At 72.0% G+C, this 57394-nt stretch carries 48 protein-coding genes and 2 pseudogenes (1 of these 50 only partly in view); 24 read left to right on the plus strand and 26 right to left on the minus strand.

Going from position 1 to position 57394, the window contains the following annotated elements:
- The first annotated feature begins 571 nt into the window (after positions 1 to 571).
- From IE308_RS00665 to IE308_RS00675, 3 genes are all read left to right on the plus strand, one after another.
- A complete protein-coding gene (locus tag IE308_RS00665) occupies positions 572 to 880 on the plus strand; it encodes a hypothetical protein (RefSeq protein WP_190216106.1) in 309 nt (102 codons plus the stop codon).
- A gap of 56 nt (positions 881 to 936) precedes the next feature.
- Complete coding sequence (locus IE308_RS00670; RefSeq protein ID WP_190216107.1) at positions 937 to 2196, plus strand: nucleotide sugar dehydrogenase; 1260 nt, start codon at positions 937 to 939, stop codon at positions 2194 to 2196.
- 372 nt (positions 2197 to 2568) lie between these two features.
- A complete protein-coding gene (locus IE308_RS00675; protein WP_190216108.1) occupies positions 2569 to 3102 on the plus strand; it encodes an EF-hand domain-containing protein in 534 nt (177 codons plus the stop codon).
- Positions 3103 to 3224: 122 nt separating this feature from the next.
- Here IE308_RS00675 and IE308_RS00680 read toward each other — a convergent pair.
- From IE308_RS00680 to IE308_RS00710, 7 genes and pseudogenes are all read right to left on the minus strand, one after another.
- A pseudogene (locus tag IE308_RS00680) lies at positions 3225 to 3669 on the minus strand (type II toxin-antitoxin system PemK/MazF family toxin).
- 214 nt (positions 3670 to 3883) lie between these two features.
- Positions 3884 to 4294 (minus strand): DUF6917 domain-containing protein, encoded by a 411-nt coding sequence (locus tag IE308_RS00685; protein WP_190216109.1) that lies wholly within the window; start codon positions 4292 to 4294, stop codon positions 3884 to 3886.
- Complete coding sequence (locus IE308_RS00690; RefSeq protein ID WP_190216110.1) at positions 4291 to 5241, minus strand: Gfo/Idh/MocA family protein; 951 nt, start codon at positions 5239 to 5241, stop codon at positions 4291 to 4293. The genes IE308_RS00685 and IE308_RS00690 overlap by 4 nt, the downstream gene beginning before the upstream one ends.
- Positions 5238 to 6359 carry an Ldh family oxidoreductase gene (locus tag IE308_RS00695; protein ID WP_190216111.1) on the minus strand — a complete coding sequence of 374 codons (1122 nt, stop codon included), beginning with the start codon at positions 6357 to 6359 and terminating at the stop codon, positions 5238 to 5240. The genes IE308_RS00690 and IE308_RS00695 overlap by 4 nt, the downstream gene beginning before the upstream one ends.
- 22 nt (positions 6360 to 6381) lie before the next feature.
- Positions 6382 to 7650, minus strand: coding sequence for a M20/M25/M40 family metallo-hydrolase (locus IE308_RS00700; RefSeq protein ID WP_190216112.1), 1269 nt, complete (start codon positions 7648 to 7650; stop codon positions 6382 to 6384).
- Positions 7647 to 8732 carry a sugar phosphate isomerase/epimerase family protein gene (locus IE308_RS00705; RefSeq protein ID WP_190216113.1) on the minus strand — a complete coding sequence of 362 codons (1086 nt, stop codon included), beginning with the start codon at positions 8730 to 8732 and terminating at the stop codon, positions 7647 to 7649. The genes IE308_RS00700 and IE308_RS00705 overlap by 4 nt, the downstream gene beginning before the upstream one ends.
- Position 8733: 1 nt before the next feature.
- Entirely contained in the window at positions 8734 to 9837 is a 1104-nt protein-coding gene (locus IE308_RS00710; protein ID WP_190216114.1) for a Gfo/Idh/MocA family oxidoreductase, read from the minus strand.
- A gap of 328 nt (positions 9838 to 10165) precedes the next feature.
- Between IE308_RS00710 and IE308_RS00715 the strand changes: the two genes are divergently transcribed.
- The 8 genes from IE308_RS00715 to IE308_RS00750 all read left to right on the plus strand — a co-directional run bounded on the left by IE308_RS00715 (position 10166) and on the right by IE308_RS00750 (position 21242).
- Complete coding sequence (locus IE308_RS00715; RefSeq protein ID WP_229908638.1) at positions 10166 to 11260, plus strand: DegT/DnrJ/EryC1/StrS family aminotransferase; 1095 nt, start codon at positions 10166 to 10168, stop codon at positions 11258 to 11260.
- Positions 11257 to 12399 carry a DegT/DnrJ/EryC1/StrS family aminotransferase gene (locus IE308_RS00720; RefSeq protein WP_190216116.1) on the plus strand — a complete coding sequence of 381 codons (1143 nt, stop codon included), beginning with the start codon at positions 11257 to 11259 and terminating at the stop codon, positions 12397 to 12399. Before IE308_RS00715 ends, IE308_RS00720 begins: the two co-directional genes overlap by 4 nt.
- A gap of 273 nt (positions 12400 to 12672) precedes the next feature.
- The gene (locus IE308_RS00725; protein ID WP_190216117.1) at positions 12673 to 13647 is read left to right on the plus strand and encodes a UbiA family prenyltransferase; all 975 of its coding nucleotides are present in this window, start codon (positions 12673 to 12675) and stop codon (positions 13645 to 13647) included.
- Positions 13644 to 15017, plus strand: a complete 1374-nt coding sequence (locus IE308_RS00730; RefSeq protein ID WP_190216118.1) for a protoporphyrinogen/coproporphyrinogen oxidase — start codon at positions 13644 to 13646, stop codon at positions 15015 to 15017. The genes IE308_RS00725 and IE308_RS00730 overlap by 4 nt, the downstream gene beginning before the upstream one ends.
- Positions 15004 to 16581 (plus strand): class I adenylate-forming enzyme family protein, encoded by a 1578-nt coding sequence (locus IE308_RS00735; RefSeq protein WP_229908639.1) that lies wholly within the window; start codon positions 15004 to 15006, stop codon positions 16579 to 16581. The genes IE308_RS00730 and IE308_RS00735 overlap by 14 nt, the downstream gene beginning before the upstream one ends.
- Before the next feature lie 265 nt (positions 16582 to 16846).
- On the plus strand, positions 16847 to 17668 hold the full coding sequence (locus IE308_RS00740; protein WP_190216119.1) for a class I SAM-dependent methyltransferase: 822 nt from the start codon (positions 16847 to 16849) through the stop codon (positions 17666 to 17668).
- The gene (locus IE308_RS00745; protein ID WP_229908640.1) at positions 17665 to 19449 is read left to right on the plus strand and encodes a CoA transferase; all 1785 of its coding nucleotides are present in this window, start codon (positions 17665 to 17667) and stop codon (positions 19447 to 19449) included. The genes IE308_RS00740 and IE308_RS00745 overlap by 4 nt, the downstream gene beginning before the upstream one ends.
- Positions 19446 to 21242: a class I adenylate-forming enzyme family protein gene (locus IE308_RS00750; protein ID WP_190216120.1), complete on the plus strand. Its 1797-nt coding sequence runs from the start codon at positions 19446 to 19448 to the stop codon at positions 21240 to 21242. The genes IE308_RS00745 and IE308_RS00750 overlap by 4 nt, the downstream gene beginning before the upstream one ends.
- Positions 21243 to 21319: 77 nt before the next feature.
- On the opposite strand, the gene IE308_RS00755 is transcribed toward IE308_RS00750, so the two are convergent.
- The 8 genes from IE308_RS00755 to IE308_RS00790 form a co-directional block, all read right to left on the minus strand.
- Positions 21320 to 21769 carry a VOC family protein gene (locus tag IE308_RS00755; RefSeq protein ID WP_229908641.1) on the minus strand — a complete coding sequence of 150 codons (450 nt, stop codon included), beginning with the start codon at positions 21767 to 21769 and terminating at the stop codon, positions 21320 to 21322.
- Positions 21770 to 22026: 257 nt separating this feature from the next.
- The gene (locus IE308_RS00760; RefSeq protein WP_190216122.1) at positions 22027 to 22890 is read right to left on the minus strand and encodes a hypothetical protein; all 864 of its coding nucleotides are present in this window, start codon (positions 22888 to 22890) and stop codon (positions 22027 to 22029) included.
- Positions 22891 to 23003: 113 nt separating this feature from the next.
- Positions 23004 to 23645 carry a cupin domain-containing protein gene (locus IE308_RS00765; RefSeq protein WP_190216123.1) on the minus strand — a complete coding sequence of 214 codons (642 nt, stop codon included), beginning with the start codon at positions 23643 to 23645 and terminating at the stop codon, positions 23004 to 23006.
- 1 nt (position 23646) lies between these two features.
- Positions 23647 to 24459: a hypothetical protein gene (locus IE308_RS00770; RefSeq protein ID WP_190216124.1), complete on the minus strand. Its 813-nt coding sequence runs from the start codon at positions 24457 to 24459 to the stop codon at positions 23647 to 23649.
- Positions 24460 to 24500: 41 nt separating this feature from the next.
- Entirely contained in the window at positions 24501 to 25208 is a 708-nt protein-coding gene (locus IE308_RS00775; RefSeq protein ID WP_190216125.1) for a class I SAM-dependent methyltransferase, read from the minus strand.
- Positions 25209 to 25257: 49 nt separating this feature from the next.
- Positions 25258 to 25716, minus strand: a complete 459-nt coding sequence (locus IE308_RS00780) for an NUDIX hydrolase (RefSeq protein ID WP_190216126.1) — start codon at positions 25714 to 25716, stop codon at positions 25258 to 25260.
- The gene (locus IE308_RS00785) at positions 25717 to 26733 is read right to left on the minus strand and encodes a hypothetical protein (RefSeq protein WP_190216127.1); all 1017 of its coding nucleotides are present in this window, start codon (positions 26731 to 26733) and stop codon (positions 25717 to 25719) included.
- A 470-nt stretch (positions 26734 to 27203) separates the two neighbouring features.
- Positions 27204 to 27359 (minus strand): DUF6131 family protein, encoded by a 156-nt coding sequence (locus tag IE308_RS00790; RefSeq protein ID WP_099054574.1) that lies wholly within the window; start codon positions 27357 to 27359, stop codon positions 27204 to 27206.
- A 270-nt stretch (positions 27360 to 27629) separates the two neighbouring features.
- Between IE308_RS00790 and IE308_RS00795 the strand changes: the two genes are divergently transcribed.
- Positions 27630 to 28844, plus strand: coding sequence for an MFS transporter (locus IE308_RS00795; protein WP_190216128.1), 1215 nt, complete (start codon positions 27630 to 27632; stop codon positions 28842 to 28844).
- A gap of 70 nt (positions 28845 to 28914) precedes the next feature.
- Here the strand turns inward: IE308_RS00795 and IE308_RS00800 are convergent, their stop codons facing one another.
- From IE308_RS00800 to IE308_RS00810, 3 genes are all read right to left on the minus strand, one after another.
- The gene (locus IE308_RS00800) at positions 28915 to 29154 is read right to left on the minus strand and encodes a hypervirulence associated TUDOR domain-containing protein (RefSeq protein ID WP_190216129.1); all 240 of its coding nucleotides are present in this window, start codon (positions 29152 to 29154) and stop codon (positions 28915 to 28917) included.
- 290 nt (positions 29155 to 29444) lie between these two features.
- Positions 29445 to 30527, minus strand: coding sequence for a hypothetical protein (locus tag IE308_RS00805; RefSeq protein WP_190216130.1), 1083 nt, complete (start codon positions 30525 to 30527; stop codon positions 29445 to 29447).
- Positions 30528 to 30671: 144 nt separating this feature from the next.
- Positions 30672 to 31265 (minus strand): TetR/AcrR family transcriptional regulator, encoded by a 594-nt coding sequence (locus tag IE308_RS00810; RefSeq protein ID WP_190216131.1) that lies wholly within the window; start codon positions 31263 to 31265, stop codon positions 30672 to 30674.
- A 75-nt stretch (positions 31266 to 31340) separates the two neighbouring features.
- Between IE308_RS00810 and IE308_RS00815 the strand changes: the two genes are divergently transcribed.
- Entirely contained in the window at positions 31341 to 33254 is a 1914-nt protein-coding gene (locus tag IE308_RS00815) for a serine/threonine-protein kinase (RefSeq protein ID WP_190216132.1), read from the plus strand.
- A 228-nt stretch (positions 33255 to 33482) separates the two neighbouring features.
- Here the strand turns inward: IE308_RS00815 and IE308_RS00820 are convergent, their stop codons facing one another.
- Positions 33483 to 34472, minus strand: coding sequence for an alpha/beta hydrolase (locus IE308_RS00820; RefSeq protein ID WP_190216133.1), 990 nt, complete (start codon positions 34470 to 34472; stop codon positions 33483 to 33485).
- A gap of 71 nt (positions 34473 to 34543) precedes the next feature.
- Positions 34544 to 37498 carry a helix-turn-helix transcriptional regulator gene (locus tag IE308_RS00825; RefSeq protein ID WP_190216134.1) on the minus strand — a complete coding sequence of 985 codons (2955 nt, stop codon included), beginning with the start codon at positions 37496 to 37498 and terminating at the stop codon, positions 34544 to 34546.
- 167 nt (positions 37499 to 37665) lie between these two features.
- On the opposite strand from IE308_RS00825, the gene IE308_RS00830 reads away from it, so the two are divergent.
- On the plus strand, positions 37666 to 40431 hold the full coding sequence (locus tag IE308_RS00830; protein WP_229908642.1) for an ATP-binding protein: 2766 nt from the start codon (positions 37666 to 37668) through the stop codon (positions 40429 to 40431).
- Between the two features lie 51 nt (positions 40432 to 40482).
- Here IE308_RS00830 and IE308_RS00835 read toward each other — a convergent pair whose 3' ends face one another.
- The gene (locus IE308_RS00835) at positions 40483 to 41280 is read right to left on the minus strand and encodes a helix-turn-helix domain-containing protein (RefSeq protein WP_190216135.1); all 798 of its coding nucleotides are present in this window, start codon (positions 41278 to 41280) and stop codon (positions 40483 to 40485) included.
- Positions 41281 to 41523: 243 nt separating this feature from the next.
- Here IE308_RS00835 and IE308_RS00840 point away from each other — a divergent pair, with 243 nt between their 5' ends.
- Positions 41524 to 42360: an alpha/beta fold hydrolase gene (locus IE308_RS00840; RefSeq protein WP_190216136.1), complete on the plus strand. Its 837-nt coding sequence runs from the start codon at positions 41524 to 41526 to the stop codon at positions 42358 to 42360.
- A 264-nt stretch (positions 42361 to 42624) separates the two neighbouring features.
- Here IE308_RS00840 and IE308_RS00845 read toward each other — a convergent pair.
- From IE308_RS00845 to IE308_RS00855, 3 genes and pseudogenes are all read right to left on the minus strand, one after another.
- A pseudogene (locus IE308_RS00845) lies at positions 42625 to 43475 on the minus strand (alpha/beta fold hydrolase).
- Between the two features lie 71 nt (positions 43476 to 43546).
- A complete protein-coding gene (locus IE308_RS00850) occupies positions 43547 to 44272 on the minus strand; it encodes an alpha/beta fold hydrolase (RefSeq protein ID WP_190216137.1) in 726 nt (241 codons plus the stop codon).
- A gap of 312 nt (positions 44273 to 44584) precedes the next feature.
- Positions 44585 to 45022, minus strand: coding sequence for a universal stress protein (locus tag IE308_RS00855; RefSeq protein WP_190216138.1), 438 nt, complete (start codon positions 45020 to 45022; stop codon positions 44585 to 44587).
- Between the two features lie 328 nt (positions 45023 to 45350).
- On the opposite strand from IE308_RS00855, the gene IE308_RS00860 reads away from it, so the two are divergent.
- From IE308_RS00860 to IE308_RS00870, 3 genes are all read left to right on the plus strand, one after another.
- Positions 45351 to 45626: a WhiB family transcriptional regulator gene (locus IE308_RS00860; RefSeq protein ID WP_190216139.1), complete on the plus strand. Its 276-nt coding sequence runs from the start codon at positions 45351 to 45353 to the stop codon at positions 45624 to 45626.
- A gap of 236 nt (positions 45627 to 45862) precedes the next feature.
- Positions 45863 to 48766, plus strand: coding sequence for a helix-turn-helix transcriptional regulator (locus tag IE308_RS00865; protein WP_308440069.1), 2904 nt, complete (start codon positions 45863 to 45865; stop codon positions 48764 to 48766).
- A 103-nt stretch (positions 48767 to 48869) separates the two neighbouring features.
- Complete coding sequence (locus IE308_RS00870) at positions 48870 to 49889, plus strand: helix-turn-helix domain-containing protein (RefSeq protein WP_190216141.1); 1020 nt, start codon at positions 48870 to 48872, stop codon at positions 49887 to 49889.
- Positions 49890 to 49989: 100 nt separating this feature from the next.
- Here the strand turns inward: IE308_RS00870 and IE308_RS00875 are convergent, their stop codons facing one another.
- Positions 49990 to 51870: an amidohydrolase gene (locus IE308_RS00875; protein ID WP_229908740.1), complete on the minus strand. Its 1881-nt coding sequence runs from the start codon at positions 51868 to 51870 to the stop codon at positions 49990 to 49992.
- Between the two features lie 340 nt (positions 51871 to 52210).
- Between IE308_RS00875 and IE308_RS00880 the strand changes: the two genes are divergently transcribed.
- From IE308_RS00880 to IE308_RS36685, 3 genes are all read left to right on the plus strand, one after another.
- Positions 52211 to 53182, plus strand: coding sequence for an alpha/beta hydrolase (locus IE308_RS00880; RefSeq protein ID WP_190216143.1), 972 nt, complete (start codon positions 52211 to 52213; stop codon positions 53180 to 53182).
- A 355-nt stretch (positions 53183 to 53537) separates the two neighbouring features.
- Positions 53538 to 54116, plus strand: a complete 579-nt coding sequence (locus IE308_RS00885; RefSeq protein ID WP_190216144.1) for a Dps family protein — start codon at positions 53538 to 53540, stop codon at positions 54114 to 54116.
- A gap of 117 nt (positions 54117 to 54233) precedes the next feature.
- Entirely contained in the window at positions 54234 to 54386 is a 153-nt protein-coding gene (locus tag IE308_RS36685; protein WP_229908741.1) for a helix-turn-helix domain-containing protein, read from the plus strand.
- Positions 54387 to 54540: 154 nt separating this feature from the next.
- Here the strand turns inward: IE308_RS36685 and IE308_RS00895 are convergent, their stop codons facing one another.
- Positions 54541 to 55005 carry a DUF5709 domain-containing protein gene (locus tag IE308_RS00895; RefSeq protein WP_190216145.1) on the minus strand — a complete coding sequence of 155 codons (465 nt, stop codon included), beginning with the start codon at positions 55003 to 55005 and terminating at the stop codon, positions 54541 to 54543.
- A gap of 423 nt (positions 55006 to 55428) precedes the next feature.
- Between IE308_RS00895 and IE308_RS00900 the strand changes: the two genes are divergently transcribed.
- The 3 genes from IE308_RS00900 to IE308_RS00910 form a co-directional block, all read left to right on the plus strand.
- The gene (locus IE308_RS00900; protein WP_190216146.1) at positions 55429 to 55887 is read left to right on the plus strand and encodes an SsgA family sporulation/cell division regulator; all 459 of its coding nucleotides are present in this window, start codon (positions 55429 to 55431) and stop codon (positions 55885 to 55887) included.
- 319 nt (positions 55888 to 56206) lie between these two features.
- Positions 56207 to 56923, plus strand: a complete 717-nt coding sequence (locus IE308_RS00905; protein ID WP_190216147.1) for an alpha/beta fold hydrolase — start codon at positions 56207 to 56209, stop codon at positions 56921 to 56923.
- A gap of 4 nt (positions 56924 to 56927) precedes the next feature.
- On the plus strand, positions 56928 to 57394 hold the start of the coding sequence (locus tag IE308_RS00910; RefSeq protein WP_229908643.1) for a low temperature requirement protein A. 724 nt of this gene lie beyond the right edge of the window; only the first 467 of its 1191 coding nucleotides appear in the window; its start codon is at positions 56928 to 56930; its stop codon lies beyond the right edge, outside the window.

The following is a 57394-nucleotide window of genomic DNA, read 5'->3' on the forward strand; positions in this document are numbered from 1 at the left end:
CCACAGTTACGGGACAACCCTTAGTTGCACCGATCACGTCCGCTCCTGGCTCCGGCCCATGGTCCCCACTACGTGGTCCACAGGACCGACGACCCGCGCCTGGTGCCCAGTGTGCAGACCGAGGCGCCGCCGAGCCGCCACGCCGTGGACCAGGCTGCCCCATCCCGTTGTCCTGGACGCCTCCAAAGTCTGCACCCATGGATGGGTGGCCGCGCATGCGCCGGAGCACTGCGCGGTCTGTCGGTTCGTGCCCTGCGCCGCGCCCTTTCCGGGCGCCTGCCGTCAGCGCGGGGCTGACGGCCGGCGGAGAATCCCGAGTCGCACATATCAGCGTCTGCCGCGAACGTGCGTACGGGCGTCATATTCAGCCACGCGCGTGGCCGGGAATGATGCACATCGTGTTTCCGAGCGTCTTTTCGAGTAGGGCGCCGCCGTCGCGATCCTCACGTCGGATACGTCAACCCTGTTTGACGCCATCGCCGGTTCGAGCGCATACGAAACCCCAGACGGTTAAGCGGCCTATGGCACGAAAAGAATGACCACACGAAACGCATTCCGAAGGAGGTCACCTATGCGTTGCTCCCGGTCCGTTCTGCTCACGGCCGCCGGTGTGCTGCTCGCCGCGACCGCAGCGTCCGGTACGGCCGCGGCGGCGGTGCCCGGTGAGGTCGTGGTGTTCAGCACGGAACTGTCGCCGCTGACCGTCTACGAAGACCCGCACGGCTGCCACAAGCTTCCCCCCGACGCACACGTGCTGACCAACCGCACCGACCGGCCGGTCACCGTGTACGCCGACCCGTTCTGCCTCACGCCCGGTCTGACCGTCGCGCCGGACCACGGCTCTCACGTGGCCGCCGGCAGCGGCAGCTTCTCCGCTTGAACCGCCCCTGTCCCCCTCCCCCCTCCGGTCCCGCACACCGAGGAGAACCGCTGCGCATGACCATCGACCTCGTCGTCATGGGACTCGGCCACGTCGGGTTACCTCTCGCCCGCGCCGCCGTCTCGGCCGGCCTGACCACCGCCGGGTACGACGTGTCCGGCGCGGTGGTGTCCGGGCTGGCCGAGGGGCGTTCGCACGTCGGTGGCGTCCTCGACGCCGAGGTCGCGGCCATGCTGGACGCGGGCTTCCGCGCCACGGCGGACCCCACGGTCCTGGACGGCGCGCAGACCGTCGTGATCTGCGTCCCCACCGGGCTCACCCCGCAGGGCCTGCCCGACCTGTCGGCGGTGGAGGACGCCGCGCGCGTCGTCGCGGCGCGCCTGCGACCCGGGACGCTCGTCGTCCTGGAGTCCACCAGCTACCCCGGCACCACCGAAGACGTCGTCAGACCCCTCCTGGAGCGGGGCAGCGGACTGCGCGCGGGCGAGGACTTCCATCTCGCGTACTCCCCGCAGCGCATCGACCCCGGCAACCCGGTGTGGGACGTCCGCAACACCCCCAAAATCGTCAGCGGGTGCACCGCGCTGTGCGCCAAGTACGCCGTCGCGTTCTACGGACGGTTCGTGGACCGCCTCGTCCTCGCCCGCGGTACGCGGGAAGCCGAGATGGCCAAACTGCTCGAGAACACCTACCGGTACGTCAACATCGCCCTCGTCGACGAGGTGGCGCTGTTCTGCCACCGCACCGGCATCGACGTATGGGACGTCCTGCACTGTGCGGCGACGAAGCCGTTCGGCTTCGCACCGTTCGTCCCCGGCCCCGGTGTCGGAGGGCACTGCATCCCGGTCGATCCCCGCTATCTGGCCGCCCGGGCGGAGTCCCAGGGCTTCCCTTTCCGCATACTCGCGGCCGCGGACGAGGTCCTCACACGCATGCCGCGGCATGTCGTGGAGCGGACCCTGTCGCTGCTTCGAGAGGCGCGAAAGGGACCCGAGGGCGCCCGCGCGCTCCTGCTGGGCGTCACCTACAAGGCCGACGTGGCCGACGTCCGGGAGACACCGGCACGCCCGGTGGCCGAGGGACTCCTCGCGGCCGGGGTCGAGGTGACGTACCACGACCCGTACGCGGCCCACTTCACGGTGGGCGGCCGGCCCGTGCCCCGCGCCACGGATCTCCAGGCGGCCCTCGACGAGGCGGACGTGGCGGTCCTGCTGCAGGACCACGCCTGCTACGCGCGCGAAACACTGGGCAACGCCCCGTGCGCCGTGTTCGACACCCGCGGAAAGAGTACGGGCGCCAGGGTCACGCATCTCTGACCGTCTCACTCGCGGGGTCTTTCTCTCCACTCCCGGCATTCCAGAGGTCATTCCCGCGCGACTGTTTCGCTTCCTTCGCTTGTTTCGCCGACTTTCCTCTCCCTTCCCGGACGGGTCACGGGATTCCGATTCCCTCACACCCTGCGCAGCTCTTTCGGCACGTGCGTGCACGGGGTTCTCATCGCGCCGCAGGTTTCTTTCCCCGTCCGCCGACGCACGGTCCGGTCCCACCGACCCGCTCGGCACCTTTCCGCCGGAATTCGCACCGGCGCCCACAGCCCCGCGCAGGCGTGCGTCCTGCGCGGTCGCGGCCCGAAACGGGCCGCACCCCGTCCACCACCTCCAAAAGACCGACACGACAAGGAGAACGACATGAGCACTGCTGTCGCCAACGACCGTCTGGTGAAGCGCTTCGAGAAGTGGGACATCGACGGCAACGGCGTCCTCGAAGCCAGCGACTTCCAAGGGGAAGCCGCCCGGATCGCCGACAACCTGGGGCGTGACGCCGGCTCCCCCGAGGTCCAGGAACTCCTCGCGGCCTTCCAGGGCCTGTACGAGGCCCTGGCCGAGAAGGCCGGGGTCGCCCCCGGGAGCGGCATCAACCGGGACCAGTTCCTCACCGCCACGGGGAACATGCTGTTCCAGGAGGGCGAGGCCAGCTTCAACCGCGCCCTCTCCCCCGTCGTGAAGGCGCTGATCCGCCTGTGCGACGACAACCACGACGGCGAGATCGACGAGCAGGAGTTCCGTGCCTGGCTGACCGCCGTGGGCGTGCCGAACTCCGAGGTCGGCGACAAGTTCCGGAAGGTCGACGCCAACGGCGACGGCCGCCTGTCCGAGGACGAACTGCTCCGCGTGCTGCGCGAGTTCCACTACGGCCGGCTGGACGTCGAGCTGCTCGGCTGAACACCGGATCGCCCCCTGTGCCCCCGGGGATCCGCCCCGGGGCACGAACCGGGCCTGTGGCTCAGGGCGTCGGCCCTGGGCCACAGGCCCCTTGCGTCGGTCCTTGTCGGAGGTCGGGTGTCCTAGTACCACAGTCGGGGATCGTGATCTTGTTGCTGGAGTGCGGTGGAGATGGCCAGACGGCGGACATCTTTGATCTCGCTCATCCTGGCAGCGGTCATCGGCGTCCACTCCCTCTTCTCTCCAGCGGCACGGAGGGCTTCTCCGACCTCGCTGATCTTCACGGAGGACAACACGCCCGCCCGCTCGATCAGGTCGTCCCGGGCCACGGTGGTCAGCCATGTGCACGGAGTAAAGCCTGGACGCGGGAAGGCGAACCGCAGCACGCCTTCGAAGGGCAGTCCTTCCGGGGCGCCTACGGCCACTTCAACGCCCAGGCCGCTGATGTCGACGCCCGCCGGCGCAACGACCTGCATCGCCTGGAAACCCGGATGACTCCTCGTCCGAGAGCAGCACGACCGGGCGTCGCTCATCGAAGTCGACCCACCAGACTTCACCGCGTTGCATGTGTCCTCCTGGCGCGAGACGGCGGGCGAACGCTGCGTGCCCCGTGCGGGACACGGAAGGGATGCGGCCCCGTCTTCGCACGTCGTGACCGAGGGGCGGTGAAGACCGGCCCGGCCACCGTTGGTCATCGGTGTACGAAGACTGAAGTTCGTGCGGTGGCCGCGAGTCACAGCGTAGGCCCTCCGCCTGAAGATCACGATCTACGGCTGGAGTACTAGGCGCCGCCCTGGACGAAGGTGACGCGGTCCTCGGGTGCCAGGCCGAGGTCACGGCCGCTGAGCGGACGGGCGGTGTGGATGAGGATGTTGTAGTGGTTGGGCAGGTGGCAGGCGTCGAAGCCGAGGACCGTGCCGACCTGTCTGTCGCCGATGCTGACCAGGTCGCCGCGGTCGATGACGCCGCCGCACTCCAGTTCCGCGAAGCCCAGGAAACCGACCCGGTCAATGCGGGCGCCGGGGTGCGGGTCCCACTGGTCGGTGGTGACCAGTTCGTGCACCTCGCCCCGGCGTACGCAGCGCGCCGCGTGCTCCTCCAGGCGCATGCCGCGGTCCGTGCGGTGGTGCGTCAACACCTTCACCAGGCCGGCGCGCACCACTCGCTTCGGCCCGTCCTCCGCGGGGTTCACCGGCCCGCCTCGGCTGCCGTCACGTCGCCCGCCGGGCGCGCGGCGCGATAGGCCGCTTCCACCAGCTCCAGTGCGGCGAGGCCGCCATGTGCGCCTTCGGCGGCCCGCGCGTGGCCGGCGGCCAAGGAGGCGAACTCCGTGAGGATCGCCTCGTACTCGTGCCACAGGGACGCCTTGAATCCGGGGTGACCGGCCAGCATGTCCGCGTGCAGGATCTCGCCGTCGGCCAGCTCGACCTCTATGTCCTTCACTTCGCCCGGGTAGGACCAGTCCAGTTCGACCGAGGCCGTCGCTCCGGTGGGGCTGTGCAGCTCGATTTCGGCCTGCCGGTCGATGCCGTGGTCGTCGCGGTGGATCGTGCAGCCGGTGACGGTGACCTCGCCGAGGAGGAGCCGTACCAGGTCCAGGGCGTTCGGGCCGTTGTCGGCGACGCAGCCGCCGCCGCAGCGGGCGGGGTCGAGGTACCAGTCCTCGCCGCCGAGGTGGTCCTCGATGCGTTCCAGGTAGCGCACCCGGACGGTGGCGATGTTCCGGCCGGTGAGCTGGTGTGCCAGGGTCCGGACGGCCGTGTTGTAGCGGCGGTGGAACGCCGTCATCAGCGGGACGTCGCGGTGCCGCGCGAGGTCCACCAGCCGGTGTCCCTCGGCGGCGGTGAGGGCGAGGGGTTTCTCGACGCAGACGGCGATGCCCGCGGCGAGGGCGTCGTGACAGACCGGCAGGTGTGCGTGGTTGGGTACGGCCACGACCACCGCGTCGGGCCGCGACCGGGCCAGCAGGGCGCGGTGGTCACGGAAGCGGGCCGCTTGTCCGCCGTACTCCTCAAGGGTCTCGGTGCGGGTGTCGCACACGGCCGCCACCTCCCAGCCAGGCAGGCGCTGTGCGGCGGCCAGGTAGTACGGCGAGATGGCGCCGAGGCCGATGACGCCCAGGCGCAGCGGGCGGCTCATCGCGCGCTCCCGGAGCGGAGGCCGCCGAGGAGGCCGAGGCCGGTCAGTTCCCGGTGCAGGTGGGCGGGCAGCGGGATGCCGTCGCGGCGGCGCCGGGCGCTTAGTTCCGCCTCCCGCCAGCCGGGGTAGCGCACCGGTGCGCCGCCGGGCCGGGGCGGGCATTCGGCCAGCGTGCCGAACAGGGAGCGGGTGGTGCCGGTGAGGTCCGCGTCCGGGCGCAGTACCTGGGGGGCGATCGCGAGGAGGAAGAAGCCGATGTCGTCGTCGCGGCCGTGCGGGCGGCCGTCGCCGTCCAGAGCGTCGGGCGAGGGGCCGAGGGCCGCGCCGGACACCACCGCGGCCAGCAGTTCGACCGCGATGCCGAGACCGTAGCCCTTGTGGACGCCCGCCTCGGGCGTGCCGCCCAGCCAGCGCAGGAACGCCTCGCCGCGGTCGAAGGCGGACGGGTCGGTGACCGGGTTGCCGTCGGCGTCCTCCAGCCAGCCGGGCGGCACCGGGGTGCCGCGGCGGGCGGCGACGCGGACCCGTCCGCTCGGGGCGACGGTGGTGCTCATGTCCAGCAGGAAGGGGTGGCCGTCGAGGGCGGGTGCGGCGACGCTGAGCGGGTTGGTGCCGAGCATGGCGAGGGCGCCGCCCGGGGGGCATGCGATGCGCTGGCCACCGCAGTTGCTCGCGACGACGCCGATCATCCCGGCGTGCGCGGCGCGCACGGCGTGGAAGCCGGCGCATCCGAAGTGGGTGGCGCCGCGCACGGACACCAGCCCGATGCCGTGCCGGCGGGCGCGTGCGATCGCGTCGTCCATGGCTTCGGCCGCGGCCCACAGGCCCAGGGCGCGGCGGGCGTCGACGACGGCGCAGGCGCCGAGGTCGGTGACGGTCTCCGGTTCGGCGGCGGGGTCGCAGCGGCCGGACTCCAGCAGGGGCAGGTAGAGCCGGGTGAGGTTGAACACGCCGTGCGAGTCGAGGCCGGTGAGGTCGCCGTGGCACAGGGCGTCGGCGGCGAGCCGGGCCCGTGCGGCGGGGATTCCGTGTTCGGTGAACAGGCCGGTCAGCTCGGCGTGCAGCTCGGCGTGGTCGACGAGGACGCGGGTGTCGTGGGGGGCGGTGGGCGCCGTCATCCAGATGTCCTTACGGGAGGGGTCAGCGGTCTTCGGCGAAGCGGGTGACGAGGCGGTGGACGACCTGGGCGAAGTCCTCCAGGTCGGCGAGGTCGACGAACTCCCCGGGCGCGTGGGCTCGGTTGACGGCGAGGTCGCCGGGGCCGAGGACGGCGGTGAAGGCGTCGTCCAGTCCGGCGGCCCAGATGGCGTCGCAGGTGAAGCCGGGGTCGTCGGCCGCGGGCCGGGCCCCGGCGCGGGCCAGCAGCGCCTGCGCCCAGGGGTCGTGGTTGTCGAGGGCGGGCAGGCCCTGCTTGTCCCAGTCGAGCCGGGTGACGGTGGCGGCGTCGATGGCCGTGCGGCCGAACTCTCTCGCCCCGGCGAAGAGTTCGGTGAAACGGGTGAGGCCGTCGGTGACGTGCCGGGTCACCGTCTCCTTCAGGCGGTGGCCGTCCTCGGTGCTGCCGTAGGAGAGGTTGAGCAGCAGGGTGCCGGTGCCGTGGACGCGGTTGTGCGTGCGGCCGGTGTGCAGGCCGGCCAGGCACACCCGGGTGCCGGGTACGGCACCGTCCAGGCGGACGGCGAGGTGCTGGGCGAGGAACCCGAGCAGCGCGGTGGCGTTGTGTCCGGCGTCCGGGTGGTCGTCCACGGCGTCCTCGCCGGTCACGGTGAGCCGGGCGGTCATGGAGGCGGTGGCCCGGGGCAGCGCGCGCAGACCGGTCGGCTCGCAGAAGACGTTGAGGCGTCCGTGGTGGCCCGCCTCCATCAGCGGGCGGGTGCCGTACGTGCCCAGGGCGCCGCCCTCCTCCCCTGCGACGGCCTGGACCAGGACGGTGACGTCCCGTCCGACGGCGGGGTGGCCGGCGGCGGCCCGCAGCCCCGCGAGGAGGGCGACGGCGGGTCCCTTGGCGTCGACCGCGCCCCGGCCGGTGAACCGCACCCCGTCGAAGGCGGGCGGGACGTGCCCGGCGACCGTGTCCAGATGGACGTTGAACATGAGCGTGTCCGCGCGGGGACGCTCCGGGCCGAGCCGCAGCAGCAGGCTGGGCTGGGCCCGCAGGAAGCCGGGATCGCCGGCGGCGGCGCGGCGGACCGTCGACGGCACTCCGGGCCGGTCCAGACAGGCGGCGGGGGGCGCGGCGAGCCGGACGGTGACGCAGCCGGCTTCGGCGGCGGCCGCGGCGTAGCGGTCGAGCAGCTCGGGGAGCCGGGACGGCGGGTCGTCCGCTCCGGCTTCGAGGGGGTTGACGCTGGGGAGGCGTAAGAGGTCCAGCAGCAGGGCCTGGTCCCGGTCGCTGAACAGGGCGTTCACGGCGTACCGCCGGGGCGGGCGGGGGCCGGCTGTGCGGTGCGCAGCAGCCGGGTGAGGGCCTGTCCGGCGCGTACGAACAGGTCGGCGGCGTCCTCCCCGGCCCGCAGCAGGCCGTCGTGGGGGCGCACGGCGAGGTGGGGTTCGAGCGAAAGGGCGCCGGTGTAGCCGTGGGCGGCCAGGGTCCGCAGGCACTCGGCCACCCCGGCGTCGCCTTCGCCGGGCAGGGTGTAGACGGTGGTGCCGTCCGGGGTGCGCACAGCGTCCTTGATGTGGACGTGGACCACGTGGGGCGCGAGGTCGCGGAGCAGGTCCGGCGCGGGGTAGCCGTAGGGCACGCCGTTGCCGGTGTCGAACAGCAGGCGCAGGGCCGGGCTGTCGACGGCGCGCAGCAGGCGCAGCGCGCGATCGGCGCTGTCCCCGGCCCAGCCCGCGCAGTTCTCGTGGACGAGGACCAGGCCCGCGCGTTCGGCGCGGTCGGTGAGGACGGCGATGCGGGTGAGGACGCGGTCGGCCCACTCGGTCTCCGGGAGGCCGTCGTTGGGGTACGACATGATCCGCACCAGGCGGCAGCCGAGCGCGGCGCACCGTTCGGCCAGGACGTCCAGTTCGGCGAGGTCGAGAGCGAAGTCGCCGGTGACGGGCCGGGACCAGTTGCCGATCTGTGAGGCGACGGCGGGCACGGTGACGCCCTCGTCCCGCAGGGTGCGGGTCAGGGCGGCGAAGGCGGCCGGAGAGAGGTCGGCGAGGGCGGTGCCGTCGACCGAGCGCAGTTCGACAGCCTGCCAGCCCAGCCGCCGCACGGCGGCCAGTTGGCCGTCGAGGCCGGGGGCCGCCTCGTCGCCGATCCCGGTCAGGGGGCCGAAGCCTTCGGCGCGGGGGCCGGTGGGGTGACGGTCGTCGCCGCGGTGCCGGGCGAGGTGGGGGCTGTCCGTGACGGGTCCGGGGGCGCGGGAGCCGTCCGTGCCAGATCCGGGGGTGTGGGAGCCGTTCGTCCGGGGTTCGGTGAGGTGTCCGCCGGCGGCGTGGCCGCCGCCGGCGCGCTCCTCACTCCCGCGGTCGTCGGCAGGGTCGTGCACGGGCATGTCAGCGGCTCCCGGAGGCGGGTGATACGGCGGTTGATGCGGCGGCGACATGCTCCCGGGCCGCGTCCAGCAGACGGGCGGTGGCGCAGGCGAGCGTGAAGCCGGTGGTGCCGGTGGTGCCGGAGCGGAACGCGCGGTAGGCGTCCTCCAGGAAGTCGGTCAGGGCGTCGTCCCGGAAGACCAGGTGGGTGGGCTCGTCGGCCTCCGGCGCGTCCGTGTGGCCGGCGGGCGTGACGGACTCGTCGGCCTCCGCCGCGCTCGTGCGGCCGGCGGGTGTGACGACGAGCTGGGCGTGGTCGTCGTCCTCGCTGAGCGGGAAGTGGGCCGTGGCCGTGCCGTGGTCGAACGCGCAGACGACGCTGCGCTGCCGCACGGGTGCGCCAAGGTCGGAGCGCAGCAGGGTCGTCACGCCGGAGGTGTGCGCGAGTTCGAGGTGGGCGCCGCCCATCCGGGGCAGTACGCGGTCCTCGCAGCGCAGGTCCCAGCAGTGCGCGGCACGCAGTGTGGCGGGGCCTGCCAGGTCGAGCGCGAGGGCCAGGGAGTGGGGGATCTCCACATCGAGGGCGCTGTCGTGCCCGTCGCTGGTCAAGGAGCGCAGGAAGCGCGGTTTGTGCTGGTCGACGGTGATGCGGCGGAGCCGGCCGAGGCGCTCGCCACGGACCAGCGCGCGCAGCCGGTGCGCGAGCCGGGAGCCGGTCCAGTGGGCCACGGGGACGAGGGCGAGGCCGGCCTCGTAGTGGAGCCGGATCAGAGCGTCGAGTTCGCCGGGGGACGCGGCCAGGGGCTTCTCCACGATCATCCGGCGGACGCCGTGGGCGGCGAGTTCGGCGACGAGGGCGTACCGCAGGCGGGGCGGCGTGCACACATGGGCCACCACGATGGCGGGGTCCAGGTGGCGCAGGGCCTCCTCCAGTGTGGCGACGACGGTGGTCCCGCGCAGACCGGCCGCCGTGCGCAGCCGGTGCGCGCGCGGGTCGCAGCCGACGGCGGGCAGGGTGACGAGCGGGTCGCCCGCGGCGGCGGTCCGTTCGGCGAGCCGCGCGAGCGTTCTGATGTGCAGTCCTGTTCCGGACCGGCCGAGCCCGACCACTAGGGGCTGCAGCACAGGGCCTCCTAGTCCGTTCGCCGATGTGTCTGCGACGCAGGACTCTCGCTGTCGGCCGAGGAATTGGTCAAGCGATTCCCGGGGCCTTTACCCACAAAGTGTGAAGATGCCTCTTTCCGATCTCCGTGACCCGTACAACCGCTTAAGGTTGATATTCGGTTCGACCTGACGGGTCTCAGCGGGGTGGAGTGAGGAAATGCGTTTCGAGACGCGCCTTACGGCAACGGACAAGGCCGGATTACCAGCGACAGAAGGGCAGTCGGCCGACATTCCCTTCTTCTCCCAGGCTCAAACTTTCGAACGGTTGTGGCCCGCCATCGAAAAGGGGATGGAAGACGTTTTCCTCAGCGGAAAATTCTCGCACGGAAAACAGGTCGGGCACCTCGAATCCGCGCTGGCGGCCTACACGGGAGCGCGCCATGTGATCGGGGTGAACAGCGGCACCGACGCGCTCGTCCTGCTGTTGCGGGCCTGCGGGCTGCGGCCCGGTGACGGTGTGCTGGTCCCCGCGTACTCGTTCTTCGCCACCGCGTCGGCCGTCGTCCTGGCGGGCGGGCGGCCGCAGTTCGTCGACATCGACCCGGAGACGTACGCGATGGATCCGGTGGCGCTGGAGGCGGCCGTCACCGACTCCAGCCGGTTCGTGATGCCGGTGCACCTGTTCCACACGATGGCCGATCTGGCGGCCGTCACCGCCGTCGCCCGGCGGCACGGCCTGACGGTGGTCGAGGACAGCGCCGAGGCGATCGGCATGCGGCGGGGCGGGGTGCACGCGGGGCTGCACGGGGCCGGCGGGGTGCTGTCGTTCTTCCCCTCCAAGACGCTCGGCGCGCTCGGTGACGCGGGCGCGGTCCTGACCGACGACCCGGAGGTGGCCGGCACCGTGGCGGCCCTGCGGCACCACGGCAGGCCCGGCCGCACGCTGAACAACTTCCCGGCCATCTCCACCGACAGCGCGTGGCCGGGCGTGAACAGCAAGATGGACGACATCCAGGCCGCCGTGCTGCTCGCCAAACTGCCGCTGCTGGAGGAGCAGATCGAACACCGCGCCGCACTGGCCGACGCCTACACCGCCCGTCTGAAGGACACGCCGGGCATCCTCCGTCTGCCCCGGGCCACCGCCCAAGGACCCGACGACCGCGACGTGTTCTACGTCTACCTCATCGAGGTCGAGGACCGCGACGCGCTCGTGGACCACCTCGAAAGGCACGGGATCGGAACCGAGGTCTACTACCCGCTGCCGCTGCCCCACCAGCCCGCCTTCGCCGGGCTCGGCCACCGCCCGGGTGACTTCCCGAACGCCGAGGCGGCGTCCCGGCATGCCGTGGCCCTGCCGTTCCACGCCGATCTGGACACCGGCGACGTGGACCGGGTCTGCGACACCGTCCGCTCCTTCCTCGCCGCACGGAGGACCGCCGTATGACCGTGGCGCCCGATTTCGCCGTGCCGTTCTTCCCGCCCGGCCTGTTCGACGCCGACCGTGCCGCGTTCCTCGATATCGTCCGGGAGGTCGGCCTCGACCCCGAGCAGCGGTTCATCCTGGGCCGGCGCACCGCGGCCTTCGAGGCCATGCTGCGCGCCGACCTGGAGGCCGCCGACGTGGTCGTGTGCTCCAGCGGCACCTCCGCGCTGTCCTTGGTGCTGCGGGCCCTGGACATCGGCCCCGGCGACGAGGTGATCGTGCCCGCCTTCGGGTGCGCTCCCCTGGCCGCGTCGGTGATCGGCACCGGAGCCACCCCGGTCTTCGCCGACATCCGGCCGGACACCCTCACGATGGACCCCGACCACGCCGGCCGTCTCGTCACACCGCGGACCAGAGCGGTGATGCCCGCGCACATGTTCTCCGTGATGGCTGACATGCCCCGTTTCACCGAGCTGGCCCGCCGGCACGGGATCCGCCTGGTGGAGGACTCCGCCGTCGCCCAGGGCGGCGTCCTGCGCGGGGTGCCGGCCGGACTGTGGGGCGAGGCGGGCGTCTACTCCTTCGTCCAGGTCAAGACGTTCGGCATGCCCGGCGAGGGCGGCGTGGTGGTCACCCGGGACGCGGAAGTGGGCGCGAAGGTACGGCTGTTGCGCAACCACGGCCAGCCGCCCGGGCAGCGCTTCCTGCACCAAGTCATCGGGATCAACAGCCGCTTCGACGAGATCCAGGCCGCTTTCCAGACGCACCGCTACGCGGAGTTCCCCGCCCGGCTTGAACGGCGGGCGCAGATCGCCGCGTACTACACCGAGCGCTTCGCCCCGCTCGTCGACCGGGGCATCGTCCCGCCCCCGCCCGACCGGGACGGTCGCTGCTTCTACGTGTACACCGTGCTCGCCTCCGACCGGGACGCCCTCGCCGCCCACCTGGCCGAGTCGGGCATCGCCACCCACGTCTACTATCCGCATCCCCTCCCCGCGCACCGCGCCTTCGCCGCCTACGCTCCGCCAGGTGCCAGATGGCCGCGGGCGGAGGAGGCCGCCCGCCGTCATCTGGCGCTGCCGGTCCACCACTTGCTGACCGATGCACAGGTGGAACACGTCGCCGACCGCGTGTGCGCCTTCGCGGAAGCGCACGCCTGACATTACGGCGGTGGCCGGCCGCCGAGAGGTGAGGTGCCGCGCCGACCGGGGTGAGTGCTGTGGGCCGGCCCCAACCCCCTCCTGGTAGGCACATGCCGTCCCGTCCGACGCGAGGCGCGGGCCGGGTCGTCCCGAGGGGCAGGCGCGCCGGTCCCGGCCCCGCTCGAGCGCCCCGGACATCGGCCGCACCGTGCGGCGCGCGCCGCGCGCCGTTCCGTGCGCCGTACCCGAATTTGATCCCCTCCGCCGTATCCAGATCCGAGAAGGTGACCCATGACGGACAGCATCGCGGCCGGGCGTTCCGCGTCCGCCGCGCACGGCGCCGGCAGGCTGCGCGTCTACGCGCGGCTCGGCAAGCTCGACGTGTACGACTACTACCTCGGCATCTTCCTCGCCCTGTCCGCCGCGCTGTTCCCGGTCGGCGCCTTCACCGCCGGGCAGGCGTGGGTGCTGGCGCTGTTCCTGCTCGGAGAGATCGCGGTGCTGATGGCGATGGTCGCCCTGGACGACGTCACCGGCTTCCGCGACGGCAGCGACCTCGCCAACTACGGACCGGACAACCCGCTGCGCAGCAAGGTCCGCAAGCCACTCGTCGCCGGCACCCTGGCGGTCCCTCAGGCGCTGCGCTTCGCCTGGGTCTGCGCGGCGGCCGGTGCGGCGCTGTGGGCGGGCGCCGCCATGCTGGCACCGCACCGACCGCTGTGGGCGCTGATCGCCGCGGGCGCGTTGTTCGTCGTGTCGTTGCAGTACTCGTACGGCCTGAAGATCAGTTACCACGGTTTCCAGGAGGCGTTCCTCGTCGCGCTGGGCGCGGTGCTCGTGATCGTGCCCTACGGTCTGGTGACCGGCGGCTGGTCCGGCTTCCTGATGGTGCAGGCGGTGCTGTTCGGGTTCGGGCCGCTGATGTTCGGCGTGTACTCCAACACCAACGACGTGGCAGGGGACCGGGCCGTGGGCCGTCCCACGGTGGCGGCGCTGGTCTCCGAGCGGGGCAACGCCGTCTTCATCGGGGCGCTGTCGGCCGCGGAGTTCCTCATCGGCGCGGTCGCCTCGGTCACCGGGGTGGCTCCGTGGTGGTTCGCGGTGCTGATGCTTCCGGCGACCGCGCTGCGGGCCCGCCAGTACACGACCGGGTTCGTACGCGGCGACATCATGACGGCCCGCCGGACGGGCTTCGCGGTGCACCGGCTGAGCGTGGTGCTGATGACCGCGGCCAATGTGCTGGTCGGTACGGGGGTCGGCGGATGAGCCCGGATCTCGACGTGGCGGTCGTCGGCGCGGGCATCGCCGGTCTGACCGCCGCCCACGAACTGCGGCGCGCCGGGCTGTCCGTGCGGGTGTACGAGGACGGGCCGCAGGTGGGCGGCCGGATGCGCACCGTGCGTCATGAGGGCTGGACGGTGGACACGGGAGCGGAGCAGGTCGCGTCGCGCGGCTACCGTGCCACCTGGGAGCTGCTGCGTCGCATCGGCGCCGGTCCTGCGGACGTGCCCCGGGTCGGCGGCGCGGTGGCCGTCTGGCGCGGCGGCCGCGCCCACCTGGGCGTCGGTGAGCCGACGGCCGTCCTGACAGGAGCGGGTCTGTCCGCCCGTGCCCGGCTCGACCTGGCCGCCTTCACGGCGTGGACGGCGCGCCGCCGCGCCGGGTTCGACGGCGACCGGCCCGAAGCCGGTCCGCTGGGCGCCGCCACCGTGCGGGAGGCGGCCGCACGCTTCCACCCCGATCTGCACGACTACCTCCTCCAGCCGGTCGCGGGCTGCTTCTTCGGCTGGGACACCGCCCGTTCGGCCGCCGCGCCCCTGGTGAGCCTGCTGGTGGAGGCCGGTTCCCCGTCCGGGTGGCGCACCTACCGGGGCGGCATGGACTTCCTGGCCCGCCGGCTGGCCGCGGGCCTCGACGTGGAGACCGGCCGGGCCGTGCGCGAGGTCACCGACGCGGGTACGTACGCCGTCGTGCGGTTCGACGACGGGGAGATCCGGGCGCGGGCCGTCGTCCTCGCCGTACCGGCTCCCGTGGCGGCGGAGTTGCGTCCCGACGCGCCCGGCGACGAGCGGCCGTTCCTCACGGCCTGCTCCTTCACTCCGATGCTGAAGGTCAGTTGTCTGCTGGAGCGGCCGCTGGCCCCGGCCGCGCGGCGGCCGGTGCACATCCTGCTCACCCCTGCCGTCGAGGAGGACGTGCTCTCGGGGGTCGTCGTCGACCACGCCAAGGACACGGGCAGGGCGCCCGCCGGTCGCGGGCTGATCACCCTGGTGGCGGGTCCGCGCCGGGTCCGCGAACTGCTGGACGCCTGCGCGGACGAGGCCGCCGACGTCCTCGCCCACGCCGCCGAACGCTATGTGCCGGGGCTCACCGCCGCCCGCCGCCACCACCTCGTCCACGCCTTCCGTCACGGCCTGCCGGAAGCCACCCCGCACGCCCTGCGGGAGCGGTCCGGCTTTCTGGCCCGCCCAGTGCGGGCGGTGGAGTACGCGGGCGACTGGGTGATGCTGCGGCCCGCTTCCGAAGGGGCCGTCCGGGCGGGCGCGCTCGCCGCGTCGCGTGTGCTGAGCAGGCTGCGGCACCACCGGCCGTCCACCGGCCCCGAACCAGCGGAGGAGATCCGTGCGACCGCATGACATGGGCACTCTGTTCGACGAGGCGGCGGCGGCCGGGGCCCGGACTGTGGTCCGTCTGGACCGGCCGTTCGACATCGCCCCGCGGGCCGGCACCCGCTGGACCGTCCCGGAGCTCGCCGCCCTGGTCCGCGCCACCGCCGCCCGGCTCGCCCACGCCGGGGTCCGGCCCGGCGACCGCGTGGCCGTCGTGAAGGACAACCACTGGGACTACGACCTGCTCGCCTGCGCCGTGGTTCGCCTCGGCGCCGTCCCCGCCCAGCTCTCCGCCCGCCTGGACCCGGCGGACCTCGTCACCCTCCTGCACCGCCTGCGCCCGGCCGCACTGGTCACCACCTCCGCGGTACTGGCCCGCTGCCGCGACGCCGCCGGCATCGCGCCCCTGCTCATCACCGTCGACACCGCCGTGCCCGGCGCGGCCCACCTCGCCGCGTTGGACGCCACCGGCCCCGCCACGCCGGTGCGGCGCCCCGTCGACGAGCCCCTGGTCATCCACCACACCTCCGGCACCACCGGCGTGCCGAAGCTGGTCGTCCACTCCACGCGGACGCTCGTGCACAAGCTGGCCCGCTTCGAGGCGGTGCGCTATCCGGGGATCGGCCTGCGCCGGGACGACGTGCTGTGCAACGCCAGCGCGTACGGGCACGGCCGCACCTTCTGCTGGACGGCCGTGGTGATGGCCATGGCACCCGCCGGGATCGTCGTCCTCACCGGCGACGACCCGGACACCGCCGACCCGCTGCTCCGGGCCTGCCCGCCGACCGTCGTCGAGGCGCTGCCCGCCACGTTCGTTCGGCTGCGGCCGCTGACCACGCGGCTGGACAACCCGTTCCGGCGCGTCCGGCAGTACATCAGCACCTACGACGCCGTGCATCCGCCCGCGTTGCGCGCCTACCTGACGGCGAGCCACCACGCCCGCCCGGTGTGGATGCAGGGCTGGGGCCAGACCGAGACCGGGCCGCTGACGTTCCGCTTCCACACGCGGCGCTCCGCGCTCGCCCCGGACGCGGCGTCCACGGCACGCCGGCTGGGCCGCCCGGTGCCGGGCCGTACCCGGCTGCGCGTGGTGGACCCGGACACGCTGCGACCCGTGCCGCGCGGCCGGCCGGGGCTGCTTCTGGTGCGGACCGCGGCCCTCGCCCTCGGCTACGTCGGCGAACAGGAACGCTGGGACGCCAAACGCGTCGGCGACTGGTGGTCCACGGGCGACGTGGGGGTGCACCACCGCGACGGCAGCGTCAGCATCCTGGACCGTGAAGCCGACACGTTGCCCGGCCTGAGCTGCCTGCGCACCGAGGACCTGCTGGAACACCGGATTCCGCAGGCTCTGGAGTGCGTGATCATCGGCGCCCCGGACGGCGACCCGCTGCCGGTCGTCGTCACCGCCGACGGCCGGCTGGCCCCTGACGCGTGGCAGCGCGCCGTCGAGGATCTGCCGGCGCTGCCCCGGCCCACGGTTCTCGCGTGGGACGAGGTGCCCCGCACCGGCACCGGCAAGGTCCGCCGGGCCGCTCTGGCCGAGCGGTTGACGGGCGCGGCGGTCACCGGGACGGGGCGGTGGACCTGACGGGTCGCCGACCGGACACCGACGAGAGGTCCCTCTCCCCCACCACCATCCGCGACCAGGCCGGGGGGCGTCACCGATCAGGCCGCGGGTCGTCACCGATCAGTCTGCGGGTGCACACGCCCGCAAGTTCACCCCGAGCTGACACACCCGCAGGTCCGCCCCCAGACGACACGCCCGCAAGTCGGCCGCGAGACAACACATCCGCAGGTCTGCCCCGGAGAACGTCCAGCCGCGCGCTGGTCTCCCGAGAAGAAGGAGTCATTCCGTGCCCCACCCGCCCCCCGCCCGGCAAGGTGCCCGTCCCGTCTTCGGCAACGGCACCGCGCACAGCCGTGACCAACACCGCTGTGTGGCCGCCGCCTACGACCCGGTGACCCTGCCCCGGCTGGCCGCCGCCGGTGTCGGGCCGGGCTGGCGCTGCCTGGAGGTCGGGGCGGGGGGCGGCAGCGTCGCGCGCTGGCTGGCGGGGCGTGTCGCGCCGGGCGGCTCGGTGCTCGCCACCGACCGGGACCCGCGCGACCTGAGGCCGGGCCCCCACCTGGAGGTAGCCGCGCTCGACGTGGCTCGCGACCCGCTCCCGGAGGCGGCCTACGACCTGGTGGTGGCCCGTCTGGTCCTGCAGCATGTGCCCTCGCGGGACATCGTCCTGCGCAAGCTGGTGCGCGCCCTGCGCCCCGGCGGGCTGCTGCAGGTCGACGAGATCGACGCCTCCTACGAACCGCCGCTGCTCACCCCCGACCCGCGGTCGGAGTCCCTGTACGTGCGGTTCCTGCAGGCGAAGACGGCGGCGCTGCGCGCGGCGGGCGGCGATCCCTGCTGGGCCCGCCGGGTGCCCGTCGCGCTGCGGGAGGCGGGCCTGACCGGCATCGACGTCCACGTCCACATCGGCGTACGCCATGCGCGCGATCCCGGGCTGCACCTGCAGCTCAACCACACCCGCAACCTCCGGGACCGGCTCCGGGAGCAGGGCATGACCGACGACGAACTCGACCGGGTGGCGCGGCTGATGCAGGACCCGTCCTTCCTGGCCGCTTCCAGCGTCTTCTACTCGGTGCAGGGCCGCCGGCCCGCCCAGGGCCGGCCGTGACGCCGCGGGTGCGGGCCGAGTCCCGCCCGGACGTCGCCGCCGCCACCGCCGCCCGGCTGCTGCGGCACACCGCGCAGGCCCTGCCGGGCGGCACCGGCCCGGACCCGTGGCGGCTGCGCATCGAGTGGGCCGGCCCGGTCGGCGCGGACCTCCCGGACGAGCGTGCCGTGCAGGCGGCCTGCGGCCTGATGCACGTGCACGGGCGGGCCACCGGCACACCCACGCCGCTGGCCGTCGATTACGCCTCGGTCGTGACGGGCGTCCTGGCGGCCCTCGGCGCGACCGCGGTGCACATCGGCCGGGCCCGGGGTCTGGAGCTGAGCGAGGTGCGTACGTCGGTGGCCCAGGGGGCGCTGCTGACGATGGGCCAGTACCTCGCCGCGGCGACGGCCCGGGGCGGTTCGGGCCCGCCCGACCCGCAAGCCCCGTCCGCATCCGCGCCGGAGGCGGACGACGGTCTGGCGACGCTGGTCACGTCCGACGGTGTGCGGGCGGAGATCGAGACGCTGGACCCGGACGCCTGGCGGGAGTTCTGGGCCGGACTCGGTGTGCCGGCCGCGGTCGCGGGGCGCGGCTGGGGGCCGTTCCAGCAGCGGTTCGCCACCGCGGTGTGCCCGCTGCCCGAGGCGCTGCGGCAGGCGGCGAACCGGTGCCCGCTCGCGCGGTTGCGTACGGCGGCGGACCGGGCGGGGGTCAGTCTCCTCGTCGTCGGCTCCGATCCGGCTCCGGCCGCCTGCCCGGACCCCTGGGAGCTGGCGCCGGAGAGCGGGCCGGGCGCGGACGGCCGTGCCCGGATTCCGTCGCCGCGGGCGGCGACGCTCCCGGTGCGCGCGGCCGAACTGCCCCTGGCGGGGCTGCGGGTGGTCGAGTGCACCCGCCGGGTGCAGGGTCCGCTCACCGGGCATGTGCTGCGGACGCTGGGGGCGGAGGTCGTACGGATCGAGCCGCCCGGCGGAGACCCGATGCGCGGGCTGCCGCCGCTGGCGGGAGAGTGCTCCGCCCGGTTCCTGGCCCTGAACACGGGCAAGCCGGTCATCGAGGCGGACCTCGCCACCGCGCACGGCCGCCACACCGTGCGCACGCTGGCCGCCGAGGCCGACGTGTTCCTGCACAACTGGGCTCCGGGGAAGGCCGAGCGGCTCGGTCTGACCGCGGCCGACCTGCTGCGCGGGAGCCCCGCCCTGGTGTACGCCTGGGCCTCCGGTTTCGGCGGCGCCTTCGGTGAGCGGCCACCGGTCGGCACCGATTACCTCGCCCAGGTCCACAGCGGGCTCGCGGCGGCGGTCCGCCCGGACGACGAGCCGCCCGCGCCCTCCCTGATGACCCTCACCGATCTGCTGGGCGGACTGGTGTGCGCGCAGGGCGTGCTGAGCGCGCTGGCGCTCCGGGAGGCGACCGGCCGGGGCAGCCGGGTCCACTCCAGTCTGCTGTCCGCCGGTGCACTGGTTCCCCGCCCCGCCGACCGGGTCCGCTGGACGCCTCTGGACCGCCCCCTGCGCACGGCCAACGGCTACCTGCTGCTCGACCCCCGCGCCCGCCGCAGCCCCGAGACGCTGCGCCCGCTGCTGGGCGGTGCCGACCCGGTCCAGGGCGCGGCCCGTTTCGTGTGGCACACGAGCGAGGAGTGGCGGGCACGGCTCGCCGAGGCCGGCCTGGCGGCGACGCCCGTGCTCACCGATCTGACGGAGCTGACCCGCGACACCGCGTTCCGCCGCGCCGTGGCGCCGCCGGACCGCGTCACCCCCTACGCCCGCCCGTACGCCCCGTGGGAGTTCTCATGACGACCACCCCCGCCGCCCGCCACCGCACCCCGCCGACGACCGCCCCCGCCGCCCGCCACGGCACCCCGCCCCGGTCGGCGACGGCCGCGCCGGCGGTGTGGACGTCCCGTGCCGGAGTTCCCTTCCCCGACCATGTGCCGCGGAGGCTGCGCCGGGCATGGGTGGCGGCCGGGCTGTGCCCGGAGGCCGACCTGTACGGCCTGTTCACCGCCCGGGTCCGCGAACACCCCGGCCGGCAGGCGCTGGTGGACGGCGCCGGGGTGCTGTCCTACGCGGCTCTCGACACCCAGGTCCGCCGGACGGCCGACCTGCTGCACCGGGCGGGTCTGGGCGCCGGGGACGTGGTCGCGATCCGGCTGGCCGACGGACGCGACGCCGTCGCCACGGAACTCGCCGTGTACGCGCTCGGCGCCGTGGCACTGCCCGTCCCACCGGGCATGGGCGACCGCGCCCTGCGTGCCTTGCTCACCCGCTCCAGGGCCGCCGGCGTCGTCCTCGGCGCGACGCCACAGGAGGGGGTGGGGATCGTCGAGGATCTCCCCCACATGCGCGCGGTGTTCGTGCCGGATCGGAGCCCGGCGGACGGGAACGACCGTACGCACGTGCGGATCCGGCACGCCACGGACCGGCGGGACGGATGCGCCACGGCCGCAACGGAGCGGCATGCCGCGAACCGTGCGGGTCTACGGCACCGTCCGGTCGATCACCGGCCGGTCGATCCGTACGGCCCTGCACGCATCCTGGTCTCCTCCGGTACGGAGGCCGAGCCGAAGATGGTCGCCTACAGCCATCACGCCCTGGCCGGCGGCCGGGCCCGTTACGTGCGCGCGCTGCACCCGGCGCCCTCGGTGCCGCCCCGCCACCTGGTGCTCGTCCCGCTGGCCTCCTCCTTCGGCTCCCTCGGCACACCGGTGACGCTCGCGGCGCTCGGCGGCACGCTCATCGTGCAGTCGGCGTTCGACGCACGGGGCGCGCTCCGGCTGATCGCCGAGCACCGGCCCACCCACCTCTTCGCGGTGCCCACGATGCTCCGCCGGATCGCCGAACTCCCGCCCCGGCCAGGGGAGGACACGTCCTCGCTGCTCGCCGTCGTGTCCAGCGGAGCGGCCCTGCCCGAAGCCACCGCGGAGGCCTGCCGCAGACGGTTCGCCCGGCCGGTGGTGACGGTGTACGGCTCCTCCGACGGAGTGAACTGCCACACCGCGGGCGAGTCCCGTCCGCCGGGGGACAGCGTCGGCACGCCCGATCCGACGGTCGCCCGCATCCGGATCACCGGTGAGGACGGCGCTCCCCTGCCGGCCGGACGCACGGGTCACATCGAGGCGAGGGGCCCGATGACACCCATGTGCTACGTCGGCGCGCCGGAGTTGGACGCCCGTTACCGCACCGCGGACGGCTGGGTGCGCACCGGGGACCTGGGACGGCTCGACGAGTACGGGCGCCTGCACGTCGTCGGACGCCTCAAACGCGTCGCCGTCCGCGGCGGCCTCAACATCAGCCTGGCCGCGGTGGAACGCGCACTGGAGGGTCATCCTTCTGTGGTCGAGGCGGTCTGCGTGCCCGTACCCGACGCGGACCTGGGTGAACGCGTCTGCGCCTGCGTCCGCCCGGCCCCCGGCGCTCCCGTCCCCGCCCTGTCCGACCTCACCGCCCACCTCCTGCACCAGGGCCTGGGCCGACGTCACCTGCCCGAACGCCTCCTGCTGGTCGAGGAGATGCCCCTGGGGCCGACCGGCAAGGTCTGCCACCGCACCCTGGCCGAGCGGGCTCGGAACTGTCGGTCGGCGTCGTGACGGTGACGACCGCACGTTGGCCGGAAGCGCGGGCGGTAGCCCTGGGGCCGCCGTTCCGCGTCGTCGCTCCGGCGAGATCAGACGACGTCGAATTCGTTGCCCTCGGGGTCCTGCAGGGCGGCGGCGTAGAACTGCATGTCCGGCTCGTCCTTGATCCGCAGCACCGTGGCACCGGCTTTCACGAGGCGTTCCACGGTGGCGTTGACGCGCAGGGTGCGGACGTCCAGGGGGACATCACGGCCCCCACCGACGTTGAGGTCGAAGTGCCAGCGGTTCTTGGTGACTTTCGGCTCCGGAACCTGCTGGAACCACACTCTCGGTCCACGCCCCGAGGGGTCGATGATCGACTCCGGGACGTCCCCCGCACCGGGCGGCAGCTCTTCCTCGGGCACCCCCATCGCCTCCCAATAGGCACGCCACGTGGCATGCCCGCCCGGCGGGGGCTCGGGGACGTAGCCCAGCGCCTCGGTCCAGAACGCCACCATGCGCTGCGGATCGGAGCAGTCGATCGTCAACTGCACTGTCATCTCCGTAACGTCCGTCACCGTCACCGTCTCCATCTCCGTCCCGTCTCCATGTGCGTCTCGATCTCCTGCTCGCAGCATCGCAGGCGGGTCTGACATCGACGGGTCGGTGTGGAAACGAGCTCACCACGGCAGAACGGGGTGGGCGTTGAGTGGTCCGACCGGGCATGGGATCACCGCGGCCCGGGGGCCTCGCTCGTTGCGCTTCGCGGCTGTCGCCTGATCGGTGGCCACATCGAAGAAGCTCAGTCAACACGCGCTCAGAAGGCATCAGGGGTGTCGGTGTAGTAGTCCAGCTTCCGCAAGTCGTCCAAGATCCTCTTGTCGATGTGTTCGACCACCGGCCAGCCGAAGAGAGCGACCGCCATGGGCACTGTGGCCGGGTCGTACACTTTCGAGGCCGACCGCGCCCTCGGGTCCAGCTTTGCGTAGTGCTTACGCGCGAGTTGCAGGACGAGTTCACCCTTGCCGGTCACCACAGGCAGCGTCGGCGCGTGCACCGGTCCCGAATGCGACGCCGCGCCCGGCGACACCAGGCCGACGACCAACACCACGCCGGCCCGGACCCACGCGTGGTCCAGGGCCAGCACGGCGGCCACCCCCGCAGCCGACGCCGCGGCCGCCGTCGACCACCACCCCCAGCGTCGCCGCACATCGGGAAGGGGTTGCCCCGGCTCCCGCACATAGCCTTCGTCGAGCATCCATGTCACAACGTCGGCCGGGAGGTGGGGCCCCTCCGGCAGGTCGTACAAGTAACACCCGTGCTCACCACGGCACGCCTCCAGCAGCTGACGTTCGTACTCGTCCAGCCCCTTGGGCAGGGGAAGGCCACCAGCGCGCCACCGCTCAGGGCTCACGGCATCAGCCGACGACCGGTGCAACGCCCCTTCGGCGACAAGCCTGGCCACCGCACGGAGTTTCGGATCGCTTCTCCCGTCGAGCCGGCTCAGAGTCATCGGGTCGAGTTGCCGCACGGTATCCGGCTCGACAACGGCATCGCGCCGGTCGTCAGCCTTGAACGCTTCGAGCCGGGCCTCCGCGGCAGCCCTGGCCGCCCTGGCGTCCAACGGCCAGGCCGCCGACGCGATCACCAGGAAGCCCACGAAGAGCAACCAGTCAGTCATGCCACCGAGTATGAGCCGCCGTGTCATGCGCACGAAAGACGCTGACCCGCGTCGCGGCCGTCTCCGGGATGCAGCTCGAACCGCATGACGTCGATCGCAGTAACACCGAGCGCTCAGAGTTCCGGTCGAGAAACGCCCTCGCGGACCCGGTCGACCATCCGGCCGAACGCTTCCTCCAGGTCACCGATACGTTGTTTGATCCGCAGAGTATGGGGGTCGTATACGGAACTGTAGACTTTGGTTGCCGCCATTTGGAGGACGAGGGTGACCGTGCCGTCACACACCTTCTCTATTGAGTGGATCTCTGTGGACTCGATTCTGTACGTGCTCCCTGCAGGTCGCTCGAATAGCCGACCTGGTCGAATCCTGCCCGCTTCGGCGTGCCCCCACCTTCGTTCCCGCAAAGAGCCGCTCAGTACGGCGCTCACGAAAGAATACCGATGGTCGTGAATGGACGCGGCGAAGTTCGTTGTTGCACTGGTCCAGGGTTTGTACACGTGTAGCCAGACCCGCGCACGTCGATGGCCAGAAGAGGCCATGCACCACTTGTAATGGGTACTCCGCTCCGTCGACATGCAGAGCAGCTCGTCCCGCCTCGCCGGTGGAAGTTCTGCACAGTACGCATGCCCCAGTCGAGCAATGTCGAACCGCTCGGAAAGCGCATGGTGCGCCTTTTCCAGCGCCCCATCACCCGATTCGTTCCCCAGAGCTATCAGATCCCGAAGCAGTCCACCGAACTCGGTCGTGTCGCTCACTTCAGATCGATCCTCCTACGGAACCGGACCCCGTGCACGGTGACGTCTCCTTGGCCATAACCAGGATGTGATGGAGGATCGGAAAGCGGTAGGATCCGGAATCCGTGCGGTACAACTGATCCAGATACCGACGTTCCGCCATAATCATTTCCCGGAGCTCTTGGCGCCTCTGCACTGTTCCGGTATTGCTGTTCGTGGCCATGAAGCTCAGAATGTCGGCCAGTTCTCCAAGATCTCCGCTGTAGAGGGAGCTGTGCGCCACATCAAGAGCGACTGGCGCCAGCGATTCCATTTTGCCCAACAGCATCGCAAAATAGCGGTCACTGCTCCCTCGCAGCGTATGCCCTATACGATGCAAGAGGCGGTTGTAGTCGTCCAAGCAGTCTCGAAAGGTGACCACGATGATCCGGCCACCGACTGCCAGCGCCTCCCACGCCGCGTCCAGGATTGCCTCGCACTGAAACCTTCCCCCGTACAGGCAATAGCACAGGAGGATGTTGCCATAGCGCCGGGACAGGCTGCACGGAAATAACCCTTCGATGACAGTAAGACCTTTGGCGCGGAGCGCCTCAACGCATTGGACGTGACATTCGACCGCAGTGTAATCCCGCTTACCGAGTTCGAGAATCTCCGGTATGTCACCGCACCCGGCGCCTACGTCCAAAATACTTCCGGGCCCCAGCAGTTCAGCAAGGGAGCGGGCCACGACTTCCTTTTCATCACCCGCCGCCACAAACCTTCGGTACTGCTCGAAGTAGTCGGGCGGCTTAGCCACCACGATGTTTCCTCGCCGTCCCCCGTTCGGATTCGTCACAGCGCGACCTCCATCATCTTCTTCATTCCGGGAAGACAGCCTCAGGACCTCACGGCGATCATGGCCACGAAATTGTTGACACGCCAGAAAACCTCATAGCGGTCAAAACCGGCTTTTTCCAGCAGTAGGAGATTTCCGTCAAGAGTCAGCGGATGCATAATAGCCTGAAGTTGATGCTTTTTTCCCAGGACCTCTTCCGCACTGCGGTGCTCCCGCTTGAACGAAATATGCCGGTCATCCAGCAGATGCTCTAGGTAACCGTCTTTCGCGTAGACTTTTTCGGCCAAGATGAAAGCCCCGTTAGGTGTGAGGGCGGAATGTATGTTGCGCGCGATCTCCTGTCGTTCGTGGACTGGTATGAACTGAAAAGTGAATATGGAAGTGATCAGGCTCGCATTGGAGAATCTGGTGGCCGGCGAGACTTTCTCCCGCAGAAAACTCACCCGGCCTTCGAGGATGGAAAAAGAACTCACGAAGTTTCGGTTCGGCTCCACGCCGATGAAGTTCACCGACTTCCTACGTGATTCGTCCTCCTCCGATGCGACAAGTGAGGCGAGCGTATTGATCAGGCGCCCCGTGGAGCAGCCGATGTCATACACGTTGGTCCCGGACTGCATGATGGCACCGGCCAACCCGACGACGATCTCATCGAGGATCTCATATCCGCGGATCTCCGTCGAAATATGCGCATCAAAGTCGGTCACCGTACTGAAGCTGAACTTGGGCTCACCATTTTTCCACTCAGCCACGGGAGGTCCTATGGATGTGTTGGGACCTTACAGGGACGCCGACAACACGTTACGAATGGCGTGCCATTCCGCTGCCGAGGGCCTGGTCCAGGATGTTCCGAGTGAATGTGTCCAGATCGAGACTTCCAAGCTCACTGCTCGCCACCCATCTCGCATCGAGGATCTCCGAGCTCTGCGCGGACAGGTCACAGGGGTCGCAGAGCACGAGATAGTTCAACTGGATGACCGGGATCGACCGATGGAGAGAGGGCTCGTCGTAAGCAGACGTGCCAACCAGTACGGCGTCTCTTACTTCGATTCCGGCTTCCTCGAGAAGCTCCCGCCGCAAAGCTTCGTCCACTGTCTCTCCATGGCAGACATGTCCTCCCGGTACGCTCCAAGCGCCTGGCTTCACCGAGTCGTGCAGAGATCGCCGTACCAGGGCAACCTTCAAGTCGGCGAGGCACACGCCGGCCACGACGACGGCAAAGAGGTCGTCAGCGCTTTCATCCCGGAGTTCGAGCCCCATCTATGCCACCCTGTTCATATTGGAGAAGAATCGCCTTTCGAATTCCTTCGCGGACAGGCGCAGCCTTGCCACTTCGTCGGTGTCTATGTGACCCAATCCCACACTGTCCAAAGCAATCATCAGATCACTCTCGTCGTCTCTGTGATCAAACGTGATACGCCGCTCTGCCGCCTCCAGTTGTCGCGACAGCTCCAACGAGTAGGTCTGATAGGCCAGCGACAGGTGCGAGTACCGATAGGTCGTCGGGTTCACGGTGGAGCGACCGGGGTTGGCGTGATAAAGCGCCACGTATATTGCCTCGTCCGTGCGTTCCAGCCTCACCACGGAAAGCAACGTACCATCGAGAGAGACGCACACCTTGCACTTGTTCCTGAGATCGAAGAGCGCGATCAGGGTTCTCGCTATCTCGTTTCGCAGCTCGTCCACAATCTCATCAATCGTTCGCTCGGATGCCGAGGCTATGAGCATCCTGTCGGCCGCCCTTCTGCGAAGCGACCGAACGTTGGACGGATCGAGCATCAGTACATGCACTGCCGTGAAAGCTTTGGAGCAGTAGTTCACGTACGGAGCTATCCACTTGCCAGTGCTTCCTCGAAACTGAATCTCGGACGACCTTTTGAAGTCCCTCATCAAGTCGACCATGAAATCAGCGTCGAAGTGATCCGTGGGAGGATACTCCCGCGTCGGCATATGCATGTCCGATAATCTCGTCAGCTCCGCAACCGTCGCAGCTTGCTGCTCCCGAAAGAGTTCGGTGAGCGAGGACCTGAGGAAATAGTTCGACTCACGATTGACGAACAACGTGACGAAGGCCGCGAAGAGCGCGGCCGACACCATGCCCGAGCCGATAGAGGAGAGTTTCTGCTCGACAGTGGCCTCTTTGTCCAACAACAGCAGAGCCAGTCCCGCACCGAAACTGAGCGTCGTCATCAACCAGAACGCGTACGTGACGATACGACGCGCGATCTTCGTGTCACTCGGCGCGGAAGGCATCGGCGACTCCGTCAGTGAGGGCACCGTCAGGGTGCCGGCCCATGCCGAAGCATGCCCTACAGGTCACCGTCTAAGCCTCGTGACATAGGTGAGGCTCCAGAGACAGGCCGCGCCGACAGGCAGGAACTGGAGACAGTGCCAGCCCCCTCACGGCGGCCGGCTCCAGCAGGACGCCCGCCCGGATGTCGAGGGGTGCCGACAACGCGACCTCCGGTTCTCCGGCACTCTCAGCCAAGGCCTCAGTCCCCCGGGTTGCACCAACTTGGTCGCTCAGCGGAGCAGTTCAACGCGGGCCAGGCCGCCCGCGCCACCCAGAGCGAAGCCCGCGGCCAGGCTGGCACGGTTGCCGACCAGGCCCGCGACTCCGCGCCGTACATCACCGATGAGAGCGGGCAACAGTGAGTGCCGCGTGGCATTCCGGCACACGGCCGTGCGCAGGGGCCCGTGCGTCAGCGTGCACCCAGGGCGGTGCCGTCCTGTGTACCCAGGCAGCGTTACCAGTAGTGCCGACGGCCGGCGACCGCGTGTCCCATGGAACCCATGATCCACAGGACCGCACCGATGACCGCAAGGATGATCCCGATCGTCCACAGGATCGATATGCCGGTGACGAAGCCGACTACCAGCAGAATGATGCCGAGGAGGAGCATGACCGCCTCCGGTGCGAAGTAGTGCTGCCTTCACTGTGGACCCCAGCGCGGTGCTGGAAAAGGGCCGTACCCGGATTCGGGACCGAATCGTGTCACCCCGCCTCCATCTGTGACAGCGGAGTTCCACTGCCCCGGACGGTGCCGGTAGGTCGCCAGCGAAGGGCCCCTGTCCGTATGGAAGATTGATCTTGGTGCTACTGCTGCTGGGTCAGGGACCGCTGCTAGCCTCCGTCCGTGATCAAGGGCGACTTGGCGGGTCGAATAGGCCGGATGGCGGGGGACAGTGGGCCGGAGCGCGTGCTGGTCGCCGCCAGTTTCGTGAACCGCGTCGGCAACGGGCTGTTCAACGCGGCATCGGCCCTCTACTTCACCTTGGTCGTGGGCCTGCCTGCGGTGCAGGTCGGTGCCGCGCTCACCGTCGCCGGAGTGATCGGTCTGGGCGCGGGGATACCAGGCGGGCATCTCGCAGATCGGCGAGGGGCCCGCACGGTCATGATGGTGGCCCTGGCAGTCCAGGCGGTGTCGATGGCGGCCCTCGTCCTCGTCGAGAGCTGGACCACGCTCACGATCATCGCGACGGTCGACCAGATCGCCGCGGCGGCCGGTGGGGCGGCGTGGGGCGCGCTGGTGGTCCGTGTCGGCGGTGAGCGCCCGGCCCGCTTCCGTGCCAAGCTGCGCACGTTCGTCAACCTGGGCGTCGTTCTGGGAACGGTGGGTGCGGGGCTGGCGCTGGCCGCGGACAACCGCGTCGCCTATCTCCTGCTGGTCCTCGGCAACGCGGCGAGCTTCGCCCTGTGCGCGGCGCTTCTGCTCCTGCTGCCCCGCTATCCGGTACTGGCAGCACCGCCGCGCCGGCGTCGCCGGCCCGTCGTCGCGGATCGTCCCTTCCTGGCGTTCACCGCTCTCTACGGGGCCATGGGACTGCAGTACCCGGTGGTCTCGCTGCTCCTGCCGATCTGGATCTCGGAGCACACCGAGGCACCGCGCTGGACGGTGGCCGCGCTGTTCGCCGTCAACTCCCTCTTCTGCGTTCTGACGCAGACCAGGATCGGCTCGCGTATCGAGACTCCGCACGACGGCGGCCGGGCGTTTCGCACGGCGGGGCTGCTCTTCCTCGTCAGTTGCCCGATGATGGCGCTGGCGGCGTACACCCCGGTCTGGGCCGCGGCGGGACTGGTCCTGGCCGCGGTCTTCGTGCACAGCCTGGGAGAGGTCTGGGAGTCATCGGCGGGCTTCGCGCTGGGCTTCGGTCTTGCCCCCGACCACGCCCAGGGCCAGTACCAAGGTGTCCTCGGTCTCGGCTTCAGCGCGGGCCAGGCTCTCGCCCCCGCGATCCTCACCACGGTGGTGCTCGGCCTCGGCACGGCAGGCTGGCTGCTGCTGGCGGTGTTCTTCGCGGCCGTGGGCGCTGCCGGCCCCTCTCTTGCCCGCTGGGGCACGCGGACCCGGCCGCAGCCAGGCGCTGCCGCGGAAGTGACGGGATGATCAGCTGGTAGGTGTCCCCACGCGCAGCAAGTGCTCGGTCCTGCGTTCGGCCCGTACCCGCCCTGGCTGATCACTTCCTCTTCTTGCTCTTGCTCAGCGCGGACGGCTTGTGCACGGCCGTTCTGCCGGACTTCTCGCTGCGCACCTCGTACTGCGGGTCGTCCGGAGAGGCATCAACCGTGCGGCCGGCGGCCTTCGTGCGGCGGGTGATCTTACGTTCCACGGTGCCTTCCGTGCTGCTGCCGTGGCTCTTCCAGGCGACCTGGTCGCCCTTGTCGAACGAGTCGTCGGTCTTCTTCCCACGTGCCATGGAGTTCTCCTTACATCGAGCCGTACGGGGTCATCAGCCCGGCCTGTGCGCCGCGCGGTCCGCAGGCCACCGGCGCCCGTCGAGCCGGTGGCCTGCAGGCTGCCGCGGCCTTCGGCCGGGGCCGTCCGTGGCGGCCGACGCGCGACCACGGGTGGCAGGGGGTGCACCGGCTGCCGTGTACGCGCTGCCGGCGAGCTTCACCTCGACCATGCGTCGCAAGGTCACCGGGTGCAAGGCGGGGACGTGCCACCTACGGCGAGGCCGGCGTGCGCGACGGACGGATGCGGATCTCAGGTCGCGGCCAGACTCCAGGCTCCGGCCGAGCGCACTTGGTAGTAGCCGCGGCCCGGCCACTGGAAGGTGTGCTGCCCGGCGCGCTCCTCGGCCACCGTCACCCAGTAGGCGAGGTGGTCGTCCAGCGCTTCCAGCCGGATCAGGCTCGGCCCCGTGTAGTGCAGAACGCCCGGGCCCGGTTCCCCCCGGTAGTGCACGACGTCCGATCCGGTTCCGCTGATCCCGTCGTGGAAGCGCGGGACGTCTCGCAGGGGGGCCGCGGTCGCCGTCCACGCCTCACGGTCGCCGGTGGTGAACACCCGGAAGGCAACTGTCCTGCCTCCCTGAGGGAGTGGTATCCGGGCGGTCATGGGGGCGCCGTCGCCGGACAGCCGGTACAGGCGTGAGGAACGCCCCTTCCTGGCGCCCTCGAAGCGGACGTCGACCCTTGCCTGCCCGCCGGCCGAGAAGATCATCACGGCGGGGCGGTACGACGGCATCTTCAGCTGATGGGTCTGTTCGCCACTGCCGCCCCTGCCGTTGATCTGCGGCTCGGGTGCGCGCGCCGGCGTCGTCGGGCGGGCGGCGGCCGGGCGTGACGGCGTACGGGCAGCTCTGTTCGGGGCCGCTTGTCTCGGAGTGCGCGGGCTCTCCGTGAGACGGACCGCGTCCGCCGCGCATACGGCGATGTTGCGCGCGGCACCTCCGGGAGGCGCCCAGCTGACCTGCCGGACGGCGCGGCCGTGCCGGGTGTCGAAGAAGCACAGCGGCATGTGGTCGGGCAGCGGCCGGCCGGCGATCAGGGCGTCGAGACAGGCCAGGGCGTGACTGCCCTCGTCCAGCGTGCGCCGCACGTCGAGCACGTCCGCAGCGATCCGGTCGCCGACGAACTCCTTCTTCGCCTGGTCGTACGCGTCGAGAGCACGCGCCAGCTGGGCCCGCATCTCATCGGTGGCGCCGGGCTGGCCGGGGCTGAAGGGATGCACGTCCAGCGCCTCACCGAAGGCGGTGATCTCAGCCTCGACCTCGGCGAGCACCGACTCGTCACGCCCACGCCACGGCCACCATCGGCGGATCCCCCCGCCCGTCCGTCTGAACATGGCCGCCATCTTGCCGCACGGCCCGGCGGGCGGGTCCTGGGGTCGGCGGTCGACACGGCGGCCGGGCGACGAGCGTGAACGACGAGCACGCTCAGAGGCCTTGCCGCCGTCGGTCTCGGCCATGAAGCCCGACGCGGAGTCTGGTCACGGGCTCAGCGAGCGCCAGATGCGGTCCGGCAGGACGCGTGCGGCGGTCTCCAGGTCGACGTCGCCGATGCCGGACAGCCAGCGGCGGGCCACTGCGACGACCGGGCCGAGGATGAGTGATTCGACCAACGGCAGGGGCAGCGGTGCGAGTTCACCCGACCGGATGTGCGGCTCCAGCCACAGTGCGAAGGCCGAGAGGCGGGCCTCCTGGGTGTCGCGGAGCTCCTTTCCCCGGGTCATGCCGTAGCGGTCGGCCGTGGCGGAGTGCAGGAGCAGGGCCGCGTCCCGGTGTTCCTGGACGAAGGCGAGGTAAGTGCGTACGACGGCATCGATGCCGTCGCGGGCGGTGTGGGCTTCCTGAAGGGACATGGCCAGCTCGCCCAGCAGCCTGCCGAGCCAGCGCTGGGCCAGCGCGGCGATGAGGCCGTCGATACTGCCGAAGTGGTGGTAGAGGCTACCGAGACTGACTCCGCTGGCCTTGGTGACGGCTCCGACCGTGACGCCCCGCTCGCCCTCGGCGGCGTACACGCGCAGGGCGGCGTCGAGGAGAAGGTCGGCGGTGACCTCACCGCGCTGCTGCTTCGGGCTCATTCCGGCTCTTGCACCTCCCCGCCACCCAACTGGAGTATCTTTCTAGAAACTGATTCCAATTCTAACGGGGACGACGTGTTACAGCTCAGGGGGAGCGGCGCGGAGCCGCTGGAGGCCGACGACCCGCGCAGGATCGGGCCGATCCCGCTGGCGGGCCGACTGGGCGTCGGCGGGATGGGCCGGGTGTACCTCGGCGTCCACGAGGGCCGGTACGTCGCCGTGAAGCAACTGCTGGCCTCCGTCGTCGGCGAGGACGCGGACTTCCTGCGCCGCTTCGGGCACGAGCTGGACAACCTGGCCCGGCTGCCCGAGGCGGCCACCGCGCCGCTGCTGGCCAGCGACCGCACCGCCCGTCCCCCGTGGTTCGCCACGGCCTACGTCCCCGGCCTCACCCTGAGGCAAGCGGTCGACCTGCACGGCGGTCCCCTGCCCGCGCGGGCCCTGTGGCTGCTGCTGCGGGAAGTGGCGGGAGGCCTGGCCGCGGTGCACGCGCTCGACATGGTCCACCGCGACCTCAAGCCGTCCAACGTCATGCTCACCCTCGACGGTGTCACGCTCATCGACTTCGGCGTCGCCCGGGCCGCCGAGCAGAGCCAGCTGACCAGGACCGGCATGGTCGTCGGCACGCCCGCCTACATGGCGCCCGAACAGGCCTCCGGGGCACGGTCGTTGAGCGGCGCGACCGATGTGTTCGCGCTGGGCTCGGTGCTCGCCTACGCCGCCTGCGGCCGGCCGCCGTTCGGCGACGAGTCGGGGCACGGCGTGCTGTACCGCATCGTCCACGAGGACCCCGACCTGGGGCCGCTGCGGGAGCTCGATCCCGACCTGGCGAGAGTCGTCGCGAGCTGCCTCGACAAGGATCCCGACGGTCGCCCTACGGCCACCAGGCTCCTGGAACTCGCCGAAGAGCACGGCCCGTTCAGCACGCCGCTGTGGCCGGAGGCCGTCACCGAGCAACTGACCGAGCGGGCCGCCTTCGCGGCCGAGGTGCAGCGGATCGACGTACCGACCTTGCCGCTCGGCGAGGGGACGCCGGACGCGGGAAAGGACTCCGGCGGGCCACGGTCCGAGACGAGTTCCGGTCCGGAGGACAAGCCCGAGGCGGAGGTTCCCGGGGCGGAGGGGAAACCCGAGCAGGCGAAGAAGTCCGAGCGCGGTCGTCGGCGGCGGGTTGTCCTCACCGTCGTGCCCGTGGTCGTGGTGGTCGGCGGTGCGACACTCGCCATCCAGAATCTGCCGTACGCGTCCAACCCCCCGCGGGACCAGGTGGCCCGGTCCACCCCGTCCGCGACGGCCACGGTACCGGGCGCCGGCACGCCGACCACGGCGGGTGCAACCCCTTCGATCACGGCATCTCCGGCAACCTCACCGGCGCAGCGGGGGCAGGGTCGGGGGGCGGCCGGCGGAGGTTCCGAGGGAGCGGCGTCCGGCGGAACCGGCACCAGCGGCGGCGTGAGCGGGAACGGAAGCGGAAGCGGCGATGGCGCCGGTGGGAGCGGCTCCTCCGGGGGAATCAGCGGGGCCGGCGGCTCTGGCGGCGCGAGTGGTTCCGGCGGCTCGGGCGGTTCAGCCGGCAGCGGCACGTCCGGTGGCGCCACGGCCACCACCGCTCCGGCGGTCCCGGCGACCTCCGGGACCGCCCGCTTCCGCAACGGGGACAACGGGCACTGCATCACCCAGGTCTTCGGCGCGGCCGATCACGGCAGTTGCTCGGACGCGTCGGCCACCTGGACCGTCCGGAGCACCTCGGACGGCGGCTTCCGCCTCGTCAACCAGCAGTCGGGGCAGTGCCTGTACTCCAACGGCCTCGGCCAGGCCGTCTTCGTCGGCGACTGCGCCCAGAGCACCGGCCGGATCTGGCGCGCCGGTTCCGGGGGCAGCCTGCGCAGCGACTACAGCGGTGGCTGTCTCGACCTGGGGATGAACGGCGGCCTGATCACGGCGACCTGCGCCGGTGAGGCCTCCCAGAGTTGGACACGACAGGGCTAGGGTTCTCCCCGGCGGATCGTGCGGCCATCCGACGGTGAGTGCGGGCCGGCGTCGAGCAGCACGTCCGGCGCGACATGCGGAAGAGCCGTCGCCGGCGTCCGGCGGGGGTACCGAGGTCAGAGCACGCCTCGCGCGAGCCTCCTGCGCTCCTCGCGTGCTTGCGGCAGGCCGCGGTCGAGACGGCCGCTGCATCGGTCAGTCGGCCGGTGCCGCGCCGCGAGGTCTGGTTCAGCCGCCCAGACGGGCCCGCAGGAAGGCGCAGCCGGTCGCCACCGCCGCCCGTGTGGGGGCGCTGTCCCGCAGGGCGTGCAGGGCCACGAAGTCGTGCACGGTGCCCTGGAAGCGCACCGCCGACGCCTGGACGCCCGCCGCGCGCAGGTTGCGGGCGTACTGCTCCCCCTCGTCCCGGGCCACGTCGGCCTCCGCGGTGACGATCAGTGCCGGTGGCAGGTCCGCCAGGTCCTCGGGCCGCGCGCGCACCGGGGACGCCGTGGGCTCGCTCCGTACGGCGGGATCGGCGACGTACCGCGCCCAGTACGAGCGCAGTGCCCGCCGGGTGAGCAGGTAACCGGTGGCGAACTGCCGCTGGGACGGGCTGTCGCAGCGGGAGTCGGTCAGCGGGTAGTAGAGCAGCTGGGCGCCGATCCGTGGTCCGCCGCGGCTTTTCGCCAGCATGGTCACGGCCGCGGCCAGGGTCGCGCCGGCGCAGTCCCCCGCCACGGCCGTCCGCAGCGGGTCCAGACCCAGGTCGTCGGCCTGGGAGAGCGCCCAGGTCAGCAGGGCGTAGCACTCCTCCAGCGCCACCGGGTAGCGCGCCTCCGGCGTACGGCTGTACTCGGGGACGACCGCGCACATGCCCGTCCCGGTGACCAGCTCGCTGATGAGGCGGGCGTGGGTGTGGGCGTCACCGAGGCTCCACCGGCCGCCGTGCAGGTACAGCAGGGTCGGCAGCGGGCCGGTCGCGCCGGCCGGACGGACGGTCCAGAAGCCGACGAGCCCGGTCGGACCGACCGAGGCCACCCGGTAGACCGCGTCCACGTCGAAGTCGTCCAGCCGGTCCACCTGCGTCTCCCGCAGCGCCTGCCGGCCGCTCTCAGGGCCCAGGTCGTCGAGGGAGGGCGGGGTGGCCGCGGCGTCGACGAGGCGCCGTACCACGGGATCCAGGACGACGTCGGCGGGGAGGTCACCGCCCGGTCGGGCCCCGTGAGGTCCCGGCATCACGCTCTCTCCTCTGGGCTGGGCTGCGCCGCTCGTCGGCGGGTGCGCACGGAGCCGAAACGGTCCGCGCCTCACCCGTCCTGGAGGAGATCACGCAGTTGTTGCCGGCGACTGACGCCGAGCTTGGGATAGACGTTGTACAGGTGCGAGCTCACGGTACGCGGTGAAAGATACAGCCGCTCACCGATCTCGCGATTCGACAGGCCGCCGGCGGCCATCCGCACGATCTGCCGCTGCTGCGCGGTCAGCTGCTCCAGCGGACCGGCGGCTTCGGGGAGAGGTGCCGCTCCGCTCGCCCGCAGTTCGCGCGCGGCGGCCGCCTCCAGAACGCCCGCACCGAGCCGCTCCGCGGCCTCCCGTACGGCGGTCAGCTGCTGGCGCGCCTCCAGAGTCCGGCGGGCGCGGCGCAGCCAGATGCCGTAGTTGAGACGGGCGTGGGCGCGTTCCCAGGGCCAGCGCTCGGCTTCGAAGTTGACCAGGGCGAGCCGGAAGTGGTCCTCGGCCCGCGCCGACGGACCGGCCAGGGCGGTGGCATGGTGGAGCAGCAGCGTCATCCTCACGGTCGGCCGGTCCCCCTGCTCGGCGCGGACGCGCTCCAGTACCGGCGCGAAGTCGTCCGTGCGGCCTGTCCGTTGGGCGGCCACGGCGAGTTCGGCGACGCTGCGGGGCGACAGGAAGGGATGCAGCGGGGCGCCGTCGGCGGTGAACAGCTCCCGTAGGTTCCGCCAGCCGCCGTCGTGGTCGCCCTGCGCCAGGCAGGCGAGTCCGCGGGCGCGCAGCAGACGGGCGTAGGTGGCGCGGTTCTCCTCCAAGGGGACGGCGTGCCAGACCGAGGGAGTGAACCAGGGCTCGGCCGGGACGGCTCCGCGCAGCGCGCGCAGGGTGAGGGCGTGCGTCTCCAGATCCGCCTGGAGGCGCGGCAGACGCAGGACCGCGGCCTGCTCGTCGGCTTCCCTCATCAGGGTCTCGGCCTCCGGGAACCGCCCGGTGTTCACCAGGGTGTCCAGCAGCGCGAGCACGCTCCATCCGCGCAGGCCGAAGGAGCGGCGGTCGCGCAGCGCGGTGTCGACCGCGTGCAGGTGGCCCAGGCACACCTCCGCCTCGTCGGCGTGGTAGGCGACGGAGGCCAGCGCCATCCGGTACGCGACGGCGTCCGGTGTGTCCGGGCCGCCCGGCAGCGCACCGACCGGGCCGCCGAGGCCGGGCAGCAGGCGGCCGGCGTCCTGGGGCCGGACCACGACGGCGGCGTGCGCCTCCAGGGCCTTGTGGAGGTAGGGGACGTCGGCGCGGTCGGGCGACGGGGTGAGGCCGCCGAGGGAGGGGTCGATGGGGACGGCGGCAGGCGTGTCGCAGCCGCCCCGGGTCTGGCCGGCGACCCCGGTCCCCGTCGCCTGGTCCGGCCCGGCGTCCGGCTCACAGGACCTCGCCCGGTCGCCGGCGGCCCCTGGCCCCGTCGCCTGGTCCGGCCCCGCGTCCGGCTCGCAGGACCGCGCCCGGTCGAGCAGGGCCGCCAGCGCCGTCCTGTGCTCCGGCAGCCCGGACCGGTCGGCGATGACCGCCGCCAGGCCCACCGAGGCCAGGGCCGCGGACCGGCCGGCGGCCGGGAAGTGCTCCGAGGCGTGCGTCAGGAGGTCGAAGGCCTCGCGCTGGGCGGCCTCCTGGGAGCGCACCGACGCGAGGGCGCCGGCCGCGCGGCAGGTGAGGGCCCGGTCTGCGGCGTACCGGGCGAACCGCGCGTACAGGTCCCGGACCCAGCCGGGGTCTCCCACCTCGTGGGCCGCCAGCAGGGCCGCGGCCAGGCGCCGGGCGCGGTGCGGGCGGCGCGGGCTGAGCCCGGCCGCCCTCTCCAGGACGCGTGCCGCCACCATCGCGTCCCCACGGCTCCAGGCGGCGTCCTCCACCGCAGCGGCCACGGATTCGCCGGGGCGCCCGGCCGCGGCGGCCAGGTGGCGGGCCCGCGCTTCGGGGTGGGCGGCGGCCTCGGCGAGGTCCCGGTGCGCCTGCTGCCGCTCACTCGCCGGATGCCTCAGCAGCACGGCCGAGCGCAGGAGTGGATGACGCAGGACGCAGCGTTCCTCGGCGATCGTGACCAGCCCGGCCGTCTCGGCCGGGGCCCACACCGACAGGTCGTCGGTGCCCAGGGCGGCCATGAGGACGGTGACCGGCTCGCCGGTGCCCGCGACGGCGGCGTACAGCAGCGCCCGTCCGGTCGCGCCGGGAAGGGCGGCGAGACGTTCCGCGAAGACGTCGTGTGCGGGCAGGGACCGTCCGGGCAGCCCCGCCGGAGCGCGGCGGGTGAGCTCGACCAGCGCGAGCGGGTTGCCCTCGGCCTCCGCCAGGATCTGCAGCCTGCGCCGCCCCGTGGGCGCCGACGGCTGCCGGTCCAGCAGCGCCGCGGCCGGTACGGCGCTGAGCGGCCCGAGGGACACGTGCGCCAGGCCGGGTGGCTGCGGTCCGGGCAGCGGGGCGTCGGCGCGGGCGGTGAGCAGCACGGTGACGGCGCGGCCGCCGAGGAGCCGTACGGCCGCCCACATCAGGTCGAGGAAGGCGCGGTCGCAGGCATGGGCGTCGTCCACGCAGACCAGGACCGGACGGGACACGGCGAGCCGGGCCAGCAACGCGAGCACGGCGGACCGCACGTCGGCGTCGTCCGGATCGCCGGCGGTGGGGTCCAGCACGGCGTCCAGGGTGCGGCGGTGGGGCGCGTCCAGCGCGGCCACCCCGTCCTGGACCGGTGCCAGCAGTTGCCGCAGACAGGCGTGTGCGCCGTTGCGGTCGGCGGCCCAGCCCTGGGCGGACAGGACGAGCGTGCCGCGGCCGGCGGCCAGGTCCCGGGCGTGGCGGAGCAGCGTCGTACGGCCGCTCCCCTCCTCGCCGAGCAGCAGCAGCGCCTGGGGGCTGCCGGGGGCGCGGGTCACGCACTGATCGATGCGTTCGATCTCGGCGTCGCGGCCGACCGGGCGGGGTGTCGCCGCGGGCCGGTGCACCGCTGCCGCGCCGGCCGGCTCGGGTGGCTGGACTGTCATGCGGTACTCCCGGCCCGCTCCCCCGCCCCGACCGTCGGGTGTTTCCTGGCCGCTGCCAGCCTCCGGGAGGCCGGGCCGACGACGCTTCTGTCATATGACCGGTCGTGCGGTCGGTGGCTGCTGAAAGGATGGGCCACGTCCTGATCACCACCTGGAGGAGAACCACCGTGACGCACGCCGGCATCGAGCACCCCGCGGGCGCGGGCATCCTGGGCCGGACGGCGGAGCTGTCCCGTCTGGTGGAGCTGCTCGACGCGGTGCACGGCAGCGGTCCGCAGGTGCTGGTCCTGACCGGGGAGCCGGGAGCGGGCAAGAGCACTCTGGTCGACCGGACGGCCGAGGAAGGCCGCGCGCGTGGCATGCGCGTCCTGCGGGTGCGCGGCAGCGAGGCCGAGAGCGGGCTCGGGCTCTCCGGTGTCCACCAGTTGCTTCATCCGCTGCTGCCGGGTGAGACGCTCGCCGACCGGCAGCGGGAGACCCTCGACCGGGCCTTCGGCGCGGCGGCGGGCGAAGAGGCGCTGGACCAGCTGTCGTTGTGCATGAGCGTGCTCGCCCTCGTCGACGAGGCCGCCGCGCGTCGGCCGCTGGTGCTGGTGGTGGACGACGCCCAGTGGCTGGACCTCGGATCGGTGGATGTGCTGGGCTTCCTCGCGCGCCGCCTGGAGGGCAGGCCGGTGGTGCTGCTGCTCGCCGCGCGCGAGGAGGCCGTACCGGCCCGCTTCGACCGGGACTTCCCGCACATCACCGTCGGCCCGCTCAGCCGGGCCGCGGCCGGGCTGCTGCTCGACGCGCAGCCCGCGCCGCCCCGGGGCAGGGCGCGGGCGCAGATCCTCCAGCAGGCCGCCGGCAACCCGCTCGCGCTGATCGAGCTGCCCCGCGCCCTCGCCCTGGGGCGGACCGGCACACTGCAGGACGGCGCGGCCGCGCTGCCGCTCACCGCGCGCCTGGAGAAGCTGTTCGCCGCCGATCTTCCCGGCCTGCCCGCCGCCACCCGCGAGGCACTGCTGCTGGTCGCCGCCTCGGGCACGGGGAGCCTGGCCGACCTGTTGCGCGCGGCCCCGTCGACGGACGTCGTCGAGGCGCTGGTTCCGGCCGAGCGGGCCGGCCTGGTGCGGGTCGAGGACGGGCAGGTCCTGCTGCGCCACCCGCTGGTCCGCTCCGCCGTGTACCAGGCGGCCTCCTTCCCCGAGCGCCGGCGGGCCCACCTCGCCCTGGCGGCCGCCCTGGTCGGCCAGCCCGACCGGAGGGCCTGGCATCTGGCCGCCGCGGCGACGGACCGCGACGCCGACGTCGCCGACGCCCTGGCGGAGAGCGCCGAGCGCGCCCGGGCCCGCGGCGGCCACGCGGCGGCCGCGGCCGCGCTGGAACGCGCCGCCGACCTCACCCCGGCGCCCGACCTGCGGGCGAGGCGGCTGCTGCAGGCGTCACAGGCGGCCATGTTCGCCGGCCACCCGCAGTGGGTCGGCGAGATGAGCGGGCGGGTGGGCGGCCTGACCGAGGACCCGCGGCTGCGGGGCGAGGCGTTGCTGCTCGGCGGCTGGGCGCTCGGGGTGACGCTCCGGCACGACGAGGCGGTGGGGCTGCTGCTCGGCGTCGCCGAGGCCGCCGCGCCTGCCGCCCCGGACCTGGCGCTCGGCACCCTGAGCACCGCGGCGACGTCGGTCTACAACTCCGGGGCGCCGTTCCACCGGACGGAGCTGGAGCGGATCGGCGCGCTGATCGAGGGGGCCGACGACCCGGCCGCTCTCGCCTGGTACCGGGCGGTCATCGATCCGCACGGGCAACGGGCCCGTCTGATGCCGCTGCTGGAGCACGCGCTCGGCGTCATGTCCGACGAGTCGCTGGGCGATCTGACCGCGCTCGGCGGCACCACCTGGATCCTCGACGAGACGGAGCAGGCGGTTCGCATCCTCGGCCGGACCATGGACGTGCTGCGGCGCGCGGGCAGCGCGGGCACGAACGCCACGGTGATGCAGGCGCTCGCCCTCGCCCTGTACGAGAGCGGTTCCTGGACGGCGGCGGAGTCGGCCGCGCAGGACGCGTTCTGGATGGCCACGGAGGGCGGGGCCGACAACGTCACGGTGGGCTCCTGCATCCTCCAGGCCACCCTGCGGGCGCTGCGGGGCGACCACGCCGGCGCGCGTACGCAGGCCGCGGAGGCCGTGCGGGGCGTGGACCTGCGCAGGTCGCTGAGCCTCCAGGTCAGGCACCGGTACGCCGTGGGCACGGCCGCGTTCGTCGCGGGTGACCACGCCGACGCCTACGAGCAGCTGCGGGCGACGTTCACCCGCGACTACCGCCCCGCGCCCGTCCACTACCACGCTTCCGCCTACTACCTCGCTGACCTGGCCGCCGCGGCCGTCCGCGCCGGGCGGAAGGACGACGCGCGCACCGTGGTCGACGCCGTCGACGAGGGTCTGGGAGCCGACCGGTCCCCGCGGCTGGCCGCCGTCCTTCACCGGGCCACCGCCCTGCTGAGCGACAGCGAGGACGCCGAACGCCACTTCCGGGCCGCCCTGGCCGGCTCCGCCGTCGACTGCTGGCCCTTCGAGAAGGCGCGCGCGCACCTCGACTTCGGCGAGTGGCTGCGCCGTCGGCGCCGCAGCGCCGAGGCCCGCCCCCACTTGGGTGCCGCGCTTGAGTGCTTCGAACGGCTCGACGCCCGCCCCTGGGCCGACCGCGCCGCCTCCGAGCTGCGCGCGGCGGGAGCCCCGGCGGCGGGAGCGGCCACCGTGCCGGCGGGCGAACTCACCGGGCAGGAACGGCAGATAGCCGAACTGGCCGCGCAGGGCCTGACCAACCGCGACATCGCCGCCCGGCTCTTCCTCTCCCCCCGGACCGTCGGCTACCACCTGCACAAGGTCTTCCCCAAGCTCGGTATCCGCGCCCGCGCCCAGCTCCGGGACGCGCTCTCGACGGATCAGCCCGGGTGACGTGGGGACGCACCGCGTGGCGCCGGCCCCCGCAGAGCGTGGACGTTCGCGTCACGACGCAGCCAGGGACTGCCATTCGCGGGGGGTCATGCCGTAGGCCTCCTTGAAGGAACGGCTGAAGTGCGCCGGGCTGCTGAAGCCCCACCGGCGCGCCACCGCCGCGACCGTGGTGTTGCGGTTGAAGGTGCGGCTCAGGTCGGTCCTGCAGGAGTCGAGTCTGCGCTGCCTCACCCAGGTGCCCACGGTGGCGCCGTGGCTCTGGAACAGCTTGTGCAGATAGCGCACCGAGATGTGATGGGCCCGCGCGATGGTCCGCGGAGACAGATCCGGATCCGTCAGCTGTTCGTCGATGTAGGCCCTGATCTGGTTGAGCATCTCTCTGCCCCCGGGCGTCGTCGTCGAGGCGCTCAGGTCCGTCTCGGCCTGCAGGAGTTCCATCACCAGGACGATGAGCAGGTCGACGGCGCTGCGCGTGAGCTGGCCGATGACGTCGGCACCGTGGGCATCCGCCTCGGTGGCCAGGGTGACCAGCACATCCGACACGATGGCGCCGAGGCCGCTGTCTCCCCGCACGACCATACCCGTGACACGGCCGAGGTCCTCTTCCGAGAGCGCCAGGCGCTGACGGGATATCCGAAAGACGGTCATCTCGCATGCGCCGTCGAATCGCAATGACGGGGGGCGGGCCGGATCGCAGAAAACGAGATCGCTCCGCTCCAGACAGATCTCGTCCCCGTCACCGCTGATCGCGGTCGATTCGCTGAGCACTCTTCCCAGGTACAGATAGCGGCCGTTTCCCGTGGCCGGTATTTCGGTCAGGACGTGGATGTGCCCCAAAGGCATGCTCATGGAATCCTGCTCCACTTGACGAGGGGTGCGGTGAAGGCGGTGGGGGTGCGCTTGGCGTGAGCGGCGACTGCCACTCTGGCAAGCGCCCGCTCCGGCAGGCATCAGTAAGTTGACGGTGGATCTCGCCCTCGTCCGGCCTTGGGCGCTTGCGGGCAACGAGCGGTGCGTTGCGGGACAACGGAGCCCCGGGCGCCGGGCCTAGCGTCAGGTGGGTAAACGTCGTTCGAGACGAAGGAAAAGCCGTTGCCGTACATCACAGTTGGCCAGGAGAACTCCACCGCAATCGACCTCTACTACGAGGATCACGGGTCGGGGCAGACCGTCGTCCTCATCCACGGCTTCCCCCTCGACGGCCACTCCTGGGAACGGCAGAGTGCCGCCCTGCTCGACGCCGGCTACCGGGTGATCACCTACGACCGCCGTGGTTTCGGCCGCTCCAGCCAGCCGACGAGCGGTTACGACTACGACACGTTCGCCGCGGACCTGAACACCGTCATGGAGAGTCTCGACGTCCGCGACGCCGTCCTGGTCGGGTTCTCGATGGGCACCGGTGAGGTCGCCCGGTACGTCGCCTCCTACGGCTCCGCCCGCGTGGCCAAGGTCGCCTTCCTCGCCTCGTTGGAGCCGTGCCTGCTCAAGGCCGAGGACAACCCGGACGGTGTCGCGCCGAAGGAGTTCTTCGACGGCGTGGTCGCGGCCGTCAAGGCGGACCGCTACGCGTACTACACCGCGTTCTTCCAGGACTTCTACAACCTGGACGAGAACCTGGGCACGAGGATCAGCGAGGAGGCGGTCCGCAACAGCTGGAACGTCGCCGCGGGGGGCGGCTTCTTCGCGGCCGCCGCCGCGCCGTCGACCTGGTACACCGACTTCCGCGCGGACATCCCCGCGATCGATGTGCCCGCCCTGATCCTGCACGGCACGGCCGACCGGATCCTGCCGGCCGAGGGCACGGCACGGCCCTTCCACAAGGCCCTGCCCTCCGCGGACTACGTCGAGATCGAGGGTGCGCCGCACGGGCTGCTGTGGACCCACGCGGAAGAGGTCAACGCCGCACTGCTCACGTTCCTCGGGAAGTGACGCGGCGGCGGTCTCCCCGGGGACCGCCGCTCACAACGGCCGCCGGGATAGCCGGGACGGGGATTCCGGCGGCGCCTTCCTCTTGCCCGGCTGAGGCGCCGTCGACGTCAGGGGGTGCGGACACCCGGGCGCGAGAAAACCGGTGGGGCCGGGACCGTCGTGGTCCCGCCCTCACCGGCGTTTCCGTACGGGGAACCGCTGGGAAGATGCGCGGCCCCGCGGCCCGGTGGTCTCCGGGCCGCGGGGCGCGGCGAACGCCTGGGGTCAGTGGCCCGAGCGGACGGAACGGACGGCGTCCAGGATCAGCTCCGTGACCGGCTCGGGGTCGCTCACGGACACGGCGTGCGGTGCGCGGACGGCGACGGTCCGGGCGCGAGCACGCGTGGCCATCCAGCGTTCGGCGGCCGGTGGGATGTTGCGGTCCTCGGTGGCAACGAGGTACCAGCTCGGGATCTTCTTCCACGCGGCGGCGGTGGCGGGTTCCCGGAGCGCGGCGAGGGTGATCGGCCGCTGCCCCGCGGCCATGACCTGCGTGGTCCGTACCGGAACACCTGCCGCGAACTGGCGGCGGAAGAGGTCCTGGCGGATCACAGTTCCTCTCCCTCTCCCCCACCGGGCAGCGGGTAGTGCCGGGTGGTGGTGGCCTGTCCCACAGTGCTGCCGGGGAACTTGTCGGTGAGCTGCAGCGCGCTCTCCCCGACCTCGGGCACGAAGGCCGCGATGTAGACGAGGGCCTTGACGCGCGGGTGGTCGGCAGCGGCCTGGCTGATGACCGCCCCGCCGTAGGAGTGCCCCACCACCACGACGGGGCCGGTGACGCTGTCCAGGACGCTGCGTATGTAGGCGGAGTCGCTCGCCAGGCCACGGAGAGGAAGCGCCGGCGCGAGCACGCTGTGACCGTCGTTCCGGAGTCGCTCCACGACCCCGCGCCAGCTGGAGGCGTCGGCGAACGCTCCGTGGATCAGGACGACGGTGGGCGTCTTTGGCTTGTGCGGGCTGCGGCGGCGGGTGGCTCCCGTCGCCGGCGTTGCCTGGGCGACGCCGGCGGTGCCCAGCGCGGCGGCACCGGCCAGGAGCGAGGCGGTCACGGTACGGCGGGAGAGGGGTGAGTTCATTGTGTGGCTCTCCGAGGAGGAAGGGATCGTGTCCGTCGTGCCCGGGGAGCGGGCGCCGGACGGCGGCGGGATCAGGCGGAGGTGGCCCGGACGGCTTCCTCGATCAGCTCGACGACCCGCGCCGGCTGCGAGAGCATCACCAGGTGGGAGGAGTCGACCTCCACGGTCGTCATGCCGGCGCGCCGGTAGCCGTAGCGCTCCACGTCGGGGTTGATGGTGCGGTCGGAGGAGGCGACCAGGCCCCAGGACGGCTTGGTCCTCCACGCGGCGGCCGGAGCCGGGTCGGCGAACGCCTGGGCGGCGAGCGGGCGCTGCGACACGGCGAGGACCTCGGTCAGGCGGGTGTCGACGTCGGCGGCGAAGATGGCCGGGAACGCGTCGGGCTGCACCGACACATCGGTTCCGGTCTCGTTCGAACCCTCGATCGGGAAGGGGGTGTAGACGAGCGCGGCGGCCAGGTCGGAGTCGGGGAAGCGGCCCTGCAGTTCGCCGAGGCTCTCGCCCTTCTCGAGGGCGTACCCGGCCAGGTAGACGAGCCCCTTCACGTTGTCCTCGGTGCCCGCGACCGTGATGACGGCGCCGCCGTAGGAATGACCGACCAGGATGACGTCGCCCGGGATCTGGCGGACGACTGAGGCGACGTAGGCGGCGTCGCCGACCAGGCTGCGGTTGGGCACGGCCGGGGCGACGACGTCCAGGCCGCGGGCGAGCAGCCGCGGGATGACCTCGGCGTAGCTGGAGGCGTCGGCGAACGCTCCGTGGACGAGAACGACGGTCGGCTTGGCGGATCGGGACATGAGAGAACTCCCTTGGTGTGATGGAGGGATGCGCGAAGCGGTCCGCTGTCGGGGACGGCGACGGTCGTCCGTCGCGGGTCGCGAGTACGGTGGCGTGCACCGCTCGGCGCTCGCCGGACCGTGGGAACGGACCGCTCCGATCGGTCGATCAGCCTGCTGGACGCGGTTGACGAGGCGCCGAGCCGCAGGCCGCCGGTACGACAGGAACGTTAGTGAGGAACGCGGGGTGCGCTTGACCGTCAGTGCCCGGCTTGTGGCCCGACCGTGCTCAGCGGTGGCGGGCGCGCGGCCCGCTGCCGGTGGTCCGCCGGGTCAGTGTGCGTCGCCGGGGCCGTGATCAGGGGCCAGGAGTACGGCGATACGGCCGGTGTGCGCGACGGCGTCGCTGATCCGCGGATGGACGAGCGCCTCCAGTGCTCCGCGATGGTGCGGGCTGAGGACCAGCAGGTCGGCCCCCCAATCTTCGGCGGCCGAGGAGATGGTGGTGGCGATCTGCGTCGTGAACGCTCGGACGGCGGTGCCCTCCACTGTCACACCTGCCGCACGCAGGCGGGTGAGCGCCTCATCGAGGATGTCCTCGGCTGTGTCGTCGTCCTCCAGGGAGACCACGGCGGCGAGAGTCGCGGTGGTGGGGGCGACGTGTACGACGCGGACCTCGGCCCCGGCCAACCGGGCCATGTCGCCGGCCAGGTCGATGACGGAGTGGCGGGCGGGACTGGCGTCGACCGCCACGAGAATGCGCTGGAACAATTCTGTTCCTTTCGGAATGTGCCTTGGATTTCAGGACGCGCGGGCGTGATCCGGCACGCGCTTCGACAGGGATACCGCAAACCGTCGTCCGGCCGGCGGCACATCCGACAGCAGTGCCCTCCCGGGCAACGCTCCGTGCATTCTTCGGCAAATCCCCTAGCCGCCGCCCCCTAGCGTTCGAGGAGACACATCGTTTCCACGCCACTCGGGGGCATCAATGGAACATCACACGGAACTGCTCCACCGGGCCGGTGACGCTTATGCCGTCCAGCTCCGCCTGGGTCCGTCGACGAAATCGGCGACCCTCATCGGCAGGAGCCGCTGACGGATGAAGAGCACGACGAGACCCCTCCTGCGTGACTGGACATGGCAGTCCGACGCGGCGTGCCGCGGCATGGACAGCTCTGTCTTCTTCTCGCCCACCGGTGAGAGCCGCCGAGCGCGCCGGCAGCGCGAGGAGGCGGCACGCGCGATCTGCCGCGGCTGCCCCGTGATCGGCCCCTGCGCTCGCTTCGCCCAGGCCTCCCGACAGCACTACGGCGTCTGGGGCGGCCACACCGAGGCCGAGCGTCGTTCCGCGGCCGGCGAGCCCCACCGCAAGTAGCCGTCGACGGCGTCACATTGATCTCTCATCGCGGTGACCGCGTCCCGTCTCCCTCACGTCCGGCGAGCAAGTGACCAAGTGCTCCAAGCGGCGCGGCTGCCGGACGCGGAACGGGCTCCAGCCCCATGACCTGCACCTCTCTCGCTCGTCGCCCCGCCTGTCCGGCACTCCGGACGTCACCTTCCAGGATGCGGGACGGAAGCCCGGCGGTCTGACAGCAGTCCTGTCAGCATGGCATGCTGCGCGTGTTCGATCGTGCACGCACGATCATTGCCTTTCTTGACGTAGAGGACTATGTGGACCGCGTTCAGCAGCCGTTGGTGTCGAACCGCATCGGCGGTGGTGCGCCCCCGCTACGCGGTCGCGACGAGGAGGTGACCCTCCTTGAGGCCCGACTGGCCGCACTGACACGGGGCGAGGGCGGCCTCGTGTGCATCGAGGGGGCTCCCGGCAGCGGCAAGAGCCGGCTGCTCGCAGAGGCGCGGACCGTGGCGATGCGTCACAAGCTGAGGGTTTTCCAGGGCGGGGCGGACCCCGACGGCCAGTTCATCCCCCTCGGACCGCTGCTGGACGGCCTGCTGACCGGTGCCGGGACCCTGTTCGACGTCGAGAGACTGCGCGATCTGGCGACCGCTCCGGAACAGCGGTTCTGGCTGCTTCAGGAGCTGCAGGACCGGCTCGAACGGGCGGCGCTCGACACCCCCCTGGTGATCGCCCTGGACGATGTCCAGTGGCTGGACGACGTCACGCTCCTCGCCCTGCGCACGCTTACGGCCCGGTTGTCGTCCCACGCGATCCTGTGGCTGCTGGCCGTCCGCAGCAACGCCGGCACGCCGGGCGTCCGCTCGACCCTCAACCAGCTCGATCAGGCCGGGGCCCGCCGGATCGCCCTCGGCCCCCTTCCGGACAGCGCGGTGGCGGAGATCACGCAGGACGTCCTGGGGGCCGTACCCGACCGGACGACGCTGCAGGCGGCCCGCCGGGCAGAGGGTGTACCGCTGCTGCTGGTCGAACTCCTGCGCAGTATGCGCGACGAGCACTCCGTGATCATCGAGGGCAACGTCGCGCGGCTGGCCGGTGCGGACCTGCCCGCCCGGTTCCAGGCCTCCGTGCGTCTCACCCTGGACCGGCTCGCCCCCTCCACCCGCGAGGTCGTCCAGACCGCGTCGGCCGTCGGCCGCACGGTCACCATCGGTCTCCTGGCCGAACTGCTGGGCAAGCCAGCAGCCGCGCTGATAACGCCGGTGCAGGAGGCACTCGACGCCCATCTCTTCGTCGAACGCAACGAGCGGCTGCTGTTCCGCCATGACCTCTTCCGTGAAGCGGTCGAAAGCAGCCTTCCGGTGTCCGTGCGCCGCGCTCTGCGGCGTCACGCCGCCGAAGTTCTGCTGGAGCGCGGCGCCCCGGTGACGGAGGCGGCCGCCCTGCTCGTGGACACCGCCGAGGCCGGTGACCGTCGCGCCGTCGAACTGCTGAGGACGGCGGCGGCGGAACTGTCCGCGTCCGCACCGTCATCGGCGCAGCAGCTCAGCCGCCGGGCGCTCGAACTGACCGCCCCGTCCGCGTCGGAGCATCCGGCGATCGTGGCGGAGACCATGCTCCTGCTGTGGCAGACGGGTCAGGCGTCACAGGCCCGCTCGCTGGCGGCCTCCGTGCTGCCGGGCAGCTTGCTGCCGGAGGCGGAGGCGCAGCTGTGGCTCGGTCTGGCGCGGGTGTCCAGCCAGTACGACTTCACGGAAGCGGCAGCCCAGGCACGCGCCGGGTCCGAGCTGCCCGGCATCTCACCCGCCGTGCGCGCCCAGTTGCTGGCACTGAGGTGCCTGAACCTGTCGATGATCGGGGACCTCGACGCCACGGCCGCCGCGGTCGCCGACGCCCTTGAGGCGGCGGCCCAGGCCCGTGACAAGGCCGCCCAGTCGACCGCGATCGCCGTCGACTCCGTCGTGCAGTTCTACCGCCTGGACTGGAAGCTCGCCTTCGAACTGGCCGACCGGGCCGCGGCGCTCGCTGCCGAGGTCGGCTTCGCCCATTCCCTGTGGGTTCCCGAGGCCCTGTGGAAGGCCTTCCTGTTCAACGCGGCGGGGATGGCGAACGAGGCCCTCGCCGAGTCCGAGGCCGGCATCCGGGAGACCCAGAAGAAGGGCCAGGCCGCGGCCATGGGCCTGTGGATGAGCAACCGCTCTCGGGCCCTGTTCGACGCCGGGCTCCTGGAGGACGCGCGGGCGGAGGCCGAGGCCACGGCGGCGATGGCGGACGACCTGGGCATGGGCAACTTCGCCGACGCCACAGCCCTGTACACGCTGATGCGCGTCGCCTTGCACACCAACGACCGGGAGGCGGTGCGCGCCTACGCCGCCCAGGTGCACCGCATGGTCGACGATCCGGCGATCCTCGTCCGCAACGTCGGCTCGTGGCTGCTCGCCCTGGTCGCCGACGACGAGGGGCGTCCCGACCGCGCCATGGAACTCCTGGACGAGTCGTTCAGTACGTTCGAGCTGGCGGGCCCTTCGCTGGCCAGCCCCGAGGACCCCGCCGACGCGCCCGTCTTCGTCCGGATGGCGCTGCGGGCGGGAGCGGGTGACCGCGCGGCAGCGGCCGTCGCCGTCGCCGAGCGCCGCGCAGCCGGCAACCCCGGCTTCCCGGTCCTCGAAGCGGTCGCCGCGCACGCTCGCGGTCTGCTCGACAACGATCTCTCGCTGCTCCTGCGCGCCGTGGACCTGTACGAGGGCATCCCCCGGCTGCTGCCCCGGGCCTCCGCCCTGGAGGACGCGGGCCGCAAGCTGGCCACACGTGGCGCCGCCGAAGCCGTGCCCCACCTCGACGCGGCGCTCAACCTGTACACCGCGGCGGGTGCCGAGCGGGACGCCGCCCGTGTCCGACGTGAGCTCCGCGCCGTGGGCGCGCCGCGCAGACGCACCTCGGCGAAGAGGTCCCCCACGGCGTGGCCGGAGCTGACCGCGTCCGAGGTGGCGGTCATCCGCCTGGTCGCGCAGGGGCTGACCAACCGGGAGGCCGCGGAACGCCTGGGTCTGTCACCGCACACCATCAGCTCCCACCTGCGGCACGCGTTCGCCAAGCTCGACATCGGCTCCCGTGCCGAGCTGACGCGTCTGGCCGAGACCCGCGAACACGCACAGTAGTTGCTTCGTATCCCACATCCCGTCTCCGGATCCGACCCGGTCGTGCGACGCGCGGACGCGCGGTTGGGCTTCAGGATCTGAGGGGGAAGGGGGGAACGATTCCATGACCACAGAAGCGACGGCGCACGGCGGCGTCCGCGACCACGTCTTCACCACCGATCTGGTTCCCTCGGAGGGACGGCGAGGCTACTGGCGCCAGGCGTTGTCCCAGGCATTCGGCGCGGTCGACGTCTCGGCGCCCCAGGACGTCTACTCCGGAACCGTCCGTACGACGTCGCTCGGCCGGCTCAGAGCGGTGACCGCCGAGGGCGACGCGGTGGCGCTGCGGCGGTCGCGCCGTCCCGGGGCCGGTGACGGCGAGGAAGGGAGCGTGGTGCTCCACCTCCTGGAGGCGGGGGCGGCCCGGGTGGAGCAGGACGGGAGGGAGTGCGCACTCCAGCCCGGTGACATCTTCGTCTCCGACACGACCAGTCCGCTCCGGCTGGACCTGCCCCGGTCCTTCCGCATCAAGTCCCTGGTCATGCCCCGTCAGACGCTGGGCCCGCGCGATCCCGGCGTCCGCCGGATCACGGCCCTGCCGTTCGGTCCGGACACGTCGCTCGGCGGACTGCTGTCCCCCTTCATCACCCGGCTCGCCGATGACGCCGCGGCGTTCCTGCCGCACACCCGGGAGGTGATGGCCCTCAACGCGGTCGAGCTGTTCGGCACGCTGGCCGGCGAGCGGCTCGGCGGGACGCGTGCGCACGTGCGGGAGGAGCCCGGGACACTGCTGCTGAAGGTCCAGGCGTTCATCGACGAGGAGCTGGCGGACCCGGACCTGTCCCCGGCGCACATCGCGCGTGCCCACCACATCTCGCTGCGCTATCTGCACAAGCTGTTCCGGGCAGAAGGCGTCACCGTGAGCCGTTGGATCCTGCAGCGGCGCCTGGAGGCATGCCGGCGTGACCTGCTGCGCGACCAGACAAAGGACCTCACGATCGCCGCGGTGGCCCATCAGCGCGGCTTCGCCAGTGCCGCTCACTTCAGCCGCTCGTTCCGCGCCGCCTACGGCGTGTCGCCCAGTGAGTGGCGCGCTGCGCAGCAGTCCGCGCCGGCCCGGCCCGCTGACGGATCCGCGTCCTGAGCCCGCCGCCGCCTGCACGGCCAAAAGCCCGCGCCCGCCACGGGATCACCGTGACGGGCGCGGGCTGCGAGGACAGCCGTCCGCGACCGGGAGGAACGGCTCAGAGGGAGAAGCAGGGATCGAAGGCGGGGCTGTCGTTCTCCGGGACCAGGCCGCGGCGGGCCCGCCACTGCCGGTGCTGTTCGGACTCGGCGACGGCCTCGCCCAGCAGCTCGGCCTGGCGGGCGCCCCTGAACCGCGTCTCCGGCGCGGCCTGGTATCCGCCGAAGCGCGCCACGGGACTCCACTCGGGGGTGACCGGGGGCATGGCCTCGTCGACGCCTTCGTACTCGCGCGCGCCGTAGACGACCCGGCCGCCGACGACCGTCAGGAGGGCTTCGATGTGCGGGATCTCCTGGTCGGGCACCGTGAAGAAGTCCTCCGACAGCACGGTGAGGTCGCCGAGGAACCCGGGGCGCAGGACTCCCTTGCGGTCCTGCTCACCGGTGAGCACGGCGCCGGCCGTGGTGAACATCTCCAGCGCCGTCTCCCTGTCCACGCGGTTGTGCGGCGGGCGGATGGTCAGGTCGCCGACCGTTCGGCCGGTGACCAGCCAGTGCAGGGCGACCCACGGGTTGTACGACGAGACGCGGGTGGCGTCGGTGCCGGCCGCGACGGTCAGGCCCCGGCCCAGCATGGCGCGGACCGGCGGGGCGTCCGCGGCGGCACCGACGCCGTAGCGGCGTACGAACGCCTCGCCCTGGAAGGACAGCCGGTTCTGCACCGACATGGCGCCCCCGAGGGCGACGATCCGGTCCAGGCTGTCCGCCGAGACGGTCTCGGCGTGGTCGAACAGCCACCGGTTGCCGCCGGGGAACAGCCCCTCGGTGGCGAGCCTCTCGAAGACGGCGAGGTCACGGCGGATGGTCTCGTCGTACGTCGCGTGCAGACGGAAACCCCAGCCGTTCTCCATCAGCAGCCGTACCGCCTTCTCGAACTCCACCTCGTAGTCGGCGGCGTGCTCGGGGCGGGGCACGGCGAAGTTCTCGAAGTCGGCGGCCGCCCAGGTGAGGTTCTCACCGGCGCCGTTCAGCCGCAGCCACTCGTCTCCGTCCCCGGGCCGGACCATGCCGATCCACCGGGTCAGGTCGTCGATCTCCTGGCCCGCGGTCTGCGGGAACAGGTGGTAGGCGATGCGCAGGGAGAGCTGTCCCTTGCGGGCCAGTTCGGTCACCGTCGCGTAGTTCTCGGGGAAGTTCTGGAATCCGCCCGCCGCGTCGATCGCCGAGGTGAGCCCGAACCGGTTCAGCTCCCGCAGGAAGTGCCGTGTCGACGCCTCCCGGTGCTCCTCGTCGAGCCCCGGCGCCTTCGCCAGCGTCGAGTAGAGGATCAGCGCGCTCGGCGCAGCCAGCAGCATGCCCGTCGGCTCGCCGTCACGGCCGCGCATGATCTGCCCGCCGCGGGGGTCGGGGGTGTCCTTGTCATAGCCCACCGCCTTGAGGGCGGCGCGGTTGAGTATCGCGGCCTGGTACAGGTGCAGGACGAAGACGGGCGTGTCCGGCGCGGCGGCGTTCAGCTCGGCGACGGTGGGCAGGCGTCGCTCGGCGAACTGCTCCGCCGACCAGCCGCCCACCACGCGCAGCCACTGGCCCTTGGGGGTGCGTGCGGCCTGTTCCCGCAGCATGGCCAGGCCCTGCCGCAGCGAGCGGACGCCGTCCCAGCGCAGTTCGAGCACGTAGTTCAGGCCCCCGCGGATGACGTGCAGGTGCGCGTCGTTCAGTCCGGGGATCATCCGGCGTCCGAGCGCGTCGACGACCCGGGTGGCGGGACCGACCTGGCCCGCCACGTCCTTGTCGCTGCCGATGGCGGTGATGACACCGTCGCGGACCGCGATCGCCTCGGCCTGCGGCAGACGGGGATCGCCAGTGTGGATCCTGGCATTGCGGACGACGAGGTCCGCCGCTTCGTCGGTGGCGTGCGGGATCAGTCCGCTCACCGGCATGGTGGACACCTGACAACCTCCTGGGGCGTGCGGCGTGGGAGCTGCGAGGGCAGCGCGCGGCCGCACGACGTGCGGCGAGGCGCACGTGTCAGCGAGCTGCGGCTGCTTCGCCGGTGACGCTAGTGCGGGGCCGGCTTCGCCGGTTTCCGCCGGACGCACCGGGGGTTGCCCGACAGCGCACCGGTCGTGGGCGAGTGCACCGTGGGGTCAGAGCCGGTGCGCACAAATGCAAGCCCCGGCGTGCGCACCGTTCTAGCGTGGCCCGGACGGCCCGGCGCATCTGCGGATCCGGTGCGGGCCGCACCGTCGGGAAACACGCGCAGCAGTCTGAGGAGTCCTCATGTCCTACACCTTCAAGCCGGTCCAGCCCGTGCTGGAGCCGGCGGCGGCCGCATTCGCCGAGGCCACCGCCAACCCGCCGTACCTGTTCGACCTGCCGCCGGCCGAGGGCCGCAAGGCCGTCGACGAGGTCCAGTCGGGCGACATCGCCAAGCCGGACGTCGACGAGGAGTGGGTCACCGTCTCCGGCGGCCCGACGGGCACCGTGCGGGCCCGTGTCGTCAAGCCCGCCGGCGCCGAGGGCACCCTGCCCGTGATCCTCTACATCCACGGCGCCGGGTGGGTCTTCGGCAACGCCCACACGCACGACCGCCTCGTCCGCGAACTCGCGGTCGGAGCGGGCGCGGCCGTCGTCTTCCCCGAGTACGACCTCTCCCCCGAGGCCCGCTACCCGGTCGCCATCGAGCAGAACTACGCCGTCGCACGCTGGATCGTCACCGACGGCGCCGCGAAGGGGCTGGACGCGGGCCGGATCGCCGTGGCCGGTGACTCCGTCGGCGGCAACATGACCGCCGCGCTCACCCTGATGGCCAAGGAGCGCGGGGACGTCCCCCTGGTGCAGCAGGTCCTCTTCTACCCGGTCACCGACGCGTCGTTCGACACCGGCTCCTACCACCAGTTCGCGGAGGGCTACTTCCTGCGCCGCGACGGCATGCAGTGGTTCTGGGACCAGTACACGACCGACGAGCAGCAGCGCGCGGAGATCACCGCCTCCCCGCTGCGCGCCACCACCGAGCAGCTCACCGGCCTTCCCCCAGCCCTCGTCATCACCGCCGAGGCCGACGTCCTGCGCGACGAGGGCGAGGCCTACGCCAACAAGCTCCGCGCGGCCGGTGTCCCCGTCACCGCCGTGCGCTACCAGGGCGTCATCCACGACTTCGTGATGCTCAACGCCCTGCGTGAGACCCACGCCGCCGAGGCCGCGATCGGCATGGCGGCCGGCACGCTGCGCACCGCCCTGCACACGCGCTGACCGACGGAGGGTGAGCGCCGGGGTGATCGGGGCCCTCGGGCGCACAGGCCGCGCGGTTCCCACGGAGGTGGGGCCGCGCGGCCTCCGCACGCCGCCTCCCGCCTCCGCCGGTGGCCGGCGACACCGGGCCGGGCACGCGGCCCCGAATCGGTCACCTGCTCGACGCAGGGGCACGCTGCCCTGCGCCGGTCACCTGCTCGGCGCAGGGCCACGCTGCCCCGCACCGGACACCTGCTCCACCAGGCGCGTGTGCGCTCACGGGCACCGGCACATGCGCTGCGGGACAAGGAGGGGCCGAGGGTGCCGCCTAGCGTTTGCCCGGTACACCGCACCACACGATCCCAGGAGGCACGACATGTCCGCCAACTCCGCCCACCGAAGCGGCAGCCAGCCGTGGCTGCACCAGAAGGGCGAGGTCATCCAGGACTTCGGGACCGTCAAGCAGTTCCCGCTCGGTCTGTCCTACGAGGCCCGCATGTACTCCTGCCAGCGCCTGAACAAGGTGCTCGCCGACACGCAGATCCTGTACGGCCTCTACAAGAAGCACCACTGGCTGATGCGGGGCGCGACCTTCTACCAGCTGCATCTGGTGCTGGACAAGCATGCGGGCGAGCAGCTCGAACTGGTCGACACCCTCGCCGAACGCGTCCAGACGCTCGGCGGTGTCGCGGTCGGCGACCCCCGGCACGTCGCCGAGATCACCTCGGTTCCGCGGCCCCCGGACGGCGTGGAGGAAGTACCGGCGATGCTGTCGCGCCTGCTGGAAGCCCACGAGACCATCCTCGTGGAGGCTCACGACGCGGCCACCCGCACCGCCGAGCTGGGCGACGACGGCACGAACGACCTCCTCGTCTCCCAGGTGATCAGGACCGGTGAACTGCAGTCGTGGTTCCTCGCCGAGCACCTGGTGGACACCCCCCTGGTCCGCTCCTGACGGCCCGGCCGGGGACGCGCCCGCACCGCCGCGTGTTCCGGCATGCCATGCGGCGGTGACGATCGTCTCCGTACCGGGCGGAGCGCTGCGCGGGAGCACTTCATGGACCTGCGGCAGATGGAGGTCATCGTCGCGGTGGCCGACACGGGTGGCTTCACCGCTGCGGCACGGAACACGTGGTGCAGTCCGCGGTGGTCGGGCACCGTCCGGTCCCTGGAACGTGAGCTGGGACAGCCCTGTTCGACCGCACGACCCACCGCCTGGCGCTGACCCCGGCCGGGGAGGCCGCCTTCGGGCCATTGCCTGCAAGCCACTTGACGGCACGTCACGTCGGCAGTGCGGCTCAGTGAAATTCTTCCGGCCCACGCGCACGCGTCCGGCCCGGCTGCGCGCGGCAGCCGGGCCGGACGGGTGTGGGCACCAGTCAGCGGGAACCGGGGTCGGCGATCACGTGCATTGCGGCTTCCTCCGCGGACGCCCCCGCCCCATCCAGTCCCACGTCGGAGGCGAACAGATCGGTCTCCGGGTCGTCCGGATCGCTGCGGTCGGCGGCGACGAGCCGGCCGGCGCGCAGGTCGCCGACCTCGTCGTCGACGAGTTCCCCGTCCGTGTCCCGGGTGTCGCCGAGACCGTCCCCCTCACCGGGGCCGATGTCCGGCACCTCCTCGGCCAGGCGCTCGTCCAGCGACTCGCCCCGCAGACGCTCGGCCGCCGTCACCCCGGTGTGTTCCGCGCCCCAGGGCCTGTCCGGCGGTGAGTAGCCCTCGTCCAGGGCCTCGGCCCCCGCCCGGTCGTCCAGTGTGTCGGAGGCGTCCAGCAGCCCCGTGCCGTCCAGCGTCTCCACCCCGTCCGGCTGGTAGACCCCGTCGCCGGTCATCTCGTCCGTCATGGCGGTTCCTCCTCTCAGTCGCGCCACCTCGCTCGCCGTCCGGGGCCACACCGCCCACACAGTCGGCGGCGCCTGCTTCACCGACGAGGCGCAGGGAGCGCCTGCAGCCTAGGGACCGCCGATACGGACCTGTTGTCTGCGCGCGCCCGGGTTCTTTGCTGTGAGTGCCGTGCCTTGGCGATCTGCTGCCCGATCGGCCGGGCATGCCTTCACAGGCAAAGGTGCGTGCGTTCCCCGGCAAGGCCGCCTGGGCGCCGGACCTTACGTTGCGGACTCCCACCTGTTGACCTCTACCCAGGGAATCGCACATGTCGCAAGGGAAGCCGACGGCCGTCGGCACTCAGTTCGGGATTTTCAGCGTCGGCGACGTCACGCCCGGGACACACAGCGCCCCGGGGACCTGAGGTGAGGGGGTCCTTCGTCATGAACCCGCACTCGCTTCCGTGCGACGGGGTGCGACCGCCCGACGGCGTCATCACCCTCTCCCTGACCACCAGGCTGGTGCTGGGAGGGGACAGGACGGCACCGCTCGCGGTGTGCTTCCGCTACGACCCGCGGCAGCCCTTCTCGGTGCTCCTGGACCTGCATGAGCCAGGTGGTCCGGACAGTGCCCGCTGGGTCTTCGCACGGGACCTCCTCCAGTCCGGTCTGCACCGGCCCTCCGGGGAGGGTGAGGTCCGCGTCTGGCCGCCGTACTGCTGCAACGACAGACCGGACGTCCGCATGATGCTGCGCGCCGGCGCGGCGTCGGCGCTGATCGACGTCCCGGCCCAGCCGCTGCGTGAGTGGCTGGTCTCCACGTGGGAGGCGGTTCCTCCCGGCGACGAGAGCGCTCTGATCGACTGGGACGCGGTCACGGAGGCACTGCTCGGAGAGGGCTGAGGAGCCACGGCCGTCTGCTGTGGGGGAACGGGCCGTGCACGGTGGGGCCAGCCACCGTGCACGGGGGGACAACGCTCATCGGCTCAGCGCTCCTATCGTGAGGGCGGCGCGAGACCCGGCCAGGGGAACGGCTCCGCACGGCGTCGGACCGGTCCGGCCGGTCCGGCAACCGGCCGTGGTCGCGTCGGCCGGAGCCGCCGGCAAGGCGTCGGGTCTCTGTCAGGCACCCCCGACGAGGTGAGCACAGCGGACGAAGCGCGGTCCGTGCACGCTCCGGGACGGGAGTGTCCCCATCCCCCCATCGAGGAGCCGCATCCCCATGATCACTCCCCCGACCGCCCTGCTCGTCCACGGCGCCTTCGCCGACTCGGCCGGCTGGTCCGCCGTCATCGGTGCCTTGCAGGGCCACGGCATTCCGGTGCTGGCCCCGCCCAACCCGCTGCGCGGCCTGGCCTCCGACGCCGCCTACATAGCGTCGCTGACAGCCCAGATCGACGGCACCGTCGTCCTGGTGGGGCACTCCTACGGCGGTGCGGTCGTCTCCGTGGCGGGGACCGCGGACAACGTGGTGGGCCTGGTCTACATCGCGGCCTACATGCCCGCGGAGGGCGAGAGCCTCGGCGAGCTGCAGGAACGCTTCCTGCCCTCGTTGTTGACGGACAGCCTCCGGGCGAGGACCTACCCGCGGGAGAACGGCGAGCCGGGCGTCGAGGTCACCATCGCCGAGGGCGCGTTCCCGGCCGTCTTCGCGGCCGATCTGCCGCCCGAGACCGCCCGGGTGCTCGCGGCGGCCCAACGCCCGGTGGCAGCCGTGGCGTTCAGCGAGAGGGCTTCCGCCGCGGCCTGGCGGACCAAACCGTCCTGGGTTCTGGTGGCCGGCGCCGACAAGGCCATCAACCCGGAGGTGGAGCGCTTCGGCGCCAAGCGCGCCGGTTCGACGGTGATCGAGGTCGACGGAGCCTCGCACGCCGTGGCCGTCTCCCAGCCCGGCGAAGTCGCCGAGCTGATCCGCGACGCCGTACGTGCGACGACCTGACGCCGTGCGCCGGACATCCGACACGTCCCGGCGGCGCACCATGGCGGGCCGCGACCCGCGAGAGGCCCACCGGACGGCGACCCCCCTCGAACTCTTCGTCGACCTGTGCTTCGTCGTGGCCGTCGCCCAGGCCTCGCAAGGTCTGCACGAGGCGTTGGCGGACGCTCGCTACGCCCACGGCGCGCTGCGCTTCGCGCTGGTCTTCTTCACCATCTGGTGGGCCTGGATGAACTTCACCTGGTTCGCCTCCGCCTACGACCCCGACGACCTCCCCTACCGCCTGACGGTGCTCGTCCAGATCACCGGGTCGCTCGTCCTGGCCGCCGGTGTCGCCCACGCCTTCGACCGCGGCGACCTGCTGGTCATCACCCTGGGATACGCGGTGCTGCGCACGGCGCTGGCCGCGTTGTGGGTCCGGGCCGGGCTGGCCGACCCCGCCCGGCGCAGGACGACGCTGAGGTTCGCGACCGG

This window comes from Streptomyces griseosporeus (genome assembly GCF_014656055.1).
In the GTDB taxonomy this organism is placed as follows: domain Bacteria; phylum Actinomycetota; class Actinomycetes; order Streptomycetales; family Streptomycetaceae; genus Streptomyces; species Streptomyces griseosporeus.

What these genes read in the sequence shown, in the direction of transcription:
- IE308_RS00750 (WP_190216120.1), top strand. Translation starts at nt 19,446, where the DNA reads ATGACGACCACCCCCGCCGCCCGCCACCGCACCCCGCCGACGACCGCC.
- IE308_RS00900 (WP_190216146.1), top strand. Translation starts at nt 55,429, where the DNA reads ATGAACCCGCACTCGCTTCCGTGCGACGGGGTGCGACCGCCCGACGGC.
- IE308_RS00825 (WP_190216134.1), bottom strand. Translation starts at nt 37,498, where the DNA reads ATGACAGTCCAGCCACCCGAGCCGGCCGGCGCGGCAGCGGTGCACCGG.
- IE308_RS00790 (WP_099054574.1), bottom strand. Translation starts at nt 27,359, where the DNA reads ATGCTCCTCCTCGGCATCATTCTGCTGGTAGTCGGCTTCGTCACCGGC.
- IE308_RS00675 (WP_190216108.1), top strand. Translation starts at nt 2,569, where the DNA reads ATGAGCACTGCTGTCGCCAACGACCGTCTGGTGAAGCGCTTCGAGAAG.
- IE308_RS00800 (WP_190216129.1), bottom strand. Translation starts at nt 29,154, where the DNA reads ATGGCACGTGGGAAGAAGACCGACGACTCGTTCGACAAGGGCGACCAG.
- IE308_RS00875 (WP_229908740.1), bottom strand. Translation starts at nt 51,870, where the DNA reads ATGCCGGTGAGCGGACTGATCCCGCACGCCACCGACGAAGCGGCGGAC.
- IE308_RS00730 (WP_190216118.1), top strand. Translation starts at nt 13,644, where the DNA reads ATGAGCCCGGATCTCGACGTGGCGGTCGTCGGCGCGGGCATCGCCGGT.
- IE308_RS00690 (WP_190216110.1), bottom strand. Translation starts at nt 5,241, where the DNA reads ATGAGCCGCCCGCTGCGCCTGGGCGTCATCGGCCTCGGCGCCATCTCG.
- IE308_RS00760 (WP_190216122.1), bottom strand. Translation starts at nt 22,890, where the DNA reads ATGACTGACTGGTTGCTCTTCGTGGGCTTCCTGGTGATCGCGTCGGCG.
- IE308_RS00835 (WP_190216135.1), bottom strand. Translation starts at nt 41,280, where the DNA reads ATGAGCATGCCTTTGGGGCACATCCACGTCCTGACCGAAATACCGGCC.
- IE308_RS36685 (WP_229908741.1), top strand. Translation starts at nt 54,234, where the DNA reads ATGGAGGTCATCGTCGCGGTGGCCGACACGGGTGGCTTCACCGCTGCG.
- IE308_RS00810 (WP_190216131.1), bottom strand. Translation starts at nt 31,265, where the DNA reads ATGAGCCCGAAGCAGCAGCGCGGTGAGGTCACCGCCGACCTTCTCCTC.
- IE308_RS00795 (WP_190216128.1), top strand. Translation starts at nt 27,630, where the DNA reads ATGGCGGGGGACAGTGGGCCGGAGCGCGTGCTGGTCGCCGCCAGTTTC.
- IE308_RS00665 (WP_190216106.1), top strand. Translation starts at nt 572, where the DNA reads ATGCGTTGCTCCCGGTCCGTTCTGCTCACGGCCGCCGGTGTGCTGCTC.
- IE308_RS00850 (WP_190216137.1), bottom strand. Translation starts at nt 44,272, where the DNA reads ATGTCCCGATCCGCCAAGCCGACCGTCGTTCTCGTCCACGGAGCGTTC.
- IE308_RS00705 (WP_190216113.1), bottom strand. Translation starts at nt 8,732, where the DNA reads ATGCCCGTGCACGACCCTGCCGACGACCGCGGGAGTGAGGAGCGCGCC.
- IE308_RS00870 (WP_190216141.1), top strand. Translation starts at nt 48,870, where the DNA reads ATGACCACAGAAGCGACGGCGCACGGCGGCGTCCGCGACCACGTCTTC.
- IE308_RS00905 (WP_190216147.1), top strand. Translation starts at nt 56,207, where the DNA reads ATGATCACTCCCCCGACCGCCCTGCTCGTCCACGGCGCCTTCGCCGAC.
- IE308_RS00880 (WP_190216143.1), top strand. Translation starts at nt 52,211, where the DNA reads ATGTCCTACACCTTCAAGCCGGTCCAGCCCGTGCTGGAGCCGGCGGCG.
- IE308_RS00885 (WP_190216144.1), top strand. Translation starts at nt 53,538, where the DNA reads ATGTCCGCCAACTCCGCCCACCGAAGCGGCAGCCAGCCGTGGCTGCAC.
- IE308_RS00670 (WP_190216107.1), top strand. Translation starts at nt 937, where the DNA reads ATGACCATCGACCTCGTCGTCATGGGACTCGGCCACGTCGGGTTACCT.
- IE308_RS00780 (WP_190216126.1), bottom strand. Translation starts at nt 25,716, where the DNA reads ATGGGGCTCGAACTCCGGGATGAAAGCGCTGACGACCTCTTTGCCGTC.
- IE308_RS00720 (WP_190216116.1), top strand. Translation starts at nt 11,257, where the DNA reads ATGACCGTGGCGCCCGATTTCGCCGTGCCGTTCTTCCCGCCCGGCCTG.
- IE308_RS00755 (WP_229908641.1), bottom strand. Translation starts at nt 21,769, where the DNA reads ATGACAGTGCAGTTGACGATCGACTGCTCCGATCCGCAGCGCATGGTG.
- IE308_RS00895 (WP_190216145.1), bottom strand. Translation starts at nt 55,005, where the DNA reads ATGACGGACGAGATGACCGGCGACGGGGTCTACCAGCCGGACGGGGTG.
- IE308_RS00865 (WP_308440069.1), top strand. Translation starts at nt 45,863, where the DNA reads ATGCTGCGCGTGTTCGATCGTGCACGCACGATCATTGCCTTTCTTGAC.
- IE308_RS00860 (WP_190216139.1), top strand. Translation starts at nt 45,351, where the DNA reads ATGAAGAGCACGACGAGACCCCTCCTGCGTGACTGGACATGGCAGTCC.
- IE308_RS00820 (WP_190216133.1), bottom strand. Translation starts at nt 34,472, where the DNA reads ATGCCGGGACCTCACGGGGCCCGACCGGGCGGTGACCTCCCCGCCGAC.
- IE308_RS00805 (WP_190216130.1), bottom strand. Translation starts at nt 30,527, where the DNA reads ATGTTCAGACGGACGGGCGGGGGGATCCGCCGATGGTGGCCGTGGCGT.
- IE308_RS00715 (WP_229908638.1), top strand. Translation starts at nt 10,166, where the DNA reads ATGGAAGACGTTTTCCTCAGCGGAAAATTCTCGCACGGAAAACAGGTC.
- IE308_RS00725 (WP_190216117.1), top strand. Translation starts at nt 12,673, where the DNA reads ATGACGGACAGCATCGCGGCCGGGCGTTCCGCGTCCGCCGCGCACGGC.
- IE308_RS00695 (WP_190216111.1), bottom strand. Translation starts at nt 6,359, where the DNA reads ATGACGGCGCCCACCGCCCCCCACGACACCCGCGTCCTCGTCGACCAC.